Source organism: Paraburkholderia sp. LEh10 (assembly GCF_017814945.1).
Taxonomy (GTDB): domain Bacteria; phylum Pseudomonadota; class Gammaproteobacteria; order Burkholderiales; family Burkholderiaceae; genus Paraburkholderia.
Genome location: NZ_JAGIPX010000020.1, coordinates 57,672 through 115,342, shown reverse-complemented (window position 1 = coordinate 115,342; position 57,671 = coordinate 57,672). Strand labels below are relative to the sequence as shown.

At 64.8% G+C, this 57,671-nt stretch carries 47 protein-coding genes (2 of these 47 cut by a window edge); 24 read left to right on the top strand and 23 right to left on the bottom strand.

The genetic code is table 11. From position 1 onward, the window contains the following. Both J8I87_RS18545 and msbA read right to left on the bottom strand, forming a co-directional pair. Positions 1-255: the start of a glycosyltransferase family 4 protein gene (locus J8I87_RS18545; RefSeq protein WP_209933151.1), read on the bottom strand. The gene continues 720 nt to the left of window position 1, outside the view; only the first 255 of its 975 coding nucleotides appear in the window; its start codon is at positions 253-255; its stop codon lies off the left edge, out of view. A gap of 117 nt (positions 256-372) precedes the next feature. Further along, positions 373-2,166, bottom strand: a complete 1,794-nt coding sequence (msbA, locus tag J8I87_RS18540; RefSeq protein ID WP_209933150.1) for a lipid A export permease/ATP-binding protein MsbA — start codon at positions 2,164-2,166, stop codon at positions 373-375. A gap of 332 nt (positions 2,167-2,498) precedes the next feature. Between msbA and J8I87_RS18535 the strand changes: the two genes are divergently transcribed. Further along, a complete protein-coding gene (locus J8I87_RS18535) occupies positions 2,499-3,266 on the top strand; it encodes a glycosyltransferase family 2 protein (protein WP_209933149.1) in 768 nt (255 codons plus the stop codon). A gap of 147 nt (positions 3,267-3,413) precedes the next feature. Here the strand turns inward: J8I87_RS18535 and dnaE are convergent, their stop codons facing one another. Beyond that, a complete protein-coding gene (gene dnaE, locus J8I87_RS18530) occupies positions 3,414-6,974 on the bottom strand; it encodes a DNA polymerase III subunit alpha (RefSeq protein ID WP_209933148.1) in 3,561 nt (1,186 codons plus the stop codon). Between the two features lie 274 nt (positions 6,975-7,248). Here dnaE and J8I87_RS18525 point away from each other — a divergent pair, with 274 nt between their 5' ends. After that, positions 7,249-8,124, top strand: coding sequence for a sulfurtransferase (locus tag J8I87_RS18525; protein WP_209933146.1), 876 nt, complete (start codon positions 7,249-7,251; stop codon positions 8,122-8,124). A gap of 39 nt (positions 8,125-8,163) precedes the next feature. After that, the gene (gluQRS, locus tag J8I87_RS18520; protein WP_209933145.1) at positions 8,164-9,045 is read left to right on the top strand and encodes a tRNA glutamyl-Q(34) synthetase GluQRS; all 882 of its coding nucleotides are present in this window, start codon (positions 8,164-8,166) and stop codon (positions 9,043-9,045) included. Positions 9,046-9,159: 114 nt separating this feature from the next. Here the strand turns inward: gluQRS and J8I87_RS18515 are convergent, their stop codons facing one another. The 6 genes from J8I87_RS18515 to purT all read right to left on the bottom strand — a co-directional run bounded on the left by J8I87_RS18515 (position 9,160) and on the right by purT (position 16,541). Continuing rightward, entirely contained in the window at positions 9,160-10,617 is a 1,458-nt protein-coding gene (locus J8I87_RS18515) for a DEAD/DEAH box helicase (protein WP_209933144.1), read from the bottom strand. Positions 10,618-11,075: 458 nt separating this feature from the next. Then, positions 11,076-12,512: an aldehyde dehydrogenase family protein gene (locus tag J8I87_RS18510; protein WP_209933143.1), complete on the bottom strand. Its 1,437-nt coding sequence runs from the start codon at positions 12,510-12,512 to the stop codon at positions 11,076-11,078. Positions 12,513-12,601: 89 nt separating this feature from the next. Further along, on the bottom strand, positions 12,602-14,254 hold the full coding sequence (locus J8I87_RS18505) for an acetolactate synthase large subunit (protein WP_209933142.1): 1,653 nt from the start codon (positions 14,252-14,254) through the stop codon (positions 12,602-12,604). Between the two features lie 330 nt (positions 14,255-14,584). Continuing rightward, positions 14,585-14,959: an MliC family protein gene (locus J8I87_RS18500; protein WP_209933141.1), complete on the bottom strand. Its 375-nt coding sequence runs from the start codon at positions 14,957-14,959 to the stop codon at positions 14,585-14,587. A gap of 65 nt (positions 14,960-15,024) precedes the next feature. Beyond that, positions 15,025-15,189 (bottom strand): DUF6726 family protein, encoded by a 165-nt coding sequence (locus tag J8I87_RS46010; RefSeq protein ID WP_313064975.1) that lies wholly within the window; start codon positions 15,187-15,189, stop codon positions 15,025-15,027. Between the two features lie 137 nt (positions 15,190-15,326). Then, positions 15,327-16,541, bottom strand: coding sequence for a formate-dependent phosphoribosylglycinamide formyltransferase (gene purT / locus J8I87_RS18490; protein ID WP_209933138.1), 1,215 nt, complete (start codon positions 16,539-16,541; stop codon positions 15,327-15,329). Between the two features lie 329 nt (positions 16,542-16,870). Here purT and J8I87_RS18485 point away from each other — a divergent pair, with 329 nt between their 5' ends. Both J8I87_RS18485 and J8I87_RS18480 read left to right on the top strand, forming a co-directional pair. Continuing rightward, complete coding sequence (locus tag J8I87_RS18485) at positions 16,871-17,479, top strand: META domain-containing protein (protein WP_209933137.1); 609 nt, start codon at positions 16,871-16,873, stop codon at positions 17,477-17,479. Positions 17,480-17,651: 172 nt separating this feature from the next. Continuing rightward, the gene (locus J8I87_RS18480) at positions 17,652-22,277 is read left to right on the top strand and encodes a DNA translocase FtsK (RefSeq protein ID WP_209933136.1); all 4,626 of its coding nucleotides are present in this window, start codon (positions 17,652-17,654) and stop codon (positions 22,275-22,277) included. A gap of 161 nt (positions 22,278-22,438) precedes the next feature. On the opposite strand, the gene J8I87_RS18475 is transcribed toward J8I87_RS18480, so the two are convergent. Then, on the bottom strand, positions 22,439-23,596 hold the full coding sequence (locus J8I87_RS18475) for a lactonase family protein (protein ID WP_209933181.1): 1,158 nt from the start codon (positions 23,594-23,596) through the stop codon (positions 22,439-22,441). 424 nt (positions 23,597-24,020) lie between these two features. Here J8I87_RS18475 and J8I87_RS18470 point away from each other — a divergent pair, with 424 nt between their 5' ends. Then, positions 24,021-24,176, top strand: a complete 156-nt coding sequence (locus J8I87_RS18470; RefSeq protein ID WP_209933135.1) for a DUF3096 domain-containing protein — start codon at positions 24,021-24,023, stop codon at positions 24,174-24,176. A 149-nt stretch (positions 24,177-24,325) separates the two neighbouring features. On the opposite strand, the gene J8I87_RS18465 is transcribed toward J8I87_RS18470, so the two are convergent. Continuing rightward, complete coding sequence (locus J8I87_RS18465) at positions 24,326-24,571, bottom strand: hypothetical protein (protein WP_209933133.1); 246 nt, start codon at positions 24,569-24,571, stop codon at positions 24,326-24,328. A gap of 243 nt (positions 24,572-24,814) precedes the next feature. Here J8I87_RS18465 and J8I87_RS18460 point away from each other — a divergent pair, with 243 nt between their 5' ends. Then, complete coding sequence (locus tag J8I87_RS18460) at positions 24,815-26,905, top strand: glycoside hydrolase family 15 protein (RefSeq protein ID WP_209933132.1); 2,091 nt, start codon at positions 24,815-24,817, stop codon at positions 26,903-26,905. A 220-nt stretch (positions 26,906-27,125) separates the two neighbouring features. Then, the gene (locus J8I87_RS18455) at positions 27,126-28,406 is read left to right on the top strand and encodes a polyhydroxyalkanoate depolymerase (RefSeq protein WP_209933131.1); all 1,281 of its coding nucleotides are present in this window, start codon (positions 27,126-27,128) and stop codon (positions 28,404-28,406) included. A 123-nt stretch (positions 28,407-28,529) separates the two neighbouring features. Here J8I87_RS18455 and J8I87_RS18450 read toward each other — a convergent pair whose 3' ends face one another. Further along, entirely contained in the window at positions 28,530-29,162 is a 633-nt protein-coding gene (locus J8I87_RS18450) for a TetR/AcrR family transcriptional regulator (protein ID WP_209933130.1), read from the bottom strand. 359 nt (positions 29,163-29,521) lie between these two features. Between J8I87_RS18450 and rsxB the strand changes: the two genes are divergently transcribed. The 3 genes from rsxB (at position 29,522) to J8I87_RS18435 (ending at position 31,678) form a co-directional block, all read left to right on the top strand. After that, the gene (gene rsxB, locus J8I87_RS18445) at positions 29,522-30,382 is read left to right on the top strand and encodes an electron transport complex subunit RsxB (protein WP_209933129.1); all 861 of its coding nucleotides are present in this window, start codon (positions 29,522-29,524) and stop codon (positions 30,380-30,382) included. Positions 30,383-30,390: 8 nt separating this feature from the next. Further along, positions 30,391-31,035 carry an endonuclease III gene (gene nth, locus J8I87_RS18440; protein ID WP_209933128.1) on the top strand — a complete coding sequence of 215 codons (645 nt, stop codon included), beginning with the start codon at positions 30,391-30,393 and terminating at the stop codon, positions 31,033-31,035. Positions 31,036-31,243: 208 nt separating this feature from the next. Continuing rightward, positions 31,244-31,678 (top strand): DUF1841 family protein, encoded by a 435-nt coding sequence (locus J8I87_RS18435; RefSeq protein ID WP_209933127.1) that lies wholly within the window; start codon positions 31,244-31,246, stop codon positions 31,676-31,678. A gap of 120 nt (positions 31,679-31,798) precedes the next feature. On the opposite strand, the gene J8I87_RS18430 is transcribed toward J8I87_RS18435, so the two are convergent. Both J8I87_RS18430 and J8I87_RS18425 read right to left on the bottom strand, forming a co-directional pair. Next, on the bottom strand, positions 31,799-32,185 hold the full coding sequence (locus J8I87_RS18430) for a c-type cytochrome (protein WP_209933125.1): 387 nt from the start codon (positions 32,183-32,185) through the stop codon (positions 31,799-31,801). Between the two features lie 111 nt (positions 32,186-32,296). Beyond that, positions 32,297-32,677 (bottom strand): cytochrome c, encoded by a 381-nt coding sequence (locus J8I87_RS18425; RefSeq protein ID WP_209933124.1) that lies wholly within the window; start codon positions 32,675-32,677, stop codon positions 32,297-32,299. A 485-nt stretch (positions 32,678-33,162) separates the two neighbouring features. Between J8I87_RS18425 and J8I87_RS18420 the strand changes: the two genes are divergently transcribed. The 5 genes from J8I87_RS18420 (at position 33,163) to J8I87_RS18400 (ending at position 38,576) form a co-directional block, all read left to right on the top strand. Next, the gene (locus tag J8I87_RS18420) at positions 33,163-34,005 is read left to right on the top strand and encodes a MoxR family ATPase (RefSeq protein WP_209933123.1); all 843 of its coding nucleotides are present in this window, start codon (positions 33,163-33,165) and stop codon (positions 34,003-34,005) included. Positions 34,006-34,074: 69 nt separating this feature from the next. Further along, the gene (locus tag J8I87_RS18415; RefSeq protein WP_209933121.1) at positions 34,075-35,250 is read left to right on the top strand and encodes a VWA domain-containing protein; all 1,176 of its coding nucleotides are present in this window, start codon (positions 34,075-34,077) and stop codon (positions 35,248-35,250) included. Between the two features lie 141 nt (positions 35,251-35,391). After that, positions 35,392-36,603: a benzoate/H(+) symporter BenE family transporter gene (locus tag J8I87_RS18410; RefSeq protein ID WP_209933120.1), complete on the top strand. Its 1,212-nt coding sequence runs from the start codon at positions 35,392-35,394 to the stop codon at positions 36,601-36,603. Between the two features lie 308 nt (positions 36,604-36,911). Continuing rightward, complete coding sequence (gene tal, locus J8I87_RS18405) at positions 36,912-37,865, top strand: transaldolase (RefSeq protein WP_209933118.1); 954 nt, start codon at positions 36,912-36,914, stop codon at positions 37,863-37,865. 276 nt (positions 37,866-38,141) lie between these two features. Next, positions 38,142-38,576, top strand: a complete 435-nt coding sequence (locus J8I87_RS18400; RefSeq protein WP_209933117.1) for a VOC family protein — start codon at positions 38,142-38,144, stop codon at positions 38,574-38,576. An 8-nt stretch (positions 38,577-38,584) separates the two neighbouring features. Here J8I87_RS18400 and J8I87_RS18395 read toward each other — a convergent pair whose 3' ends face one another. The 6 genes from J8I87_RS18395 to J8I87_RS18370 form a co-directional block, all read right to left on the bottom strand. Further along, positions 38,585-39,820, bottom strand: coding sequence for an FUSC family protein (locus J8I87_RS18395; RefSeq protein ID WP_209933116.1), 1,236 nt, complete (start codon positions 39,818-39,820; stop codon positions 38,585-38,587). 216 nt (positions 39,821-40,036) lie between these two features. Further along, positions 40,037-41,587, bottom strand: coding sequence for a monocarboxylate uptake permease MctP (mctP, locus tag J8I87_RS18390; RefSeq protein ID WP_209933115.1), 1,551 nt, complete (start codon positions 41,585-41,587; stop codon positions 40,037-40,039). Continuing rightward, positions 41,584-41,811, bottom strand: coding sequence for a DUF3311 domain-containing protein (locus J8I87_RS18385; RefSeq protein WP_209933114.1), 228 nt, complete (start codon positions 41,809-41,811; stop codon positions 41,584-41,586). The genes mctP and J8I87_RS18385 overlap by 4 nt, the downstream gene beginning before the upstream one ends. 331 nt (positions 41,812-42,142) lie before the next feature. Next, positions 42,143-43,066, bottom strand: a complete 924-nt coding sequence (locus J8I87_RS18380) for a spermidine synthase (protein WP_209933112.1) — start codon at positions 43,064-43,066, stop codon at positions 42,143-42,145. Then, the gene (locus tag J8I87_RS18375) at positions 43,063-43,536 is read right to left on the bottom strand and encodes a DNA-deoxyinosine glycosylase (protein WP_209933111.1); all 474 of its coding nucleotides are present in this window, start codon (positions 43,534-43,536) and stop codon (positions 43,063-43,065) included. Before J8I87_RS18375 ends, J8I87_RS18380 begins: the two co-directional genes overlap by 4 nt. Continuing rightward, positions 43,536-44,222 carry a chorismate lyase gene (locus tag J8I87_RS18370; protein WP_209933110.1) on the bottom strand — a complete coding sequence of 229 codons (687 nt, stop codon included), beginning with the start codon at positions 44,220-44,222 and terminating at the stop codon, positions 43,536-43,538. Before J8I87_RS18370 ends, J8I87_RS18375 begins: the two co-directional genes overlap by 1 nt. Before the next feature lie 179 nt (positions 44,223-44,401). Here J8I87_RS18370 and J8I87_RS18365 point away from each other — a divergent pair, with 179 nt between their 5' ends. Further along, complete coding sequence (locus J8I87_RS18365) at positions 44,402-44,668, top strand: hypothetical protein (protein ID WP_209933109.1); 267 nt, start codon at positions 44,402-44,404, stop codon at positions 44,666-44,668. Positions 44,669-44,768: 100 nt separating this feature from the next. Here the strand turns inward: J8I87_RS18365 and htpG are convergent, their stop codons facing one another. Together htpG and J8I87_RS18355 are read right to left on the bottom strand one after the other, a co-directional pair. Continuing rightward, positions 44,769-46,661 carry a molecular chaperone HtpG gene (gene htpG, locus J8I87_RS18360; RefSeq protein WP_209933106.1) on the bottom strand — a complete coding sequence of 631 codons (1,893 nt, stop codon included), beginning with the start codon at positions 46,659-46,661 and terminating at the stop codon, positions 44,769-44,771. A gap of 131 nt (positions 46,662-46,792) precedes the next feature. Then, positions 46,793-48,250: a PLP-dependent aminotransferase family protein gene (locus tag J8I87_RS18355; RefSeq protein ID WP_209933105.1), complete on the bottom strand. Its 1,458-nt coding sequence runs from the start codon at positions 48,248-48,250 to the stop codon at positions 46,793-46,795. A 380-nt stretch (positions 48,251-48,630) separates the two neighbouring features. Between J8I87_RS18355 and J8I87_RS18350 the strand changes: the two genes are divergently transcribed. The 7 genes from J8I87_RS18350 (at position 48,631) to J8I87_RS18320 (ending at position 57,540) form a co-directional block, all read left to right on the top strand. Further along, the gene (locus tag J8I87_RS18350; protein WP_209933104.1) at positions 48,631-49,311 is read left to right on the top strand and encodes a VOC family protein; all 681 of its coding nucleotides are present in this window, start codon (positions 48,631-48,633) and stop codon (positions 49,309-49,311) included. Between the two features lie 24 nt (positions 49,312-49,335). Beyond that, positions 49,336-50,241, top strand: a complete 906-nt coding sequence (locus J8I87_RS18345) for a DMT family transporter (protein WP_209933103.1) — start codon at positions 49,336-49,338, stop codon at positions 50,239-50,241. Positions 50,242-50,303: 62 nt separating this feature from the next. Then, the gene (locus J8I87_RS18340; protein WP_209933102.1) at positions 50,304-51,500 is read left to right on the top strand and encodes a PLP-dependent aminotransferase family protein; all 1,197 of its coding nucleotides are present in this window, start codon (positions 50,304-50,306) and stop codon (positions 51,498-51,500) included. A gap of 135 nt (positions 51,501-51,635) precedes the next feature. Beyond that, positions 51,636-52,100: a RidA family protein gene (locus J8I87_RS18335; protein WP_209933101.1), complete on the top strand. Its 465-nt coding sequence runs from the start codon at positions 51,636-51,638 to the stop codon at positions 52,098-52,100. A gap of 202 nt (positions 52,101-52,302) precedes the next feature. Then, positions 52,303-53,193 carry a PhzF family phenazine biosynthesis protein gene (locus J8I87_RS18330; RefSeq protein ID WP_209933100.1) on the top strand — a complete coding sequence of 297 codons (891 nt, stop codon included), beginning with the start codon at positions 52,303-52,305 and terminating at the stop codon, positions 53,191-53,193. Positions 53,194-53,717: 524 nt separating this feature from the next. Continuing rightward, positions 53,718-56,087: an EAL domain-containing protein gene (locus J8I87_RS18325; RefSeq protein WP_209933098.1), complete on the top strand. Its 2,370-nt coding sequence runs from the start codon at positions 53,718-53,720 to the stop codon at positions 56,085-56,087. Between the two features lie 217 nt (positions 56,088-56,304). Further along, the gene (locus J8I87_RS18320; protein WP_209933097.1) at positions 56,305-57,540 is read left to right on the top strand and encodes a chromate transporter; all 1,236 of its coding nucleotides are present in this window, start codon (positions 56,305-56,307) and stop codon (positions 57,538-57,540) included. Between the two features lie 89 nt (positions 57,541-57,629). Here J8I87_RS18320 and J8I87_RS18315 read toward each other — a convergent pair whose 3' ends face one another. After that, on the bottom strand, positions 57,630-57,671 hold the final stretch of the coding sequence (locus J8I87_RS18315) for a CopD family protein (RefSeq protein WP_209933096.1). Its footprint extends 417 nt past the window's final position; the window shows 42 of its 459 coding nt (coding positions 418-459); its start codon lies beyond the right edge, outside the window; its stop codon occupies positions 57,630-57,632.

Below are 57,671 nucleotides of genomic sequence, written 5' to 3'. Positions count from 1 at the left end.
ACGCCCGGCGAAATATGGCCACAGACGGTTGCGCCAGTGCGCGCCGACGAACACATAAGTGCCGCCACGCGGCACATCGCCCTTGAGCGGCGCGACACGGCGAATCGGATAGGCGGCCGCCAGTTCCGCCGAGGTGCGCGACGACGTGCTCCAGAGCTGCACGTCGCGCTTGCCGCGCAGCATGTCGTAGAGCCGCAGCGCTTCCTGCTCGCTGCCGCCGTTCGGATTGTGAAAGCCGTTGAAGATGTGAATCATGCCGTCTGTCTGAATGGTGGCCCGTCGCCTCGACCGCGCTTGCAGTGGCGGGCGCGCCTCGCGCGCGGCACCGGGCTGCGCGGGCGATCTGTTCTCCGTTCTGTCTTTATGGGGCGCTCACGCGGCGTTCTGCTGAAACTGAATCCGGTGCAGATGCGCGTACAGCCCGTTCTGGGCGAGCAGCTCGCGATGATTGCCGCGCTCGACGATGCGCCCCGCGTCGAGCACGAGGATGCGGTCCGCGCGTTCGATCGTCGACAGACGATGCGCGATCACGAGCGTCGTGCGGCCCTTCATCAACGTTTCGAGCGCGGCCTGCACATGGCGCTCGGACTCGGAATCGAGCGCCGATGTGGCTTCATCCAGGATCAGGATCGGCGCGTCCTTGTAGACTGCGCGTGCAATCGCGAGACGCTGGCGCTGGCCGCCCGAGAGCATCATGCCGTTGTCGCCGATCAGCGTGTCGATGCCGTTCGGCATGGCGGCCACCGTGTCCCACAGATTGGCCGCGCGCAACGCCGCCTTCACGCGCTCCGCGTCGGCCGTCTGCCCGTAGGCGACGTTGTTCGCAATCGTGTCGTTGAAGAGCACGACGTCCTGGCTCACCATCGCGATCTGGCTGCGCAGCTCGTGAATGCCGTACTCGGGCAGCGCGACGCCGTCGACGAGAATCTGGCCGCCGCTCGGATCGAAGAAACGCGGCAGCAGGTTCACGAGCGTCGTCTTGCCGCTGCCCGACGGACCGGCAAGCGCGACCATCTCGCCCGGCGCGACCTTGAATGACACGCTGTCGAGCGTCTGCCGCTGCATCGGACCGCTCGCGCCATACATGAACGACACGTCGCGGAATTCGACCTCGCCGTTCGAGCGCTCGAGCTTGCGTCCGCCGCCCGCCGGCTCCGACGGCTCGTCGATCAGCCCGAAGATCAGTTCGGCCGCCGTCATGCCGCGCTGCAAAGGCTGGTTCACGTCCATCAGATGCTTGAGCGGCGAAATGATCAGCAGCATCGATGTGACGAACGCGACGAAGCCGCCGACCGTCGTCTGATCGTGCGACGACTGCACGACGGCAATCGTGATGACGACGGCGAGCGCGATCGATGCGAGAAACTGCGTGAGCGGCTGCGCAAGACCGCCCGAGACCGTCATACGCATCGAATAGCCGCGCAGGCGCTTGCTCATCTGCGAGAAGCGGTCGATCTCGTACTGCTCGCCGTTGTGCACCTTGACGACCTTGTAACCGCCCACCGTCTCCTCGACGATGTATGACAGCTCGTTGGTGAGCGTCTGGTGCTCGCGGTTCAGGCGGCGCAGCCGCCGGTTGATCTTGCCGACCAGCCAGCCGATGCCGGGCAGCAGCACCGCGACGATCAGCGTCAGACGCCAGTTCAGATAGAACAAATAGCCGAGCAGGAACACGACCGTCAGCGAATCGCGCACGAGCGTGACCATCACGCCCGTCAGCACGTTCAGGATCTGGTTCACCTCGAAGACGATCGCGTTGATCACCGTGCTCGCCGTTTCGCGCTGGAAGAACGCGACGCTGCTGTGGATCATGCGGTTGAACATGGAGAGCCGCAGCTCGAGCAGGATGCGGTTTGACACATAGGACAGCAGGTAGCCTGACGCGTACTGCGCGACGCCCCGCGCGAGCGCAAGACCGATGACGGCGAGGGGCACGTACCATTTCGCGCTCTCGCTGCTGTGCGTGCCGAAGCCGTGGTCGAGCAGCGGCTTGAGCAGCGCGGGAATCCCCGCCTCGGTGGCGGCGACGACGCCCATCGTGACGATGGCGGCAATGACGATCCAGATGAGCGGCTTCACATAGGGCCACAGACGGCGCAGGACGACGACGGTCGACGATGCTTCACCGGAGCCGATGGGCTTGCTTAACGTTGGCTTGGCGCTCAAGAGATCCTCTGAAAATGCGGACGCGCTGTTGCGCGTCCGTAGCCGCCTCCTCGGGCGGATTGCAAATCGACATTGTAAACCGTCCGGGAGCTCGTTCCGGCACGGGTAAATCATCTGTAATCAACACGTTCGCGCCACCTGCCGCCATCCGGCTGCCCCACGCCGTCGGCGGACAAGGCCCGCGCATCGGGATGCTCGCGATCATCCGTTTCGGCGCTGTGTAAGCGCTGTGCTGTGTAGGCGCTGTGTATACTTGCGCAACTTTCGTTGGGCGACGGCGCCTCGGCTGCACACGGCGCGCACCGGGCGCCCCCTTCCCGCCACCGACTCGCATGACACAACCCACACTCGGCGTCGCCATCATCACGAAGAATGCCGCGCGCAGGCTCGACGAATGCCTGCGCGCCGTCGCGTTTGCCGATGAAATCGTCGTCGTAGACAGCAGCAGCACCGACGCCACCGTCGAGATCGCGCGTTCGCACGGCGCGCGCGTGCTCACGCATGCCGACTGGCCCGGGTTCGGCCCGCAGAAGAACCGCGCGCTGGACGCGCTCGGCACGAGCTGGGTCCTGTCGATCGACGCCGACGAAATCGTCACGCCGGAGCTGGCCGTATCGATCGCCGCCGTGCTCGCCGAACCCGCCGCGGATGTCTATGCCGTCGACCGGCTGTCGGCGTTCTGCGGCCACTGGGTACGCCACAGCGGCTGGTATCCGGACTGGATTCCGCGCCTGTTCAGACGCGGCGCCGCGCGCTTTTCCGACGACCTGGTGCACGAGCGGCTCGTGTTCCATGGGCCCGCGAAACGGCTCGAAGGCAAGCTGATGCACCACTCGTACGAAGACTTCGAGACGGTGCTGCGCAAGCTCGACTCGTACTCGACGCTAGGTGCGCAGCAGCGTCACGCGGCCGGTCAGCGCGGCAGTTTCGGCAAGGCGGTCGCGCGCGGCGCCTGGGCTTTCGTGCGGACGTACCTGCTGCGGCGCGGGTTTCTCGATGGCCGCGCGGGGTTCATGATCGCGCTGTTCAACGCGCAAACCGTGTACTACCGGTTCTTGAAGCTTGAGAAGTTGGGGCGTGACGACGCTTCGAGCCATTGAGCGCTTCGGGCTCCGGGCCGTGTCGGATCAGGCCGGAAAGTCCGTTTGCAGCGCGCCGCCTGCGCGCAAGCGTCCGTGTGAGGCGAAGCTCGAAGCCACGAGACGGTGCCCGCCGTCCGCGTAGGACGCACGCGGGCATCACGCCCCTCAATATACGATCTCGATCGCGCTGCCCGAAAACTCGCTGCGCAGTGCTGCAAGCAGTTCGTCTGTCGGCTTGACGCGCCACGCGTCGCCGAGCCGCACTTCGCCTTCCGCGTTGTCGCTGCGATAGACGATTTGCACGGCAAGACCGTTCGGCAGTGGCGCGGACGGCCGCTGCGGGCGGCCTGCGTCACCACCGAAGCCGCCACGGCCGCCGCCCCGCGCCGCTGGAGCGAGCGCAGCGCTTTGCGCGTCTTCCGGTTTCGCGCGATGCGCTTCCAGCACGGCCCGCAACGCGTGAGCATCTGCGTTGCCGTTCATCTGCACCTTCACTGCCTGCGCGTAGCGCGTGCGTGCGCGGCCGAGGTCCATCGGCGTATCGACGGTGAAGCGGATGCCGCCCGTGAACGCGTCGTTGCGCGCTTGCCCTTGCACGACGAGCAGTTCGTCTTCCTTGAACAGTTGCTTGTGCGCCTCGAACTGCTCGTTGAAGACAGTCACTTCGCACTGGCCCGTGCCGTCGTCGAGCAGCGCGATCAGCATCTTGCCGCGCTGGGTCATCTGCGTGCGCAGCGAGACGATCACGCCCGCCACCAGCTTGTCGCGCCCTTCCTTCAGCTCGCCGATCTTCTGCCGCACGAAGCGGCGCACTTCGTCCTTGTACGCGTCGAACAGATGGCCCGACAGATAGAAGCCGAGCGCCGTCTTCTCTTCCTGCAAGCGGCGCTTGTCCTGCCACGCGGGTTCGTCGACGAGTTCGTGGCCTTGCGACGGCGCGTCGCCCATATCGAACAAGCCCGCCTGCAACGCATTGGCGCTGGCCTGATCGGCCGCTTCCATTGCGAGCGACACCGACGCGATCAGTTGCGCACGGTTCGCGTGGAGCGAATCGAAGGCGCCCGCGCGGATCAGCGCCTCGATCGTGCGGCGATTGACGATACGGCGATCGATCCGGTTGCAGAAGTCGAACAGATCGACGAACGGACCTTCTTCGCGCGCACGCAGGATTTCTTCGATCGCGTTCTGGCCGCTGCCCTTGATCGCGCCGAGACCGTAGCGGATCGTGCGCGAGCGCTTGCCGTCCATTTCCGCCACTGGCTCGAAGCGGTACGCGGACAGATTGATGTCCGGCGGCAGCACGGCCATCTTGTTCGCGATGGAGTCTTCGAACAGGATCTTGACCTTGTCCGTGTCGTCCATCGCGAGCGACATGTTGGCCGCCATGAATTCGGCGGGATGATGCGCCTTGAGCCACGCGGTGTGATACGCGAGCAGCGCGTACGCCGCCGCGTGCGACTTGTTGAAGCCGTAGCCCGCGAACTTCTCCATCAGGTCGAAGGTCTCGTCGGCCTTCTCGCGCGTCAGGCCGTTCTTGGCAGCGCCTTCCGCGAAGATTTCGCGATGCTGGGCCATCTCTTCGGGCTTCTTCTTGCCCATCGCGCGGCGCAGCAGGTCGGCGCCACCCAGCGAATACCCGCCGATGATCTGCGCCATCTGCATCACCTGCTCCTGATAGACCATGATGCCGTAGGTCTCTTTCAGGACAGGCTCGACGCGCGGATCAGGATAGTCGACCGTCTCGCGCCCGTGCTTACGCGCACAGAAGCTCGGGATCAGGTCCATCGGGCCCGGACGGTACAGTGCGACGAGCGCGATGATGTCCTCGAAGCGGTCGGGCTGTGCGTCCTTCAGCATGCCTTGCATGCCGCGGCTTTCCAGCTGGAACACGGCGACCGTATTCGCTTTCTTGAGGATCGAGAACGATGCTGGGTCGTCGAGCGGCACCTGCGCGAGCGACCAGTTTTCCTTCGACGGATCGAGACGGCGAATATAGCGCTCGGCCCAGTCGAGAATGGTCAGCGTGGTCAGGCCCAGAAAGTCGAACTTCACGAGGCCGACGGCTTCGACGTCGTCCTTGTCGTACTGGCTCACGACGCCGCTTTCGTCGCCCTGCGTATAAAGCGGACAGAAATCGGTCAGCTTGCCGGGCGCGATCAGCACGCCGCCCGCGTGCATGCCGACGTTACGCGTGAGGCCTTCGACGCGTTGCGCGAGTTCGAGCAGCTGGCGCACTTCGTCTTCGTTGTCGAAGCGCTCCTGCAACAGCGGCTCTTCCTTCATCGCGTCGGCGATGGTCACGTGCTTGCCGGGCTTGAACGGAATCAGCTTCGCGACGCCGTCCGTGAACATGTAGCCGAGATCGAGCACGCGGCCGATATCGCGCACAGCCGCCTTCGCGGCCATCGTGCCGAACGTCGCTATCTGCGACACGGCGTCCGCGCCGTACTTCTCCTTCACGTACTGGATCACGCGATCGCGGCCGTGCTGGCAGAAATCGATATCGAAGTCAGGCATCGACACCCGCTCCGGATTCAGAAAACGTTCGAACAGCAGGTTGTAGCGCAGCGGATCGAGGTCGGTGATGCCGAGCGCGTAGGCGACGAGCGAGCCCGCGCCCGAGCCCCGGCCCGGACCAACGGGCACGCCGTTGTTCTTCGCCCAGTTGATGAAGTCCGCCACGATCAGGAAGTAGCCGGGGAAGCCCATCTTGATGATCGTGCCGCACTCGAAGTCGAGACGCGCGTAGTACGTTTCGCGCTGCGCGTCGCGCTCGGCCTGGTCCGGGAACAACTGTTCGAGCCGCTTTTCCAGACCTTCCTTCGACAACTGCACCAGATAGTCGTCGAGCGACATGCCGTCAGGTGTCGGGAAGAGCGGCAGCTTAGGTTTGCCGAGTTCGAGCGTCAGGCTGCAGCGCTTCGCGATCTCAACCGTGTTGGCCAGCGCGGACGGAATATCGGCGAACAGCGCGGCCATCTCGTCCTGCGTGCGGAAATACTGATCCGTCGAAAAACGCTTCTGGCGACGCGGATTCGCCAGAATATCCCCCTCGGAAATGCACACGCGCGCCTCGTGCGCGGTGAAGTCGTCGGGCGTCATGAACTGCAACGGGTGCGTCGCGACGACGGGCAGCTTCAGCGACGCCGCCAACGCGACCGCCTGTTGCACATACGCCTCGGCACCCGGCTGTCCGCCGCGTTGCAATTCGATGTAGAACCCGTTGGGAAAAATCTTCGCCCAACGCTGCGCATTGCGCCTCGCGGCCTCTTCGTTGCCCGCGGCGAGCGCAATGCCGACATCGCCGTGCTGCGCGCCCGACAGCGCGAGCAATCCTTGGGCCAAACCACCTTCGAGCCACTGCGCTTCGACTTCCGCGCGCCCACGATACTGGTTCGTCAGCCACGCCTTCGACAGCAGCTCGCACAGGTTCAGGTAGCCCGTCTTGTTCTTGACTAGCAGCAGAATGCGCGACGGCTTATCGCGGTCATCGGGATTCGTGATCCAGACGTCGCAGCCGGCAATGGGTTTGACCCCTTTGCCGCGCGCTTCCTTGTAGAAACGAACGAGGCCGAATGCGTTGCCGAGGTCGGTGAGCGCGAGCGCACCCTGACCGTCCTTGGCAGCGGCTGCGACGACGTCGTCGATGCGCACGATGCCATCGGCAATCGAGAATTCGGAGTGAACGCGGAGATGGACGAAGCGGGGATCTGACATGGGCGACATTGTAACCCCGCCCTTCTGAAAATTTTCGGCGAAACAGCCTGATCAGCCATACGGCCAGTCGAGTTCGCGTGCGAGCTCATCTCGGCGCGGATTGGCGCGCATCGAGGTCGGCCATTTGGGATTATCCGACGCAAGTCAATCTGGCCATTCGGCGGATTGCGGAGCGATTGGCGGGATGAGGGATAATACGGGTTCGAACCAATTCCCTGCCGTACCTGTGCAGCGCCCGCCCGTCGATGCGCGCCGGGGCACGGCGCTTTATCGTTGGACCAGCATGAATATCCTGAATCTCTCGTCCTACCAGTTCGCGACACTCGACAAGATCGTCGAATGGCGGCCGCTCGTCACCGCGCGCTGCAATGAGCTCGGCCTGCGCGGCACGATCCTGCTTGCGCCGGAAGGCATCAACCTGTTTATCGCCGGTGAAATTCCGCAAGTGCGCAAATTTATCGACTACATTCGCCGCGACCCTCTTTTCGAAGGCAAGTTCGCTGAACTGCAGTTCAAGGAGAGCCTGTCGGAGAAGCAGCCGTTCCGTCGCATGCTCGTCAAGCTCAAGCGTGAAATCATCACGATGAAGAAGCCGGCCATCAAGCCGGAACTGGGCCGCGCGCCGTCCGTCGACGCGAACACGCTCAAGGTATGGCTCGATCGCGGCCACGACGACGAAGGCCGCCCCGTCGTCATGCTGGACACGCGCAACGCGTTCGAAGTCGACGTCGGCACGTTCGACAACGCGCTCGACTACCGCATCACGAAGTTCAGCGAGTTCCCTGACGTCATCGAGCAACACCGTGCTGACCTGGAAGGCAAGACGGTCGTGTCGTTCTGCACGGGCGGCATCCGCTGTGAGAAGGCCGCGATCCACATGAAGGAGGTCGGCATCGAGAACGTGTACCAGCTCGAAGGCGGCATCCTGAAGTATTTCGAGGAAGTGGGCGGCGCGCATTACAAGGGCGAATGCTTCGTGTTCGACTATCGCACCGCGCTCGACCCGAACCTGCTCCCCACGGCCACCGTGCAATGCTTCGGCTGCCGCGCGGTCGTCACACCGGAAGGCCAGAAGTCGCCGTTCTACGTGCCGGGCAAGACGTGCGCCGCCTGTCATCCGCAAGCGCAACCGCGAGTCGATGCGGCGCGCGCGGCGTAACGTGCGCGCCGTAGCGCGGTCGACGCCGGCGTTCGGAGCATGACGGCCTATCGCGGACGTTTCGCGCCGTCGCCAACGGGCCCGCTGCATTTCGGTTCGCTGGTCAGCGCGCTGGCAAGCTGGCTCGATGCACGCGCGCATCAAGGCACGTGGCTCGTGCGCATCGAGGACATCGATGGCCCGCGTACCGTTCCCGGCGCAGCGGAAAACATCCTCGCCACACTGGCACGCTTCGGCATGGTGTCCGATGAACCGCCCGTCTGGCAAAGCCAGCGCAAGCCGCTCTATCAGCAGGCGTTCGAGCGCCTGCAGACAACGGGGCTCGTCTATCCGTGCGGCTGCACGCGCAAGGAAATCGCCGACTCACTGCTGCACGTACACGCGCGGCATACCACGCTCGCCTACCCCGGCACCTGTCGCCACGGACTGAACGGCAAGCCTGCGCGCGCATGGCGCTTACGTGTGCCGGACGGCGATGCTGCCATCGTGACGTTCGACGATCGCTGGCAGGGCCAGCAGACCCAGAATCTCGCGACGGAAGTCGGCGATTTCGTGCTGCGCCGGGCCGACGACCAGTGGGCGTATCAACTGGCCGTCGTCGTCGACGATGCGGATCAAAATATCACGCACGTCGTGCGCGGCGCGGATCTGCTCGACTCGACTGCGCGGCAGATCTATCTGCAGCAGTGCCTCCGCGTAGTCACGCCTTCCTGGCTCCACGTGCCCGTTGTGACGAACGACGACGGAGAAAAGCTCAGCAAGCAGACGGGCGCGCTCGCGCTCGACGCAAGCCGGCCCCTCGTCGCATTGAATGATGCAGCGTTACATCTGGGCCTGAAGCTCAGTGAGACAGCCGCGCTGTCGCGCGAAGCGTTTTACGCTGAAGCAATCGCAGCGTGGCCGGCGCGGCTGAAGCGCTGAGAGCCGCGCGAGACATCGCCGGAAAAAACCAAGAAGAAGTAAAGACGGCGCCCACGATGGCGCCGTGATCAGCAGGTCTCGCCGTTCGCGCCGTACACGAACGACAGCACGACATCAGTTCGACGACGTCGTCTTGCGCGGCATGCCGAAGCCGCCCAGCAACGCAGCGAGCGGCTGCTTCGAAGCGGGTTTCTGCGGCGCGGCGGGCGCCTCTTCGCGCGTCGCAGCAGCCGACACCGCCGAAGGCGACGGCTCATACGGCTTGAAGAAGAAATCGTCGACGGGCTGCTGGCGATGGTGCGTCCCATGCGCCGGACGCTCGTGCGCACCCGTCGTCCGGCGGCGGCTGCCGCGGTCGTCGCGGTCGCGCCGCGAGCCGCGCTCGTCGTGATGATGACGCACGGGCATATCGACCGTCAGACGTTGCACCTCCAGCGGACGCTTGATCAGCTTCTCAATATCGGCGAGCTGCTTGCGCTCGTTCGGGCTGTACAGCGACAGCGCATCGCCCGACGCGCCCGCGCGGCCCGTTCGGCCGATCCGGTGCACGTAGTCTTCGGCGTTGAACGGCAAATCGAAGTTGATTACGGCCGGCAGTTCGGCGATATCGAGACCGCGCGCCGCCACATCCGTCGCGACCAGCGCTTCGATTTCGCCGCGCTTGAACGCGTCGAGCGCCTGCATCCGTTCGCTTTGCGTGCGGTCGCCGTGGATCGCCGTCGCCACCACGCCGTCGCGTTCCAGTTGACGCGCAAGGCGGCTCGCGCCGATCTTGCTGTTGCAGAACACGATCACCTGCTTGAGGCTGCGCTCGCGGATCAGTTGCACGACAGCGCCCGTCTTGTCGCCCTCGGCCACTTCGAAGACGATCTGCGTGACGTTCGTCGCCGTCGAGTTGCTGCGCGCAACCTCGATCGTCTGCGGATTGCGCAGATAGGTGGACGCGAGCTTCTTGATTTCAGGCGAAAAAGTCGCCGAGAACAGCAGCGTCTGACGCTCGCTGGGCAGCAGGTTCAGAATGCGCTGCAGATCGGGCAAAAAGCCCATGTCGAGCATCCGGTCGGCCTCGTCGAGCACGAGAATCTGCACCTGGCCGAGATTGGCCGTCTTTTGCTGCACGTGATCGAGCAGGCGCCCCGGCGTCGCGATCAGGATTTCGACGCCGCGCCGCAATTCCGCCGATTGCGGGTTCATATCGACGCCGCCGAACACCACGGCGCTGCGCAGCGCCGTGTGCTTCCCGTACGACTGCACGTTCGCGGCGACCTGGTCGGCGAGTTCGCGCGTCGGCGTGAGGATCAGCGCGCGGACCGGGTGGCGGGCGGGCGACGCGCTCGTGCTCGCGAGCGGCAGCAGACGCTGGAGGATGGGCAGCGAGAAGCTCGCCGTCTTGCCCGTGCCCGTCTGCGCGGCGCCCATCACGTCCCGCCCGCCCAGCACGACGGGAATGGCCTTGGCCTGGATCGGCGTCGGCGTCGTGTAGCCCTGCTCCGCGATGGCTCTGAGAATGTCGGCGTGAAGGCCGAACTGGTCGAAGGTCGCGTTGGTCGGCGTGGTTGCTGTGTCGGACATGGTGGCTTTCGCTAAAAATGCGCCTGCGCGGAACCGCTTGCGCGTTGCCAAAGGCGGGCGCGTCGGCGTCCGCTCAAACTGTTTCTGCAGCTTCTTCTGCAACGGCCAGGGCCGCGGAGGGCATCAGGATGAAGGCGGAGCCACGGTGTCCCGCACGCGACCCGATCACGGGTCGGCAAATATCGGCAAACGTGCGGCCGGCTCCGGCCGGCGGAAACATCCGCCGGAAAGGCCGGTATTGTAGCACTTCAGCACTATTACCCATGGCGCGGACTCGGGGTTTCTGCTTCGGGCCGGCTCGACGCCGTGAAAAGCCGTTCCCGATGCAAGCCGCGCGGCCCGTCGACGGTGACGTATCATGGCCGACGCGGACAGCGTAGACACCGCGCGAGTCAATCGGGTGACAGCGCGGGGTGACAGCGCGCCGACATGCGTCCAACGCCGCGCCGCCAGCATGCTCACCACGTTTCGCGCATCACCATCAGCCGCAGTTCGGTCATGTCTTCGATCGCGTAGCGGATGCCTTCGCGGCCGAGCCCCGAATCCTTCACGCCGCCATACGGCATGTTGTCGACGCGGAATGACGGCACATCGTTGATGACCACGCCGCCCACTTCGAGTTCGTCCCACGCCTCATGCGCGTGCGCGAGCGAATCGGTGAAGATGCCCGCCTGGAGCCCGAAATCGCTGTCGTTGACGGTCGCGAGCGCGCTCTTGAAATCGTCGAACTTTTCGAGAATCGCCACCGGCCCGAACGCCTCCTTGCGATACAGATCGGTGTCGCGCCCGACGTTCTCCAGCAGCGTCGCCTCGAACATCGCGCCGTCCACCTTGCCGCCCGCGACGATCTTCGCGCCCGCCTTCACCGCGCCTTCCATCCAGCCCGCGAGCCGGCGCGACTCGGATTCGGAGATCATCGGACCGACGAAGGTCTTTTCGTCCTTCGGATCGCCCATCTTCAGCGACTTCGTCTTCGCGATCAGCTTCTCGCGCAGCGTGTCGTACAGCGACGCATGCGCGAGAATCCGCTGCACGCCGATGCAGCTTTGCCCCGACTGATAGAACGCACCGAACGCGAGCCGGTCCACGACGTAATCGAGCTTGTCGCGCTGGTCGGCATCGACGATCGCGGCCGCGTTGCCGCCCAGCTCCAGAATCACCTTCTTCTTGCCCGCCTTCGCCTTCAGATCCCAGCCGACGGCGGGCGAGCCCGTGAACGACAGCAGCTTGAAGCGCTCGTCGGTGGTGAAGAGGTCGGCGCCGTCGCGATGCGCGGGCAGGATCGAGAACGCGCCTTTCGGCAGATCCGTTTCCGCGAGAATCTCGCCGATGATCAACGCGCCGATGGGCGTGCGGCTTGCCGGCTTCAACACGAACGGCACGCCCGCCGCCAACGCGGGCGCGACCTTGTGCGCGGCGAGATTCAACGGAAAGTTGAACGGCGAGATGAACGAGCACGGCCCAATCGGCACGCGCTTCACGTACGCGTGATAGCCCTTCGCGCGCGGCGAGATTTCGAGGTTGACGATCTCGCCGTCGATGCGCACCGACTCTTCAGCTGCGACCTTGAACGTATCGATCAGGCGCGTGGCCTCGCCGCGCGAATCGTTGATCGGCTTGCCCGCTTCGATGCACAGCGCCATCGCGAGTTCGTCGAAGCGTTCGCGAAAGCGCTTCACGCAATGTTCGAGCACCGCCTGGCGCTTGAACGGCGGGAACGCGCGCATCTGGGGCATCGCGGCGACGGCGGCACCGATGGCTTGGTCGATCGCTTTCGCGTCGGCGAGCGCGACGCGCGTCGCGACTTCGCCGCTGAACTTGTCGGTGACTTCGAGATCGGTGTTCGCGGCGACGGCTTCGTTTGCGAGGTAGTACGGATAGCTCTTTTGCAACATGACTCGTTCTCCTGGGTCGGATCAGACCGGCGCAGCGAGGCCCATTGCGCAGCGGCCCAAGGCGCGCGCCGAACAAGACGGCGCAACGTTCAAAGCTGCGCCGAAAGCCGCTTGATCTCGCGATTCAACACGCGCTCGTTGTCCGAATAGTCGATGGGCACGTCGATCAGATGCACGCCCGGCGTCGCGAAGCAGTCGCGCACGAGCGGCGCCAGCTCGGCCGCCGCCGCGATGCGGTGCCCGTGCGCGCCGTAGCTCTTCGCGTATTCGACGAAATCGGGATTCTTGAGCGTCATCCCGTAGTCGGGGAAATTCATGTTCTCCTGCTTCCAGCGGATCATGCCGAACGCGTCGTCGCGCAGGATCATCACGACGAGGTCGAGCTTGAGCCGCACGGCCGTCTCCAGTTCCTGCGAGTTCATCATGAAACCGCCGTCGCCGCACACGGCCATCACGTTGCGCTCGGGATGGACGATCTTGGTCGCGATCGCCGACGGCAGCCCGGCGCCCATCGACGCCAGCGCGTTGTCGAGCAGCAGAGAATTTGGCTCATGCGCGCGGTAATAGCGCGCGAACCAGATCTTGTACATGCCGTTGTCGAGACAGATGATGCCGTCGACGGGCATCGTCTCGTACACGTCGTTGACGACGCGCACGGGATACATCGGGAAGCGGTCATCGTGCTGGCCCTTCGCCAGATGCGCCTCGAAATGCTCCTTGATCTCCTTGAAGCGGGCGAAGTCCCAATGCTCGCCCTTGCCACCCAGCGCTTCCTTCAGCTGCCAGACGGCGTTCGCGATATCGCCGACCACTTCGATCTGCGGGAAATACACCGGGTCCACTTCGGCGCCGAGGAAGTTCACGTGAATCACGGTCTTTTCGTTGGCATCCGCGCCGCGCATGAAGAACGGCGGCTTTTCGATCACGTCATGGCCGACGTTGATGATGCAGTCCGCGTGATCGATTGCGCGATGCACGAAGTCGCCATCCGATAACGTCGCGTTGCCGAGCCACAGCGGATGCGATTCGTCGATCACGCCCTTGCCCATTTGCGTGGTGAAAAACGGAATGCCGATCTGATCCACGAATTCGCGCAGCACCTTGCGCGTGGTCTTTCGGTTGCCGCCCGCGCCGATCATCAGCAACGGGTGACGCGCCGCGACGATTGCGTCGACGGCGCGCGCGACGGCCTTTTCCTCGGCGACGGGCCGGCGGCTATAGCTCTTCGGAATCGGCTTGCCGTCGCCCTCTTCGTGCGCGACGTCTTCGGGCAATTCGAGGTGCGTCGCGCCCGGGCGCTCCTCTTCGGCCTGCCGGACAGCCTCGCGCACCGACGCCGGAATATTGCCGATCGACACGATCTGCCGCGTGTACTTGGTGAGCGGCTCCATCATGCGCACCACGTCGACGATCTGGAAGTGGCCCTGCTTGCTCGACTTGATCGGCTTCTGTCCGGTGACCATCAGCATCGGCATGCCGCCGAGCTGCGCGTAGGCGGCCGCTGTCACGAAGTTGGTTGCGCCCGGGCCGAGCGTCGCAAGACAGACGCCCGTGCGGCCCGTCAGACGACCATAAGTCGCGGCCATGAAGCCCGCGGCCTGTTCGTGGCGCGTGAGGATCAGCTTGATTCTGGAGCGCCGCAGCGACTCGAGGAGATCGAGATTTTCTTCGCCGGGAATGCCGAACACATACTCGACGCCTTCGGCTTCCAGCGACTTGACGAACAGATCCGATGCTTTCATGGGAAGGTCTCGCTTGACGAACGAACGCAGACCGGGCCGCTGACGCGGCACGCGGACAAGGATGATCGAAACGATGACAGCCGCGCGATGCTTCGACACGGGCGCGGCCTGTGCGTGGCAGACAGCTTACTACCGGAGAGCAAAACGTGTCGTCTCACGGCACAGCGCGTGCGTGTCGCGCGGGCAATGATCCGAAAGCGCCCGCGAAAAGCGCCGGAACGCAAGAAGACGGTCGAAAATGGCGCGTTCGGCGGGGAGCCGCCACGAGCCGGCACTGCGCGGGAAATCAGGCAACGATCAACGTACATTCAACGCGCAATCAACGCGCAATCAGCGCACGATCGTCACGCAGTCGGACAGAAGCGGCGGCGCGTTCTCGCCGAGCATCGCGTCATAGAGCGTGCCCTGCGGGCCTTTCGTCCACCACGTATAGCTGCCCGCCTGATACCTCGCGCCCGAACCCGACATCACGTTGACGAACAGCATCTGCTTGCCCTTCACGGGCAGCACCGCGAAGCTCTGGCCGTTGGTCGCGGTCAAATACGTGACGTGCAGGATGCGGCCCGTCGCGCACGTGTACTTCTGCGTCACGCGATGCGAGGTCCGGATGTCCGGCAACGGCTGCAACCCCGCGGCGCGGACCGCGTCCGGCACGGCGACGAACGCCAGCATGCCCATCACCCACGCACACCACCTTCTGCTCATCGAACGCCTCGCTTGCTTGATGCCGTCCTGTTTCGGCTGCGCGACCGCCGTCGGGGTTGCGCGGATCAGGGGTCGATCACGCCGGCGCAAGCATCTGTCAGCGCGGCGGCCGCGTGGCCGACGACGGGCACGATCTTCAGTGCCGCCGATGCGACCCGGCACGGCGCGGCGGCGAGTCCGCACCCGCTCGACGCCGCCGTCAACGCGAAAGCCGCCGCGAACAGCGCGATGCGCCGCCCTGCTCAAACCCTGTGTGTTTCACTTTCACGCCAGCCGATCCCTGCCAGCCCGTATCGGGTCCAATGCCTTCGGCGCAACCGCTCGATCTGCGCTGCGCCGCCTCGCGCACAAAGCCCGATGCACGGCCTTACTTCGCCGACACCGGCTTGACGGCTGCGGCAGCCTGCTTCGCGCGCTGGCGCGCCTCGTCGATGTCGCGCCCCGTCGCGAGCGCGACGCCCATGCGGCGCTTGACGAAGCTCTCCGGCTTGCCGAACAGGCGCAGATCCGCGTCCGGCACCGCGAGCGCCTGCGCGACGCCTTCGAAGCCGATGCCCGGCTCGTCGAGCCCGCCGTAGATCACGGCCGACGCGCCCGGCGCACGCAGCGACGTATCGACGGGCAAGCCGAGGATCGCGCGCGCATGCAGTTCGAACTCGGACAGGCGCTGCGACGCGAGCGTCACGAGGCCCGTGTCGTGCGGACGCGGGCTCACTTCCGAGAACCATACGTCATCGCCGCGCACGAAAAGTTCCACGCCGAACAGGCCCCGGCCGCCCAGTGCCGCCGTGACCTTGTGGGCGATCTCGCGCGAGCGTTCGAGCGCGAGCGGGCTCATCGGTTGCGGTTGCCACGACTCGACGTAGTCGCCCGCCACCTGCACGTGGCCGATGGGATCGCAAAAATAGGTGGAGGTCTGTTGTGTGGTGGGATCGATCGCGCGCACGGTGAGCTGCGTGATCTCGTATTCGAAGTCGATAAAGCCTTCGACGATCACACGCCCGCGATTCACGCGCCCGCCCGCCATCGCGTACTGCCAGGCGGGTTCGACGTCCGCGTCGCTCCTGAGCACCGACTGCCCTTTGCCCGATGACGACATCACCGGCTTCACGACGCACGGATAACCGATCTTCGCGATGCCCGCCTTCAGTTCTTCGAGCGAATCGGCGAATGCATACGGCGAAGTCGGCAGGCCGAGCTCCTCGGCAGCAAGACGCCGGATACCTTCGCGGTTCATCGTCAGCTGCGTCGCGCGCGCGGTCGGGATCACTTCGGCAACGCCGTCGGTTTCGATCGCGGCGAGCGCATCGGTGGCGATGGCCTCGATTTCCGGCACGATCAGATGCGGACGTTCCTTCTCGACCAGCGCGCGCAGCGCCTGCGCGTCGGTCATGTCGATCACGTGCGCGCGATGCGCGACCTGATGGCCCGGCGCATTCGGATATCGATCGACCGCGATCACTTCGACGCCGAGCCGCTGCAGCGCGATGATCACTTCCTTGCCCAGTTCGCCCGCGCCGAGCAGCATGACGCGCGTAGCCGAGGTCGAAAGCGGTGTGCCGATGCGTTGGCCGATCTGCATGGAGACTCCAGAGAATTTAACGAAAGCGGGTGGAATGGATCAGTGCGGCGATGTTAACATGCGCGGCCCCTGCGGCTCTGCCCGCCGCGTGCCGATAACCCGGTTGTCAAGCTGTGCGCCGGCGATGATGCGAACCGGGCGACATGCAGCCGACATGCGACCGACACGCGACCGATACGCTGTCGAGGCTTTGCAAGCGGACGGCATGCGGAACTGGCTCGCCGCTTCAGCATTTCGCCTATGCGTTTCGTCGACCGCGTTTGCGCTCGCGTGCGGCAAGCGTAGTGCGATACCCTTACGCCTTCGCCAGTCTAGAGAGGAACGACGATATGCAGCCCACGTCTGCCACGCAACGCGACGCACGCACGAGCGCAACATCCGATGCGCCGTCGAAGGCATCCGACACTGCATCGCGGGTCTCGTTCCGCCGGCGCGCGGGCGCGACGCTCGGCGCCGTGTCGATGGCCGCGTCGGCTGCCGCGCTGCTCGCCGCCTGCGCGCTGCCGAAACACCTCGACACGGACGCCCCGCCGCCCGACCCGTTCAATCCCGCGGCCACGCAACTGCTCGACAACACCGACTGGCAATTGAGCGGCTGGAAAGTCAAGGGCGGCGCCTCGCGCGAAGTGCCCAACGGCGCCAGCGGCGAGCCGATCACCCTCGTGCTGTCCACGCAAAGCGGCCAGCGCCGCGCCAGCGGCTTCTCGGGCTGCAACCGCTACACGGGCGCGTACATGCTGAAGGACGGCAAGCTGGGCTTCGGCCCGCTCGCGGGGACGCGCATGGCGTGCGCGACGCCGGGCGGCAAGATCGAGGGCGCGTATCTCGATGCGCTTGCGCATATCGAGCACTCGGGCGTCGATATGCGCAAGCCGCAGCAGCTGCAACTGATCCTCGATAACGGCGACACGCTCGTGTTCGCCCGGCGCGGCCAATGATCGCGCCGCCGCCGGCAATCGCCGAGCGCATCGGCGCAACCGCGGCGCGGACCGCGATGACGCGCGGCCGCGCATGTGCGGCGCGCGACGCCGGCCTTCGAGGCACGATGCTTCGTCCGATTAAACTCGACGGGCTGCGCCGGCGCGCGCCCGTCATACGTTGATGTCTAGCATGCACACGGTAGTTTTCGGCTGGTTCGGCGCTTCCGCCGTCTGGTTTCTTCCCTTGTTGTGGCGTCTCGTGAAGTCCGCGCTGCCGGGCGGCGCCGGCCTGCGCGGCCCGGGCACGATCAGGCTGTGGCTCGGCTTCATCTGCGTGCTGGTGGCGAGCTGCACGCTGGAGGCGTCGCTCGTCGACGTGCAGGGACTCGACGGTTTCGGCCATGCGCTGGCGGCAGGGCTCACGCATCTGATCGGGCGCGTCGCGGCGCCAATCGCGATGCTCGGCCTGCTCGGACTCGCGCTGCCGTGGCTGATCGGATTCCGGTGGCCGTCGTTCTTCGCGTGGGCCAATGATGCGTTCGGACTCGGCCTGTCGCGCCGCACGCGCGACGACGAACCGCGCGGACGCCCGCGTGCCGCCGATGCGGCGCCCGCGCACAGCAGCGCGCCCATCAATACGATGGCCCCGAAGGCCAACGGCCGTTACGCGCGGCCGACCGTGTGGCGGCCGCCTGCAACGACGACACGCGCCGGAGGCGCGGGTGCGGCAGGCGCGGCGGCGACGGCCGCTGCGGGCGTCGCGGGACATGCGGCGGGTATGCCCCCTGGTTCGTCGCCGGGTTCGCTCTCCAGCCTTAACAATTCGAGAAATGCCGCACGCGCCGACTCAGGCCAACACGCCGCCGGCCGCCAGCCGGGGCGCCCCGCGCCGTGGACGCCCGCCGAGCCTGTCGCGCCCTCCGGCTGGCTCAGCACCGATGCGCCGCGCGCGCATCCGCGTGAAAGCGCTCCCGCGTCGATGGAAAGCGCGCGCGTCACGGCCACGCCGCCCGCCGTGTTCGGCAGCACGGCCGCGCTGCAATCGTCGAAGGCGGCTGCGGCGCGCGGCGCGTCGGCGAATCCGGCCGTGTCTTCGGCACGCTCGGCGGCTTTGCGCGCGGCGTCGCTCGCGCAGGGCCGGCAACCCGTTGCGGCCAACGCCGCTTCATCCGCAGCGCAGCCAGCGCGCCCCGTTGCGTCGCCAGCTTCGCCGGCTGTGCGCCGCGGCACATCGAATCTCCGGGTTCCAGCCTATTTCCGCGCCAACTCATCATCGCCGCAGCCCGTCGAGCCCGCGGCGAGCGTGCAGGAAACGTTGCGCAGCATCGAGGAAAACGCCGCGCGCTGGACGGAGCTCGCTGGTGCGAGCCTTGCCCGGCGGACAGCCGGTGATCCGGCGAAGGCCGTCGAAGCCTGGCCCCCGGCGGAGTCTGGCAACGAAGCAGCCGGGCACGCCACTCAGGCAAACCTGACCGGTTTTGCGGGCATGGCAGGCGGTCCCGTGGTTGCAGGCGCGGCCGCTGTCGCCGCCGTCGATCAGGCCGTCTCGGCGCTGGAAGCAGCCATTGGCAGCGCCCGTGCCGCCGATACGGCAACCGTCAGACGGCAGCCGGACGCGGCGGGAGCGATCGCACCCGTTCAGTCGCCGGTCGAGGCCGTTGGGCCCGCCGCGACGGAGGTCGTTACCGTGCCATTGGCTCGAATGGACGCGATGCCTGCATCGCGGAATGACGCTGCCCATCCGACCGGTAGCGTTTCGGCGGACACTCCACGTGTGAGCTTCGCCGATACCCAACACGAAGCCGAACGCGCGGGCTCGGGCATGGCTGAAGTCACGCCCACTGATACAACCCGTCACCATTCGTTGCCCGAAAGCGGTGAGTCGGCTTCGCGCTCGCGGCAGAACATGGGCTCACCGGCCCCTGTTTCACCGGCCCCTGTGTCGCCGGCCCCTGTCTCACCGGCCCTCGTCTCACCGGCCCTCGTCTCACCGGCCCTCGTCTCACCGGCCCTTGACTCACCGGCCCTTGACTCACCGGCCCTCGTCTCACCGGCCCTTGGCTCACCGGCCCTTGACTCACCGGCTCTCGTCTCACCGGCCCTTGCCTCAGCCGCCCTTGCCTCAGCCGCCCTCGTCTCGAACGCGATGCCGGCAGCGGCTAGCACGACGCTGTACGACGAAGACACCGTGCCGCCCGCACCGGCGACGCGAGACGCAACTTCCTCCGTAGCACCGTCGAAGCCGGCCGACGCGCAAGCACAGGTCGCCACGCCCGAGTCGACGCTGCCAGTCGAAGGCGCGACTCCACGCGTCGAAGCGCAAGCGCAACCGGGCAGCGCGCAGTCCGTCACGGCAACGGCTGAAACTGCTGCGGCAGCAATCCCGACGCCCGTGGTCAGCGACACGAACGCGCATCTTCAGGCTCAAGCGCAAATCGGCTCCGCGCCAGCCGCGTCCGACAGCAAAACAGTTGCTGCGAATGCCGGGCCCCACATTCGACCCATTGCAGACGACGTCGCGACCGGCAGTGTCGAACACGGGCAAGCAGACCTGGCTCCATTGCCCCAACTGACGACGCTCGCCGTCGAAGCGACGCCCACGGGCGACATCATGCCGCCCCTGCAAGCCGTGCAGCCCGCTTCCGCGACTCACGCCGAAGACGACGTGTACGAGCCAGCAGCACAGGCGCAGGACGTTGTTGCGCAGCAGGCGGCGACCGTTGCCACCGTCACCGCATCGGAGCCGCGAATCGAGTTGCACATCGAGCCGCACATCGAGCCGCACATCGAGCCACACATCGAGCCGCACATCGATACGCCGGTGGCGACGCCCACGCACATCGCCGCAGAAGACGCCTCATCGGCAATGGAGCAACCCGCTCACGCGCCCGCTGTCGAAGTCGTTCCCTCATCGCTCGCTCCGTGGGACGCGATGACGCAATCCGTCGCGTTGCTGCGCACGGCCACGGCAAGCGGTTCATCGATGCAAGCGCGACCTGCGCCCGTATCGAACGCGCCCATCTACGTCGATACCAACGCGCCCCTGTCGATCGACGACGACGCTACGCCAGCACAACCCGCCGACGCCGCCAACGAGCCTGCACCGCCAGCCTCGTCGAACATCGTCCGCTTCCCCGGCGCGGCCGCCGTCCCGCACGCGCAGCCGTCCGCGCAGCACATCGTCGGCGGCCGCGCGCCCGACATGCAAGACCAGCCGCAGCCCGAATCCGCCGACGCGCAAGCTGCGCAAGACGCACCACCCGCTCCGGCGCCCCGCGCCGCCGTGCGCGGCCACAGCGGTCCAGCGTTCGAATTCCACGCGCCTTCGGCCTCGCACATCGAACTGCCGAGCCTCGACCTGCTCGCGCCCGCGTCGTCCGATGTCGAGCCCATCAGCGAAGAAAAGCTCGCCGAAACGGGCGCGCTGATCGAACAACGCCTGCAGGAATTCAAGGTGCCCGTGACGGTCGTCGGCGCATCGGCGGGCCCTGTGATCACACGCTTCGAGGTCGAGCCGGCCCTCGGCGTGCGCGGCAGCCAGATCGTCGGGCTGATGAAGGATCTGTCGCGCGGTCTGGGCCTAACGTCGATTCGCGTCGTCGAGACGATTCCAGGCAAGACCTGCATGGGTCTTGAACTGCCGAATGCGAAGCGCCAGACCATTCGCCTTTCCGAGATTCTCCATGCCGATGTCTATCAGCACTCGAAGTCGAATCTGACGCTCGCGATGGGCAAGGACATCACCGGCCACCCCGTCGTCACCGATCTCGCGAAGGCCCCGCATATGCTGGTTGCGGGCACGACAGGCTCGGGCAAGTCGGTCGCGATCAACGCGATGATCGTCTCGCTGCTCTACAAGGCGACGCCCGAGGACGTGCGCCTCATCATGATCGACCCGAAGATGCTGGAGCTTTCCGTGTACGAAGGCATTCCGCATCTGCTCGCGCCCGTCGTCACCGACATGAAGCTCGCGGCGAACGCGCTCAACTGGTGCGTCGGCGAAATGGAGAAGCGCTACCGGCTGATGTCGGCCGTCGGCGTGCGCAACCTGCAAGGCTTCAACCAGAAGATCCGGGACGCCGCCGCGAAAGAGAAGAAGATCGGCAATCCGTTCTCGCTGACGCCCGACGACCCCGAGCCGCTGTCGCCGCTGCCGCTGATCGTCGTCGTGATCGACGAACTGGCCGACCTGATGATGGTCGCGGGCAAGAAGATCGAAGAGTTGATCGCGCGTCTCGCGCAAAAGGCGCGTGCCGCGGGCATCCATCTGATTCTCGCGACGCAGCGCCCTTCCGTCGACGTGATCACGGGTCTCATCAAGGCAAACATCCCGACGCGCGTCGCATTCCAGGTGTCGTCGAAGATCGACTCGCGCACGATCCTCGACCAGATGGGCGCCGAGTCGCTGCTCGGCCAGGGCGACATGCTGTTCCTTCCGCCAGGCACGGGCTATCCGCAACGTGTGCATGGCGCGTTCGTCGCGGACGAGGAAGTGCATCGGATCGTCGAGCATTTGAAGCAGTTCGGCGAGCCGGAATACGTCGAGGGCATTCTTGACGGCCCCACGACGGAAGGCGGCGGCGCTCAGGACCTGTTCGGCGAGACGCCGGACGCGGAAGCCGATCCGCTTTACGACGAAGCCGTCGCGTTCGTCGTGCGCACGCGCCGCGCGTCGATCTCGGCGGTGCAGCGGCAGTTGCGTATCGGCTATAACCGCGCGGCGCGGCTCGTCGAGCAGATGGAGACGGCGGGCCTCGTGTCGGCGATGGGCATCAACGGCAGCCGCGAAGTGCTCGCGCCGGGGCCGGCCGAGTAGGCGCACTTCAGAAGACGGGCCGCGAGCGAGCAGCAGAAATGTCAGACGCATTTCGGCCCGCAACAGCGACGCCTCTTCGCTGTGGTTATCGTCGCGGATCGCGGTCCTGGATCCGTCCGACGGCAACATGACGGGCGGGCGGTTCGCGCGGCCCGCGCCAATTACGACGGCGACACCCACTTGAAATCGACGGGCGATCCGAGATCGATCCGCTTCGGATTCGCTTCCAGTAGGCCGCTCTGCCGATCGCGGCGGAAAACATAAGCCGCGTCGCTGTTCTGGTTGCCGACGATCAGCCATTGCCCCGTCGGATCGATCGAGAACTCTCGCGGCGCTTTTCCGAGACTCGACTGACGCCCTACTTCCCGGAGATGGCCGTTGGCAGGGTCGACCGCGTAGATCAGGATCTCGTTCGCATCGCCCCGGTTGCTAGCGTAGACAAAGCGGCCATCCGGCGACAAATGGATCGCGGCCGCCCCGACTTGACCCTTGAAGCCCGGCTTCGTCATCGGCACGACCTGAAGTTGGGTGAGCTTGCCGTCGTCGTAGCGGAACACGATGACGGTCGCCGTCAACTCGTTCGTCAGGTAGGCGTATTTGCCGTCGGCGCCGAACACGAGATGGCGCGGCCCCGAGCCGGCCTTCATCTCGGTGTAGCGCTGCTGCGTCGGGCCGAACAGGCCGCGGCTGCCATCGGGCGTGTAGCGGTACGAATACAGCTTGTCCGTGCCGAGATCCTGTGCGAACAGATACTTGCCGTCCGGCGAAAACACCGTCGAATGCACGTGCGCATTGTCCTGGCGCCCCTTCACGGGTCCGCCGCCATCGTGATGCACCGTCAGCACGGACGGACCCACGCGGCCGTCCGCTTGCAGCGGAAACACGGCGAAACTGCCGCCGGGATTCGCCGCGACCGAATAGTTGGCCGTCGTCAGATATTTGCCATCGGGCGAAATGCTCAGATAACACGGGTCGTTGCCGTCCGACGACACGCGGTTCAAGAACGTCAATTGCCCGCTCTTCGCATCGAAGCTGAAGGCGCTGATGCCGCCGCGCTGATCGGCGGGCCGGTTGTCGCCGGGCTGCTCGTTCACGGAATACACATAGCGGCCATCGCGCGACGCGAGCACGTACGACGGATTGTCCGTCTTCGCCGACGATACTTGCGTCGCATCGCCCGACTTCGTGTCGAAGCGGTACACATAGATGCCTTCGCTTTTCGGTCCCGTGTACGTGCCGACGATCAGATCGTAGACGCCATCGGCGGGCACGGCGGCCGTGCCTTGAGCAAAGGCCTGCGGAGCGGCAAACGAGGCAATCGATACCATGAGTGTCAAACCTCTTATTATCGAACGTAGAGATGGGCTTGCCCGGTGGCGGGATGACCCGGCCGGCAGGCAACGATGCAACCGGCAATTGAAAGACTCTGGCACGACATGCGCTACGGCTCGTGTACGGCGCTGCATGACGACCTCCTCGCGAAACGGTTATTCGGATCGTGTGTGTCGCTGGTCTGCCGCGCGGCGCGATCGTAGCGTGCCGTTATAGCCATCCACCCGTAATCGCCCCGTGATGGACCCGTGACGGATGCATGACGGCGGCCGCTGGCGCGCTGCGCGCGTCGTCGATGTGATGGTTGGGCAAGTATAGAAGCGCTGCGTGCGTTTCGCCCAGTCCCACGGGCGAACGCGAGTGATCCGCAGGTTGTCTCCTGCAGCCGTCCATTCGAACAATGGAGTCGCCATGAACATCCACATCACCCTTGGCCCGCTCGTCGCGCTGATCGCCGGCATTCTCATCCTGATCGTGCCGCGTTTGCTGAACTACATCGTCGCGCTGTATCTGATCATCATCGGGGTGATCGGGCTGTTCGGCGTCGGAGGCTCCGCGCATTTCTGACGCATGCGCGAGTTCGTCGGCGAGCGGCGTTGGGCCGCTGCCGTGAAGGCGAACGCGCGGGGCGCCTTGCGCCGTCCGCGAATGGGTGCATGCGGGATGCGTGCGGGGTCCGTGCGCGTCGCCGCGCTGCGCAACGACGTCTCGCTGCGTCAGCCGTTCGAAAGCTGTTCGAGACGCCACCGCCCCTGCAGCGACAGGCCACCGACGGCATAATGTCCGTCGGCTTCCCTATAGCGCTTGAAGCAGGCACGTTCGATCAGAAACGCTGCGGCCGTTTCCATCCCGTTGCGTGAAATGCCGAGCGTGCGGAAGTCGAGTGGAAGAAGCGAGTCGTCAGGCAATTGACTCGCGGCGGAGAGAATCGTGATGCAGTCGGATTTCGACGGGTTCAGCATGGCTTATCCTCGAAAACGGCACCGTAGCTGCATGCTGCAACACCGGGCGCCGGTGGGCTGCTATTCGTCGGAGTTCACGTTCAAATCCGATTGTAAGCAGGCAAAACTCGGATTGCCAATACCCCTGACGCGCGCAGATGTGCGAACCAAAACGCACCGCGCGAGTCGGGTAACAATGACGCGCGCGTTCCGTTCGGCGCCGCACGAAGGCGCACTTATTACACGCTGACCAATCGCAAGACCATGCCCGCATTGATCGAAGACTATGCACTCATCGGCGACGGCCATTCGGCCGCGCTCGTCTCTCGTGATGGTTCCGTCGACTGGCTATGCTGGCCGCGTTTCGATTCGGGCGCGTGCTTCGCCGCGCTGCTCGGCACCGAGGACAACGGCCGCTGGCTGATCGCGCCGGCGCAAGACGAACGCGCTGACGACGCTGGCGGCGACACGCGGAGCGCGCCGCCCGATTCGTCACCCGAGCCTTCGCGAGAAGAGCAGCGCGCGAAGACCAACGCGAAGCCCGTGCCGCGCCAGGCCGCTGCGCCCACCACGCGCGCCAGCCGAAGAGACGATGTGGCGGACGACCCGAAAGCAGCCACGGGAACCCGCGACGCCACGCCGCAGAAAAAACCCGGCTTCGCGCGCGCGGCGCGCCGCCGTTATCGCGGCGAGACGCTGATTCTCGAAACCGACTTCGAAACGCCCGACGGCGCCGTCACGCTGATCGACTTCATGCCGCCCGGCAACGGCTGGTCGGAGATGATCCGCATCGTCGTCGGCAGGCGCGGCACCGTGAAGATGCGCATGGAACTGGTGCTGCGCTTCGACTATGGCTTCTCGATTCCGTGGGTCAGCCGGCTCACGCACGAGAGCGGCATCAAGGCGATCGCCGGCCCGGACACCGTCGCGCTGCGCACGCCCGTCGACCTGCGCGGCGAGAACATGAAGACGGTCGCCGAATTCACCGTGTCGGAAGGCGAGCGCGTGCCGTTCTCACTCACCTACTCCGAATCGCATTTGCGCATCCCGCCCACGCGCGATCCGCATACGGCGCTCGCCCGTACCGAGAACCATTGGCTCGAATGGTCGGCGCGCGGCACCGTCGAGGGGCGCTACGCGCCCGCGATACGCCGCTCGTTGCTGACACTGAAGGCGCTCGCCTACGAGCCGACGGGCGGCATCGTCGCCGCGCCGACCACGTCGCTGCCCGAGAAGGTCGGCGGCGCGCGCAACTGGGACTACCGTTACGTGTGGCTGCGCGACGCGACCATCACGCTGCTCGCGATGATGCGCGGCGGCTACTACGACGAAGCGCGCGCATGGCGTTCGTGGCTCGGCCGCGTGATGGCGGGTTCGCCCGAGCAGTTGCAGATCATGTACGGGCTCGCGGGCGAACGGCGTCTGCCCGAATTCGAGATTGACTGGCTGCCTGGCTACGAGAACTCGAAGCCGGTGCGCATCGGCAACAACGCGGTCGGGCAGTTGCAGCTCGACGTCTACGGCGAAGTGATGAACGCGCTGCATCTGGCGCGCGTCGGCGGCTTGCAGGCCGACGAGACCGCCTGGAACGTGCAATGTGCGATGCTCAGGCATCTCGAAACGATCTGGCAGGAGCGCGACGAAGGCATCTGGGAAACGCGCGGCGGCCGTCAGCATTTCACGTTCTCGAAGGTGATGGCGTGGGTCGCGTTCGACCGCGCGATCAAGTCGGCGGTAGCGTTCGATCTGCCCGCGCCGCTCGATCACTGGTATGCGGTGCGCGCGCAAATTCACGCGGATGTATGCGCAAAAAGCTGGAACCCGCAACTCAACGCGTTCACGCAGACGTACGGCGGCGACGAGCTCGACGCGAGCGTGCTGCTGATGCCGCTGCTCGGCTTCCTGCCGCCCTCGGACCCGCGCATCGCGGGCACCGTCAACGCAATCGAGAAGGATCTGATGCACGACGGCTTCGTCATGCGCTACCGCACGACGGAGTTCGACGACGGCCTGCCGCCGGGCGAAGGAACATTTCTCGCGTGCAGCTTCTGGATGGTCGACAACCTCGCGCTGCAGGGCCGCGTCGAAGAAGCGCGCGCGATGTACGAACGATTATTGTCGCTCGCCAATGACGTCGGCCTGCTCGCGGAGGAATATGATCCCGCTTCCGGGCGGCTTGTCGGGAATTTTCCACAAGGGTTTTCCCATGTGGCGCTGGTGCATACGGGATTGAATCTGATGAAGCACGAGCAGGCGATGGCGAGCGCGGCCGGCCAGCCTCCACATGACGGACAAGGCGGCCAGCCGCCCGCTGGCACGTCCGATGCTGATGTCGAATCATCACCCGTCGTCTAAAGAAACGGGACGATTTGACGATGACATGGATATGACGTCTACGCGTGCGCAAGCGCACTGTTGTTGCATTGCACAAATCATATGCCTTCTATATCATCAAGTCGACGGGACGCGCGATAATCGTCGCCACCAACAACACACGTAACCAGAAACGGCCCGCCTCGTCGCGGCGCGTCAAAACACGCTGCCCTGCGCGAACCGCTATAACGCCGGAGCCCCCATGCTCTATCAATTCCATGAATTCCAGCGGGCACTTTTGAGCCCGCTCACCGCCTGGGCTCAGGCTGCCTCGAAATCGTTTGCGAACCCGGCCAGTCCGCTAGCCTACGTGCCAGGTGCGACGCGCCTGTCCGCCGGCTACGAATTGCTGTACCGACTCGGCAAGGACTACGAGAAGCCCGAGTTCAACCTGCATCAGATCGTCAAGGATGGGCGCAACATTCCCATCGTCGAGCAGACGATCGTCGAAAAGCCGTTTTGCCGGCTGTTGCGCTTCAAGCGCTATTCCGACGACAGCGAAGCCGTCACGCAGCTGAAGGAAGAGCCCATCGTGCTGGTATGCGCGCCGCTGTCGGGCCACCATTCGACGCTGCTGCGCGACACCGTGAGCACGCTGCTGCAAGACCATAAGGTGTACATCACGGACTGGATCGACGCGCGCATGGTGCCGCTCGAAGACGGCCCGTTCAATCTGGACGATTACATCGCGTACATCCAGGAGTTCGTCCGCCACATCGGCGCGAAGAATCTGCATGTGATCTCGGTCTGCCAGCCGACCGTCCCCGTGCTCGCCGCCATTTCCCTGATGGCAAGCCGCGGCGAGGACACGCCGCGCACGATGACGATGATGGGCGGCCCGATCGACGCCCGCAAGAGTCCCACGTCCGTCAACTCGCTCGCAACGCAGCACTCGATCGAATGGTTCGAGAACAACGTGATCTACAACGTGCCGCCGAACTATCCGGGCTTCGGCCGCAAGGTGTACCCGGGCTTTCTGCAGCACACGGGCTTTGTCGCAATGAATCCGGAACGCCACGCCGCCTCGCACTGGGACTTCTATCAAAGCCTTTTGCGCGGCGACGAAGAAGACGCGGAAGCGCACCGCCGTTTTTATGACGAATACAACGCGGTGCTCGACATGGCCGCCGAGTACTATCTGCAGACCATCAAGGTCGTGTTCCAGGAGTTCCGTCTCGCCGAGGGCACGTGGGAAGTGAGCGGCGAGCTGGTGCGCCCGCAGGACATCAGGAAGACAGCCCTCTTCACGATCGAAGGCGAGCTCGACGACATCTCCGGCAGCGGCCAGACGCGCGCCGCGCATGAACTGTGCACGGGCATTCCGGAGAAGAACCGCCGCCACTTCACGGCGGAAAAGTGCGGGCACTACGGCATCTTCTCGGGCCGCCGCTGGCGCACGATCATCTATCCGCAGTTGCGCGACTTCATCCTCGAGCACAGCTCGAAGACGACGCGCAAGACGGAAGAGCGCGTCGAAGCGTAAGCGCTGCGCGGGGCAGCGGGCGCACCGTAAGGTTGCGCCTGCATCCGCTGGCGGCGCCGCAACGCGCACACATACGAAAACGGCCTCTTGCGAGGCCGTTTTTCTTTCATGTCGAGCGCGAACCTAGCGGCGCATCAGATACGCGAGCAGGATCTCGGTGTTCATCTGGATCACTTCGCTGCGCTCGGCGGGTGCGCTGAAATCGCGGCCGAGCGTCGCTTCGAGCGTGAAGCGGTTGGACACGATGTAGTAGCCCATGCCCGACAGCGTCACGTAAAAGCGCAGCGGATCGACATTCGTGCGAAACAGCCCCGCGCGCTGGCCACGCTCGAGTATCGAGCCTAGCGTGGCGACGATCGGCGAGATCATTTCGCGGATTCGCGTGGACTTTTGCATATAGCGTGCCTCGTGCAGATTCTCGTTGTTCACGAGCCTCAGCAGTTCGGGATGGTCGCGATAGTAGTCCCACACGAAATGCGCGAGCCGCGTCACGGCCTCAACAGGCGCAACGCCTGCGAGATCGAGCGTGCGCTCGGCTTCCGTGAGCGCGCTGAACGCGTGTTCGAGGACTGCGGTGAAAAGCTGCTCCTTGCTACCGAAGTAGTAGTAGAGCATGCGTTCATTGGTCTCCGCGCGGCGGGCAATTTGATCGACGCGTGCGCCGAACAACCCACCATTCGCAAACTCTTCGGCCGCCGCGAGCAGGATGCGGCGACGGGTGCCTTCAGGATCTCTTTTGATTTTCGGCTGATTCATGGTGGCATGTGCTTCGTGAGCCGCGTAATCCGGATCGCTCGCCGTCCAGTTGCCTGGCCATGCAACGGCGGCGCTGCGCGGGCTGGTTGGTGGGAACACCCTCCTGCGGTCATACAAAAAAGCGTTTTGATTATGGCACATGCTTCAGTAATAACAACTGGGGAAATCGGCGATAATGTGTTTTTGACCGATCGCCGATCACGCTGGCTGGGTCGCCGGCCAGATTCAGCTTTCCGGCACGGTTTGCGCACTGTCAGCTGGCACGCGTCATGCCTGTTTGAATGGCGCAGCAGCATCCAAATGAACCGCGAGCATCCGTCCGTCAGTGACGGGCAGCAGCACGTCCCCACGCCTCGACCGTGACACAGTCCAAAACACTCGCCGATCAGATCGAAGATCTGCTTCCCCAGACGCAATGTACGAAGTGCGGCTACCCCGATTGCCGTGCCTACGCCGAAGCAATTGCAAACGGCAACGCCAACTACAACCAGTGTCCGCCTGGCGGCGCCGAAGGCATCGTGCGGCTCGCCAGCTTGCTCGGCAAGCCCGTGATCCCGCTCAATCCGGCGAACGGCGTCGAGCGGCCGCGCCCCGTCGCGTTCATCGATGAGAACCTGTGCATCGGCTGTACGCTGTGCATGCAGGCTTGTCCTGTCGATGCCATCGTCGGTGCGCCGAAGCAGATGCACACGATGGTCGCCGAGCTGTGCACGGGCTGCGACCTGTGCGTGCCGCCCTGCCCCGTCGACTGTATCGCGATGATTCCCGTCACGGGCGACAAGACAGGCTGGGACGCATGGAGCCAGCAGCAGGCCGACGCCGCGCGCGCACGCCACGACCGTCGCCGCGCGCGGCTCGCGGCGGAACGCGAGGCTGCCGAAGCACGCGCCGCGGCGCGGCGCGCATCGGCGGCAAGTGGCGGCTCTGAGCCGACACACGAAACGTCTGAAGCATCGTCGGCGAGCGCGCCTCCTCCCGCCCCCGCCGACGACGCCGCAGCGAAAAAACGCGCGATCATCCAGGCCGCGCTCGAACGTGCGCGCAAGAAGAAAGAGGAAAACGCAGAGCAGGGCTTCGGGCCGAAGAATACGACGAACGTCAGCGCTGAAACGCAGGCGCAAATTGACGAGGCCGAATCGCGCCGTCGTCGGCTTGGCATCACAAACGGCAATTCCGAATCAGCGCCCAAGCAAGACGACGATCAACGTAAAAAGTCCTAACTCGCCGCATGAACGCGAATAAACGACGCGCGATCTACGAGACGCTTCAGAGCCTGAATCCGCATCCGACGACGGAACTCGAGTACTCGACGCCATTCGAATTGCTGCTCGCGGTGATGTTGTCGGCGCAAGCAACGGATGTCTCCGTGAACAAGGCGATGCGCCGGATGTTTCCCATCGCGAACACGCCGCAGAAGGTATTCGACCTCGGCGAAGAAGGCGTCGCCGACTACATCAAGACGATCGGTCTCTATCGCACGAAAGCGAAGAATGTGATCGCGACGTGCCGCATCCTGCTCGACCAGTATGGCGGCGAAGTGCCCGCCGATCGCGAGGCGCTGGAGAGTCTGCCGGGCGTCGGACGCAAGACCGCGAACGTGGTGCTGAACACGGCGTTCGGCCAACCGACCATCGCCGTCGATACGCACATCTTTCGGGTTGCCAATCGAACGGGACTCGCGCCCGGCAAGGATGTCCGCGCCGTTGAGCTCGCGCTGGAAAAATTCACGCCCGCCGAATTCCGCCACGATGCGCATCATTGGCTGATCCTGCATGGACGCTATGTGTGCAAGGCGCGCCGGCCCGAATGCTGGCATTGCGTGATCGAGCCGCTGTGCGAGTTCAGGCAGAAGACGCCGCCGCCCGATCTTTGATGTGCGCCAAGGTCTGCGTTTTTGCGGGACGGGTTCGCAAACCCTGAACCGCACCGCTCGTGCCCGTGCTGCCCGTCAGCGAGGCCTCGGGCCACGGCGTAAAATGAACCCTCGCGCATAAAGTCCCCGCCCGGCGGCCGCCACGCGCGCTGCGCGATCCACGGCTCGCACCCAGGCCCCATCTGTTTTCACCGTACGAAGTCCATCGATGTTCAATCCCAGCCGCGACGAAGTCCGCCGTTTTTTCACCGACACCTGGCGCAAGCAGCGCGCCGGTGACATCCTGACGCCGCTCGAAGCAATCGCCGCCGACTGGATCATCGAGCACCCCGAGTATCACGCCGATCTCACGGACCCCGACGCGGCCTCGGCGCAGGACTATTCGCCTGAGCGCGGACAGACCAATCCGTTCCTGCATCTGTCGATGCATCTCGCCATCAGCGAACAGTTGTCGATCGATCAGCCGCCCGGCATTCGCGCCGCGCACGACCGGCTCGCCGCGCGCCTCGGCTCGACGCACGACGCGCAGCACGCGATCATGGAATGCCTCGGCGAAACGATCTGGGAAGCGCAGCGTACCAACACGCCGCCCGACACGGACGCCTACCTGCAGCGTATCGAGCGCCGCGCGTCGCGCGACTGACGCATCGAACGCGTCGCGCGTCGCATTCAGAACGATCACGCGAAAAAAGTCGTCGCATGAAAACAGACACCCCGCCGGGGCGGGGTGTCTGTCGAGATCCGTCGGGCAAAATGAAGCGGCTTATTTCTTCTGCACGAGATCGCCGTTCAGCGATTCGATGTATGCGGCGAGGTCCTTCATGTCGCTTTGCGACAGGCTTTGCACCTGCGCCTGCATGATCGCGTTGTTGCGGCCGAGTTGCGGATTGCCGTTACCCATCTGATACTGGCGCAGCGCCCAGTAAATGTAGTCGGCATGCTGCCCCGCGAGCTTCGGATATTCCGGGCTTACCGGCTTGTTCAGGTTCGGGCCGTGGCAAGCCGCGCAGTTGTGGCTCTCGGAAAGCACCTTGCCGTTGCCGGCATCCGCCGCGCGCGCCGCGTTCGACGCGACGACCAAACCGGCCAGCGCGAGCGTCGCGCATGCAGCCTTGACCACCGTATGAAGTGCGTGGGGGTGCTTCTTCATGAATTCTCCTTGTCGACGGCAGTCGGCGCTTTAGCGCTTACTGCCATCCCATGCAACCGGTTGCGCCCGCGAATTGGATGAACAAATGACTCGTGCGTGCCGCAACGACGATCACTTGTCGGGGTTGTTCTTCGATGTGGCAGTCTGCGATGCGTAGTACGCGGCGATGTCAGCGATGTCCTGGTCGGACAGCGACACCGCGATCGCGCGCATCGTGTCGAAATGGCGGTCGCCCTTCTTGTATGCGTGCAGCGCGTTTTCGATATAGGTCTGATTCTGGCCGCCCAGCATCGGCACCCGATAGACCTCGGGGTAAGCCGTACGATAGTCGGGAATACCGTGACAGCCGATGCACATCGCGACCTTGCCCTGGCCCGCCTTGGCATTGCCCACGATATCCGCTGCCTGCGCAGTGACCGCCGAAGTTGCCGCAAATCCCGCGAGCACCGACATCGCTGCGATCACGACATGTTTGCCGACGAATTTGTTCATAGCTCTTATAACCTGGCTTGAGGGGGAACGGGCGCCCAAAAAGGCAACGGCCTGCGCCATTGTTCTTCTTGGGTAGCCACGCAGGCCAAAAAAATCGGCCCAATTGTACCGCGACGCCGCGCCGGACGTCCACCGGACGGGTGTCCGCGCCCTTTGCCGCCAATCCGCCGCGAGGCAAGGCGCACGCATGTGCAGCGGCGCTGCCTGCCACATCTGGCGCGCACCCGGGCGCGGCAGATTGCCGCATGCTCAAAGCGGCAGCTGTTTAGCGTTTCCGGCACCCGCGCCCATCTTTCTGAGCACTTCAGGCGCACTTCCGCCGCGTTTCCGTCAGCGCGACCCGACACACAGGCCGACGTGCCGACCGACCGCCCGAATACGCACAGCAAGCATCGTACGGCGCGGCTGACACCATACGTGAGCCCAATTCGGCACAACAGGGCTTCTGACTTATACTGGAATTTTTCCCGAACGAGCGTCCAGTCATGCGTTTCGAAGGCTCATCGCAATACGTCGCCACCGACGACCTCAAGCTCGCGGTCAACGCCGCCATGACGCTCAAGCGTCCCCTTCTGATCAAGGGCGAGCCGGGCACCGGCAAGACGATGCTCGCGGAGGAAGTCGCGGCGGCCCTCGGCATGCCGCTTCTGCAGTGGCACATCAAGTCGACGACGAAGGCGCAACAGGGCCTGTACGAGTACGACGCCGTCTCGCGTTTGCGCGATTCGCAACTGGGCGACGAGCGGGTGAAAGACATCAGCAACTACATCGTGAAGGGCGTGCTGTGGCAGGCGTTCGAGTCGGACCAGCAGGCGGTGCTGCTGATCGACGAAATCGACAAGGCCGACATCGAATTCCCGAACGATCTGCTGCGCGAACTCGACCGCATGGAGTTCTACGTGTACGAGACGCGCGAACTCGTGAAAGCGAAGCACCGGCCGCTCGTCATCATCACGTCGAACAACGAGAAGGAATTGCCCGACGCGTTCCTGCGCCGCTGTTTCTTCCACTACATCAAGTTCCCCGACCCGTCGACGATGCAGCAGATCGTCGAAGTCCACTATCCGGGCATCAAGCAGGACCTGCTGCGCGCGGCGATGGAAAGCTTCTTCGAATTGCGCAACGTGTCGGGTCTCAAGAAGAAGCCGTCCACGTCCGAACTGCTCGACTGGCTCAAGCTCCTGCTCGCCGAGGATATTCCGCCCGAAGCGTTGCGTTCGAAGGATCAGAAGCAGATCGTGCCGCCGCTGCACGGCGCGCTGCTGAAAAACGAACAGGACGTGGGCCTCTTCGAGCGGCTCGTGTTCATGAATCGCAACAACCGTTGATCGGCGGCTGACAACGCGCCGACAAAGACATCAGCGGACACCCGCGCGACACACCCCGGAGACCACGGCATGCTGATCGATTTTTTCTACACGCTGCGAGCCGCGAAGCTGCCCGTTTCCGTGAAGGAATATCTGACGCTGCTCGAAGCGTTGAAGGAAAGCGTGATACGGCCGTCGCTGGACGACTTCTACTACCTCGCGCGGATGACGCTCGTGAAGGACGAGCAGTACTTCGACAAGTTCGATCAGGCGTTCAGCGCGTATTTCAACGGCGTCGCGCAAAAGGCCGATCTTGCGCTCGACGTGCCGCTCGACTGGCTGAAAAAGAAGCTGCAACGCGATCTGACGCCAGAAGAAAAAGCGCAGATCGAAAAGATGGGCGGCCTCGACAAACTGATGGAGCGCCTGAAAGAACTCTTCGACGAACAGAAAGGCCGTCACGAAGGCGGCAACCGCTGGATCGGCACGGGCGGCACGTCGCCGTTCGGCAATGGCGGCTACAACCCGGAAGGCATCCGCATCGGCGGTGAGACGTCGGGTAGCCGTACGGCCGTGAAAGTGTGGGACCAGCGCGCATATCGCGACTACGACGATCAGGTCGAAATCGGCACGCGCAACATCAAGGTGGCGCTGCGCCGGCTGCGCCGGTTCGCGCGCGAAGGCGCAGCCGAGGAACTCGATCTGCCCGACACGATTCGCAGCACGGCCGCAAACGCCGGCTGGCTCGACCTGAAAATGGTCCCCGAGCGGCACAACAATGTGAAGGTGCTGATGCTGCTTGATGTCGGCGGCTCGATGGACGATCACATCAGGCGCACGGAGGAGCTGTTCTCGGCCGCGAAAGCCGAATTCAAGCACCTCGAGTTTTACTACTTCCACAACTGCGTGTACGACTTCCTGTGGAAGAACAACCGTCGCCGCCACGTCGAGCGGATTGCAACGTGGGACATGCTGCACAAGTTCACGCCCGACTACAAGCTGCTCTTCGTCGGCGACGCGACGATGAGCCCGTACGAAGTGCTGCAACCGGGCGGCTCCGTCGAGTACAACAACGCAGAAGCGGGCGCCGTATGGCTGCGGCGCCTCGCCGATCATTTCCCGCATCACGCGTGGCTGAACCCCGAGCCGGAAGGCTTGTGGGAGTATCGGCAGTCGGTTTCCGTCATACGCGAGGTGCTCGGCCACCGGATGTATCCCCTCACGCTCGCCGGCCTCGAAACCGCGATGCGCATGCTAAGCAAGTAAGACCCCGGCCATTCGGCCCGGTACCGCACCGCGCCGCGCCCGCCGTGCGAAAGCGGGCGCCGGCGGCCCGTCTGGCGTCGCGCTCGCCGCGCGCAAAAGGCGCGTGATACACCCAATAACGCAATACAACAGACACGCAGCATGACATCCCCTTCTTCCCCCGATTTCTCTCCCGCCCGCGCGCCGCTGCAGCCTTTCGCCGACACGTCGCTGTCGGCGCTCGTCGCCGGTTTTGTCGCGATGATGACGGGCTATACGAGCTCGCTCGTGCTGATGTTTCAGGCAGGCCGCGCCGCGCATCTCACCGATGCGCAGATTTCGTCGTGGATCTGGGCGCTGTCGATGGGCATGGCGCTGGGCACGATCGGCCTGTCGCTGCGCTTTCGCGCGCCCATCGTGGTCGCGTGGTCGACGCCCGGCGCGGCGCTGCTCGTGTCGTCGCTGCCGCACGTCGCGTATCCCGAAGCGATCGGCGCATTCGTCGTGTGCGCGCTGCTGCTGACGCTGGTCGGACTGACGGGCTGGTTCGACACACTGATGAAGAAGATTCCCGCCGGCATCGCGGCGGCGCTGCTGGCGGGCATCCTGTTCGAAATCGGCATCGAGATATTCCGCGCCGCGCAATTCCAGACGGCGCTCGTGCTGGCGATGTTCTTCACCTATCTGGCGATCAAGCGCCTTGCGCCGCGCTACGCGATTCCCGCGACGCTCGTCGTCGGCACGGCCGTTGCAGGCGCGCTCGGCCTGCTCGATTTCAGCCGCTTTCACGTCGCGCTCGCCGCGCCCGTGCTGACGATGCCGTCGTTCTCGCTGGCGGCTGTCGTCAGCATCGGCATTCCGCTTTTCGTCGTCGCGATGGCGTCGCAGAACGTACCGGGCATCGCCGTGCTGCGCGCAGACGGCTACCAGACGCCATCGGCGCCGCTGATCGCGACGACGGGGGTCGCCTCGCTGCTGCTCGCGCCGTTCGGCTCGCATGGCGTGAACCTCGCGGCGATCACGGCCGCGATCTGCACGGGCCGCGAAGCGCATGAAGACAGGACGAGACGCTATATGGCGGCCGTCTGGTGCGGCGTGTTCTGTCTGGTCGCGGGCATCTTCGGCGCGACGATCGCCGCGCTGTTCGGCTCGCTGCCGAAGGCGCTGGTGGTGTCTGTCGCCGCGCTCGCGCTGTTCGGCTCGATCATGAGCGGCCTTACGAACGCGATGCAGGACGCGCGGCAACGGGAAGCAGCGCTCGTCACTTTCATGGTGACGTCGTCGGGGCTCACGCTGCTGTCGATCGGGTCCGCGTTCTGGGGACTCGTCGCAGGACTGGTGACGCATGTCGTGCTGAACGCGCGGCGCGCATGATGCTGCAAGTCCGGCGCGCCCGCGCCGAAAGCGCACGAGCGCGCATGCGCAAACGAGGCACGAGCCGACGGCGCAACGCGCATGACCGCCCGGCGCGAACGGACGGGCGGGCGCCCCTGTCAAACCAGCGTCAATCAATCCGCCATAGAATAGAAGTATCGGGCGGCGTTCCACGGTAAGCTTTCCGGTTGCAACGTGGACACTGCGGATGACGTTCGCCAGGCCGTGCAGTTCAGTCGTGACGGCATCGCGCGGCATCATCATTTCCTGGACCATGGCGCGCGTGCGCCTCGAAGCGAAGGCTCGACATGACTACTGCACTCGATCAACTCAAGCAATACACCACGGTCGTCGCGGACACCGGGGACTTCCAGCAACTCGCGCAATACAAGCCGCAGGACGCGACGACGAATCCGTCGCTGGTCCTGAAGGCCGTGCAGAAGGACGAATACAAGCCGCTGCTCGAAAAGACCGTGCGCGATCACGCATCGAAACCCGTCGGCGCGATCATCGACCACCTGCTCATCGCCTTCGGCACCGAAATCCTGAAGATCGTGCCGGGCCGCGTGTCGACGGAAGTCGACGCGCGCCTGTCGTTCGACACGAAAGCGTCGATCGACAAGGCGCATGAACTCATCAAGCTGTACGAAGCGCAAGGCATTGGCCGCGAGCGCGTGCTGATCAAGCTCGCGTCGACGTGGGAAGGCATCCGCGCCGCCGAAGTCCTGCAGAAGGACGGCATCAGGTGCAACATGACACTGCTGTTCTCGCTCGCGCAAGCCGTCGCCGCGGCGGAAGCGGGCGCGCAACTGATTTCGCCGTTCGTCGGCCGCATCTACGACTGGTACAAGAAGAACGCGGGCAGCAACTGGGACGAAGCGCGCGACGGCGGCGCGAACGATCCGGGCGTGCAATCGGTGCGCCGCATCTATGCGTACTACAAGAAGTTCGGCTACCCGACGGAAGTGATGGGCGCGAGCTTCCGCACCACGAGCCAGATTCTCGAACTGGCGGGTTGCGATCTGCTGACGATCAGCCCGGACCTGCTGCAAAAGCTGCACGACAGCACGGACAAGGTCGAGCGCAAGCTGTCGCCGGAAGCGAGCAAGAACGCGGAGATCGCCCGCGTGCCGACGGACGAGCCGTCGTTCCGCTTCCTCGTCAACGACGAAGCGATGGCCACCGAAAAGCTCTCCGAAGGTATTCGCGTGTTCGCCGCAGATGCGATCAAGCTCGAGAAGGTGATCGAAGGGCTGCGTTAAGCGTCCTCCGTAGCGATTGCCAGATCAGCAGGCAAGCGCGCGCGGCCCGCAAGGGCGCGCGCGCTTTTTTGCGTGCTCGTCGCCCGCCCTTTTCTTCTGCAATCTTTTCTCAATCCGTAAGCGCGCTGCCGGTGCGCGGCACCTTCTACTTCGGTCAACACAGTTTCACATCCGATGCGGCAGCGGCGACTACAATCGTTCGCACGTATTCGTTCCATTGCAGTCGATGATTGCATCGTTCGCATGGAACGATGTGTCAATTGAAAGGAGGCATCGATGCAAATCCAACCCTATCTGTTTTTCAATGGCCGTTGCGAAGAGGCGCTGAAGTTCTACGGCGAGAAGCTCGGTGCGCAAGTGCTGTTCCAGATGCGTTTCAAGGACGCGCCGCCGAATCCCGAGCAGCCCATCCGTCCCGGCACCGAAGAAAAGATCATGCACGCAAGCGTCCGGATCGGCTCGACGGAACTGATGGCGTCGGACGGCAATTGCGACGGCCAGGCGGCGACGCACGCGGGCTACAGCCTGTCGATCACCGTCGACGATCCGTCGCAAGGCGAAAAGACCTTTAACGCGATTTCAGAAGGCGGCAACGTCATGATGCCGTGGCAGGCGACGTTCTGGAGCAGCGGCTTCGGCATGGCCGTCGACCGGTTCGGCGTGATGTGGATGGTCACCAACCCGCACGAAGGCGACAAGCACCCGAGCTGATACGCGGATCAGCTCGCGGGCGCGCCGCCTTCGATATTCCACTTCGGCTCCGCGCCTGCCAGCAACGCGCGCATGCGCTCGACCTGCTCCGCGAATCGCTGTGCGAGCCAGTATGGCCCCTGAAGATCAGGGGCCATTTCTTTGCACGAGCGCGGCGCGCCCTGCTCATCCGCTGCGAACCGCCCGCCCATTCCGGAATCGGCACGCGTCGCAGCCTCGACCGATGAACCGGACACAGCGACCGCATCCGGCATCCGGAAATGCGTCGCGCCCGCGAAACGCAATGCGCGCGCCGTGGCGAGCAGCGTCATGCGCACGGCATTCGCTTCCGCTGCGCACTGCTGCGCGAACGCATCACGCAACTCCGCGTGCGCGAGCGTGCCCGTCGACAGCATTTCGAGCGCGCTCAACATCGAACGGTGCAGGCGCTGGATCTCGTCGAGCTGGCCGATGGGAAGGTCGATCTCCTTCGCCACCGACGGCATCAGCGAGCGCAACTGCACGAGGCGTTTGCCCATGCGGATAAACGCGGCGAGCTGCTCGTCGCTGCCGATGGGCACGCCCGTCATCATCCGCGTATAGAGGCGCGCGCATTCGCGCAGGTTGTCCGCGAGCAGATAGCGCCATGAATAGGTCGCGTGCAACGGCAAAGCAAACGAAAACGCGAGCGCGATCACGATGCCGATCAGCACGTTCAACGTGCGCCACAGGCCCGTATCGATCATGTTGTCGCCGTGGCCGGCGACGATGCACATCGTAATCGCCGTCAGCAGCGCGACGTAACCCGCCGTGCCGATCGCGAACCATGCGCACACGCCGGCGATCAGCGACATCAGCACATAGGTGAGCGGCAGCGAATCGAACAGGTTCTGCTGCAGGATCAGCGCGAGCCCGAGCGTGGCGCCGAGCAACGTGCCCGCCGCGCGCTCGGCCGCCTTCTTGCGGATGTTGCCGTGATGCTGCAGCCCGCCGATCACGACGAGCAGCGTCACCGACGACCAGATGCCATGCGGAATATCGATGCCCGTCGTCGCGAGGATCGACACGAGCATTGCCAGGCCGACGCGCAGGCTATGAAAGAGCTTCGCGTGCCGGTAACGGTAGAACGGCGACGTAACGGCTCGCACGATGCGTCCGACCCGCGTGCGGCGCGGCGCGAGGCGCGCGGTGACAGCGTCGTTCGAGCCCGGCGGCGTGCCGGCGCGCTTGCCAGGTGGATTCGGTTGCGGGTCGGCGAGAGCCATCGGTTATCTCGGTTGGTTCGGCGTGCGAGCCGTCGGACGTGCGAAGCGCCATCCCACGAGCATAAACGATGCGCGGATCGAGTGTCGTATTGGGCGGCATGCGTGCGCGTCCTGTGTCCATTTCCTGCATCCCGATTGCGCATGCCGCCGCGCCAACAAAAAAGCCCGCAGCGTCTGCTGCGGGCTTCGTATCAGGCGGAGAACCGCCTGGCGGGATCAGGTTTCCTGCACGTCCAGATAGTCTTCCGGACGCGTGCGGTCTTCGGCGTGCTTCATGCCCGCCGCTCGCACCGCGAGGCTGACGACGATCGACACGACGAGGTTGACGATCAGCGACCACACGGCCGCATAGCCCGGAATCGCGAAGCCGCCGATATGGATCGTGTAGATCGAGCCCGCAAGCTTCAGCGAGATCGCCATCCATGTGCCGACGGCAATGCCGACGGCCCAGCCGAGCAGCAGACCGCGATAGTCGAGCATGCGCGTGTACAGGCCGAGCACGATCGCGGGCAGCGTCTGGATGATCCAGATGCCGCCGAGCAGTTGCAGCTGGATCGCGTACGTGAGCGGCAGGCCCAGAATGAACGCCACGGCGCCGACCTTCACGATCAGCGACACCAGCTTCGCGATGTTGGTCTCCTGCTCATGCGACATGTTGCGGTTGACGAACTCCTTGTGGATGTTGCGCGTGTACAGGTTCGCCGCTGCGATCGACATGATCGCGGCGGGCACCAGCGCGCCGATGCCGATCGCCGCGAACGCGACGCCGACGAACCACGACGGGAAGTAATGCAGGAACAGCGCCGGCACCGCGAAGTTCGGGCCGAAGGCCTTGAAGTACGGCGCAAACTCCGGCATGTCCTTCACGCCCGCGGCGAGCGCCATGAAGCCGAGCAGCGCGAGCAGGCCGAGCACCAGCGAGTACGCGGGCAGCATCGCCATGTTGCGGCGGATCGTGTTGCCCGACGACGAGGACAGAATCGCCGTGACCGAGTGCGGATACAGGAAGAGGGCAAGCGCCGATCCCATGGCCAACGTCGCGTACGCGCTATAGCCGTTGAGACTCGACACGTCCGGCGCCTTGAGCAGCAACTTGGCGGGCGGCACTGCGCCGAAGATATGGCCGAAGCCGCCCAGTTGCGGCGGAATCACGATGACCGCGGCGGCGATCGTGATGTAGATCAGCACGTCCTTGACGACGGCGATCATCGCCGGCGCGCGCAGACCCGACGTGTACGTGTAGGCGGCGAGAATCGCGAACGCGATGATCAGCGGCAGATCGCCGACGAAGCCCTTCGTGTCGAAGCCGAGCGCGCCGATCACCACTTCGATGCCGACCAGTTGCAGCGCGATGTACGGCATCGTCGCGACGATGCCCGTCACGGCGACGGCGAGCGCGAGCATGCGGCTGCCGTAGCGCGCGCTGACGAAGTCGGCGGACGTCACGAAGCCTTGACGCTTCGCGATGCTCCACAGCTTCGGGAACACGACGAACGCAAACGGATAGATGAGGATCGTATAAGGCAGCGCGAAGAAGCCCGTCGCGCCCGCGCCGAACACGAGCGCCGGCACGGCGATGAACGTGTAGGCGGTGTACAGGTCGCCACCCAGCAGGAACCACGTGACGATCGTGCCGAAGCGCCGGCCGCCGAGGCCCCACTCTTCCAGATGCGCGAGATCGCCGCGACGCCAGTGCGCGGCAATGAAGCCGAGAATCGTGACACCGATGAAAAATAGAACGAAAACAAAAGTTGCGACTGCGTTCATTGCGCGCCTCCCTTCGAGCGCGTCTTTGTCTTGAAGTACACGACGGCCGTGATCACTGCACTGATCAACACCCACAGGAGCTGATACCAGTAGAAGAACGGGAAGTCGAACAGTTGCGGTTCGATCTTGTTGTAGGACGGCACCCAGATCATCGCGATCCAGGGCAACAGCAATAGCCACAGCCAGTGCTTGCTGGCCTTGGTGGCGTCGGCGTCGTGAGCCATGACGTCTCCTCTTTCCTTTTATTGAATTGTGTCCCGCGTCTGGCGGGCAGATGGACCCGGCTACGGATAGCAGCCTGGGCGCCCCGAAAGCATCGAAAGAGTATCGGAGTGGCGAACGACCGGTCAAGCAGGGCTGACCCTAAACGCCATGGTGTTGTCAATAGGCGAAACGTCGCGCAGTGTGGGACCTGACACTAAAGCGCGACCATCGGCTGCTTCGTTGGGACGAGTGATGCTGCGGCGCCGGCTGATGCTGCGCCGGCTGGCGCAACGGCGGGCCACCGCGCCGGCGTTGCACCAGCGGGCGGCTTGAAGGACCGGTATCGATGCGTCAGATCGAGAACGTCGCGCTCTGGCCCGTCGATTCCTGCAGACCCTTGATCCACTTACGCGCGGGCAACGCGAGTTGCGCTTCGATCAGCTTTGCGCGCTCCTGAAGCTGCTTGAACGGCACATCGATCGCGGGGCCGGAAAAGGCAACCGCGATGCGGTTGCCGTCGTGCACTTCGGGCAAGGCGACCACACGTGAGTCGAAGGCTTCGTTCAGGCGCTTCATGTTGCGCACGAAGCTCGGATGATCGCCGAACAGGTTGATCGTCGCGACCCCCGCCTGCGTCAGGCACGCGCGCGCCGCTCGATAAAAGGCGACGCTGTCGAGGACCGGGCCACGCGCCGTCGCATCGTACAGATCGATCTGCAACGCGCCGATCGTGCCGTGATTCGCGCGGTCGTTGACGAATTCCCATGCATCGGTTTCGTTCACGGTGAGGCGCGCGTCGTCGGCGGGCAGGCCGAACATCGTGCGCGCGGCGATCACGACAGCAGGATTCAACTCGACGGCTTCGACCTGTGCGCGCTTCAGGAAGCGATGCGCGAACTTCGTCAGCGAGCCGGTGCCGAGTCCGAGTTGCACGATGCGCTCAGGCGTTTCCAGGAACAGCAGCCAGCACATCATCTGCTGCGCGTATTCGAGTTCGATGTGCTCGGGCTTCGACAGACGCATCGCGCCTTGCACCCATTCCGTGCCGAAGTGCAGATAGCGCACGCCGCGCTCTTCCGAGAACGTGACGGGCGCAAAGCGCGGCTTGCGCGGCGCTTCGATCGTCGAGGCTTTTGCGCGGTCCGCGAAGTCGTCGTCGCCGTGCTCGCGCGAGGCGCGCGTTTTCGCGCGCGAGATTTTTTGCTTCGATCCAGCGGATTGCTGACTGCGGAAAGCACGCGCCTCGGCCGAAGCGCGCTTGATCAGTTTCGTCATGTAAGGATGTCGCGCCACAGGCGCAATTTTTGGTCGAACGAGAGCATAGCATTGGCGGGGCTGGAGGACGGCAGCACCAGCGTCTCATAGCCCGCTGCCGCAATCACAGGCGCAAACCGCCCCGCCGTCTTGCCGTTGAAGCAGACCTTCGCAAGCTTCGGCGCGTACTCGCGCAACGACGCGAAGTCGTTCGGCGTCGCGTTGCGGATCGCCGCGTCGAGACTGCCCTCACGCGTGCACGCGGCCAGCACGTCCCACACGCCGATGCCATGCTTCAGCACGCGCTCGAGGCGCGTCGGGTAATCGAGTTCGGGAAGCGGCTCACCCGTCACCGCGCCGAGCAAACGCCAGAACTGGTTGCGCGGATGCGCGTAGTACTGCGTCGCCGCCAGCGACGCCTCGCCGGGAAAGCTGCCGAGTATCAGCGTATGGGTGCTCTCGGCGACGACGGGTGGAAAGCCGCGCAGCATCAGCGTGCCTCTGCCTGCTTGCCCGCGCCCTTTGCTTCGCGGCGCGCATGGGCGTCGGCGCGCGACGCCGTGTGATCGAGCGCCTGCCCGTGGTCGCGCGGCACGGACTGCGCGGCGTGCCGATGGCCGCGCGCGGCAAGACATGTCCACAGCGCGGGCAGCATGCATTCGGTGACCATCAGCGGCGCGCCGTAGCGCTCGAACACAGAGCGCCGCGCCGCCAGCGCATGGACGCGCGCGTCAGCCGTTGCGTTCGACGCCACCCCGTACAACGGATGCCGCGCCGTCACCCGGCGGCTCACCAGCGACGAGCGCGCCACGCTGCTGTCGCTGTACAGCAGTTCGGCTAGCGGACGCGTGCGCAAACGCCGCATCGCCTGCCATACGCCCGTGCTCGCGGCGAGCGGCGCGACGCTATGCGCGGCGACGAACGGCGTGCCGTCCACCGACAACACCACTTCGCGCACCCACACAGGCGTGCGCGGCGCGATGCCGAGCGCCGCGTATTCGTCGTCGAAAGGCAAGTCGACGGCCTCGCGCGTCACTCGCACGGTCACCGCGCCGAGCGTGCGCAAATGCGCGGTCAACGAACCACCGCGCGTGAGCCAGTCTTTCTGATCGGGCGAGAACCCTGGAAGGGGCGCGACGCGCCAGTGGGCGTCGGCTGCATCGAAACGGATAGGCATGGGCCGCATTATAGGGCGCGCCGCATGTCGGCCGCTTCGTGCCCGAAATTTCCTGACTGACTCGCGGACCGATCCAACGCGCAGTTCGGACCGCGCTGCTTTCGCTGCCGCTCGACGCCGTTGAAGATAGTCGGCGAGCCCATCCGCTCATTCATCCATCAACCGCCAAGGAGGTTCGCATGACCGCTGACGACAAAGCCACATCGGATCGCATCGCACATCTCGCCGCTGTCGTGATGAGGCAGCCGGCCGCATCGAAGACCGAAAAAGAACTTGCCGGCTCCGCACTCGCGCAGCACCACACGTCAAAACACACGAGCGTGGCAATCGGCAAGGTGGCCGGGCATGTGCTCACCGACAGGCAAGCGTCCGCCGAAGCGAAAGAACTGGCTGGCTCGGTGCTCGCGCAGGTGCGCAAGTTCAATGGCGCCTCACCACAGCGCTGATATAGCGCCAACACAGCGCCGCGCCACGCGACGCATACGAAAAAAAAGCGCTGCCGAAGCAGCGCATTTTTGATTCGTTACTGCGACACCAGCGCGCTGATCAACGCGCCAGCAACAGCGTGTTGGTGCGTCTCACGAAGCTCGCGGGGTCTTCGAGCGAGCCGCCTTCCGCGAGCAACGCCTGATCGAACAACAGGTGGCACCAGTCGTCGAAATTCGCGTTGTCCGTCTGCAGGCTCTTGACGAGCGCGTGTTCCGGATTCACCTCGAGAATCGGATGGAACGTCGGCGCGTTCTGGCCCGCCGCCTTCAGCATGCGCTGCAGGTAGCCGCTCATGTCGCCTTCGTCGGCGACGAGGCACGACGGCGAGTCGGTCAGGCGGAACGTCAGACGCACGTCCTTCGCCTTGTCCTTGAGCGTTTCCTTCATGCGTTCGACGAGCGGCTTCAGCTCCTCGCTGACCTTCTCTTGCGCCTGCTTCTCTTCGTCGTTCAGCTGGCCCAGATCGAGGTCGCCGCGAGCGACGCTTTGCAGCGGCTTGCCGTCGAACTCGTTGAGGAACGACAGCATCCATTCGTCGACGCGATCCGTCAGCAGCAGCACTTCGACACCCTTTTTGCGGAACACTTCGAGATGCGGGCTGTTCTTCGCGGCCTGATACGTATCCGCCGTGACGTAATAAATCTTCGTCTGCTCGGGCTTCATGCGCGCGATGTAGTCCGCGAGCGACACGTTCTGCTCCGACGAGTCGTTATGCGTCGACGCGAAACGCGCGAGCTTCGCAATGCGCTCCTTGTTCGTGAAGTCTTCGCCGATGCCTTCCTTCAGCACCTGGCCGAATTCCTTCCAGAACGTCGCGTACTTTTCCTTGTCGGCGGCTTCTTCCGAGTTGGCCAGCTCTTCGAGCATCGATAGCGCGCGCTTCGTCACGCCTTCGCGGATCGCCTTCACATCGCGGCTTTCCTGCAGCAGTTCGCGCGATATGTTGAGGGGCAGATCGCTCGAATCGACGACGCCCTTCACGAAGCGCAGATAGGCGGGCAGCAGTTGCTCGGCGTCGTCCATGATGAACACGCGCTTCACGTACAGCTTGAGGCCGCCGCGATGATCGCGGTTCCACAGGTCGAACGGCGCGTGCGACGGCACATACAGCAGTTGCGTGTACTCGCTGCGTCCCTCGACGCGGTTATGCGTCCACGTCAGCGGGTCCTGGTGATCGTGCGACAGATGCTGGTAGAACTGCTTGTACTGCTCGTCGGTGATGTCGCTCTTCGCGCGCGTCCACAGCGCGCTGGCCTGGTTGACGGTCTCGTCTTCGTCCTTCGCGACCATCTCGCTCTTCTCGGCGTCCCACTCTTCCTTCTGCATCAGGATGGGCAGCGCGACGTGATCCGAGTACTTCTGGATGATCGACTTCAGCTTGTACGTGGACAGCAGTTCGTCTTCGTCGGCGCGCAGATGCAGCGTGATCGTCGTGCCGCGTTGCGCGCGCTCGATCGTGTCCACCGAGAAATCGCCTTCGCCCGAGCTCACCCAGCGCACGCCTTCCGACGCGGGCAGCCCGGCGCGGCGCGTTTCCACCGTGATCTTGTCCGCGACGATGAAGCCCGAGTAAAAGCCGACGCCGAACTGGCCGATCAGCGCCGCGTCCTTCTGCTGGTCGCCCGACAGCTTGCCGAAGAACTCCTTCGTGCCCGAACGCGCGATCGTGCCGAGGTGCGACACCGCTTCGTCGCGGCTCATGCCAATGCCGTTGTCGTCGATGCTGATGGTGCGCGCCGCCTTGTCGTACGACACGCGGATGCGCAGATTCGGATCGTCCTCATACAGCGCGCTGTTCGCGATCGCTTCGAACCGGAGCTTGTCCGCGGCGTCCGATGCGTTCGAGATCAGTTCGCGGAGGAAGATTTCCTTGTTGCTGTACAGCGAATGGATCATCAGGTGCAGAAGCTGTTTCACTTCCGCCTGAAAGCTCATGGTTTCTTGTGCCATGGTCAGTTTTCCCTTTTTGTTGCAGGTTGATTCGGAGCAGGTGCCCGTACCTGCCGTGTCGGCGTGCGATACGGACGTTGCCGCTCCAGATGGGGGCGTGCGCGCCGGATTCAAGAGGCGTCGACAAGCGTTCAGGACGCGCGGCGCGCGACGCTGTCCAGATAGCGGCACAGGAATGCGGGCAGCGCCGGATCGCCGCAATTCGCAACGTTAAAGCGCATCCACGTGGTCGGCGACTGCTGCGGCGAAAAGAGGCTCCCCGGCGTCAGCAAGAAGCCTTCCTCGTGCCCGGCAGCCGCGAGCGCGTCGGCATCGACGCCCGTGTCCGCCCACACGAACATGCCCGCAGCGGGTGTCTGGAACATGCGCAGGCCCGTCTTCTCCAGCATCCGCACCGACTTGTCGCGCACGCCGTCGAGCCGCGCGCGCAGCCGCTCGACGTGCCGCCGGTAATGTCCCTCTGTCAGGATCTTGTAAAGCACGCGCTCGTTCAGTTCGGGCGTCGTCATGCCGACCAGCATTTTCTGGTCGGTGATCGCCTTCCCCACGTCCAGCGACGACGCGACGAATCCGACCCGCAAGTTCGCCGCGAGCGTCTTCGAGAAGCTGCCCAGATAGATCACGCGCTTGAGCTGGTCGAGGCTCGCGAGGCGCGTCGCGGGAAAGCCCGGCGGGCACAGGTCGCCGTAGATGTCGTCTTCGACGACGATGAAGTCGTATTCCTCCGCGAGCCGCAGAATGCGGAACGCCTGCGCGGCAGTAAGCGACGTGCCCGTCGGATTTTGCAGCACCGAGTTGATCACGAGCATTTTCGGCCGCCATGTCTGCACGAGCGTTTCCAGCGCGTCGAGATCGGGGCCGTCGGGCGTATACGGCATGCCGACGAGGCGTGCGCCTTGCGATGCGAAGCGCCCGAACATCTGGAACCAGGCCGGATCGCCGACGATCACCGTATCGCCCGGCTGCACGTAGAGCCGCGCGATCAGGTCGATGGCCTGCGTGATGCCGGACACGAGCACGATCTGGTCCGGCGACGCGCCGATCTCCAGTTCTTCAAGGCGAGTCTGCAGTTGCTGGCGCAGCGGCAAAAAGCCTTGCGGCGTGCCGAAGCCGAGCATTTGCGCGCCGCTTTGCCGGCCGAGCGTGCGCAGCGCGCCCGTGATCAGCTCGCCGTCGAGCCATCGCGACGGCAGATAGCCGAGGCCCGGCCCGCGTTCGGGACGCGTCGACGTGTGCAGCATGTTGCGCAGCAGCCAGACCACGTCGATGGTGCTGGGCGCGGGCGCGGCATCCTGCGTCGCGCGGCGTTCGACGGCGATCGGACCGACGGCGAGCCGCTCGCGCACGTAGAAGCCCGAGCCGCGCCGCGAATCCAGATAGCCCTGCGCGACGAGCCGCTCATACGCCTCGACGACCGTGAAGCGCGACACGCCCTTGTCGAGCGCGAGCTTGCGGATCGACGGCATGCGCATGCCGGGACGAAACACGCGCTCCTCGATGCGGCGGCGCGCCCACTGGACGAGCTGGTCGACGAGCGTGAGCGCCGAGGCATCGTGAGGGGCGGGAATCAGGTCGAGCGGAACGGACATGGCGGGCTCCAGCTGGGTGCTGCAAGGGCGACGTCGGGACGGCTGGCATTCGGCGCAGGCGGACGGCGTTGCGTCCGCCCCGCGCGACGGGACAGGCAAGGCGAAACAACTGTACCGAACAGTATCGAACCGATTGTACCGTTACTGTGCCGGTGACTGTCGGTACATTTGATTCGACGCTGTTTCCGATGCCGTTTCCGATTCACTTGCCCGCTTCATGACGGCGGCGCAATGCCCGCTGATTCCGGCCTTGCCGGACTGCGCATGGTCCGGCCGCAAGCCAAACGGTTATTCTTACAGACCAACCCCGATCGCCCGGCATACGGCAGACAGTTGCCTGCCGCAGCGGCATCCAGCAGAACGACCGTCCTCTCGCAGCCATGACCGCACACACGCTACACCTCGATCATCTCGTTGTTTCCGCCCGTACCCTCGACGAGGGCACGCAATACGTCGCCGATACGCTCGGCGTCGCGCCGTCGGGCGGCGGCACGCACCCGTCGATGCGCACGCACAACCGGCTGCTCAACCTGTGGGGCGGCGCATACCTCGAAGTGATCGCGATCGATCCCGACGCCGACGCCTCCAACGGCGCCCGTCCGCGCCTCTTCGCCCTCGACGATCCCGCGACGCACGCGCGCCTCGCCAGCGGCCCGTATCTGTCGCACTGGGTCGCGCGCGTCGAGCGGCCGAAGAATCTGGCGCTGTGGCAACAGCAGTATCCGCAGCGCATTTCGACCGTCGTGCCGCTGACGCGCGGCGATTTCACATGGAGCCTGACGGTCGCCGACGACGGCGCATTCCCCGCGTGGCAAGGCGCCGGCGATGGCATCGTGCCGTCGCTGATTCAATGGGATACGCCGCGTCATCCGTCGGCGGTGCTGCCGGAAACGGGGCTCGCGCTCAAGTCGCTCACAGGCTGGCATCCGCACGCCGAAATCGTCGCGCAGCAGTTGCAATGGCTCGGCGCGGCGCACCTGATCAAGCTGGAAAGCACGAGTGGCACGCCCGCGCTCGCCGCCGACATCGAAACACCGGGCGGGCTGCGCACGCTCAAATAACCACACACGAAGAGACGAAAAGCAATGAAGCGTGAAACCCAGGGCATGTTGCTCGGCCTGATCGGCGTGATGATTTTCAGCCTGACACTGCCGATGACCCGCATCGTCGTCGCCGAATTCAGCCCGCTGCTGAACGGTCTTGGCCGGGCGCTCGCCGCTTCCGTTCCCGCTGCCGTGCTGCTCGCGATCCGCCGCGAAAAGCTGCCGACGTGGCCTCAAGTGAAGGCGCTCGCCGTCGTCTCGCTCGGCGTCATCATCGCCTTTCCGGTGTTCTCGGCGTGGGCGATGAAGAGCGTGCCCGCGTCGCATGGCGCTGTCGTCAACGGCTTGCAGCCGCTGTGCGTCGCGATCTACGCGGCGTGGCTGTCGCACGAGCGGCCGTCGAAGGCGTTCTGGGCGAGCGCCGTTGCGGGCAGCGCGATCGTCGTCGCGTTTGCGTTGCAGGCGGGGGGCGGCGCGTTCCAGGCGGGCGACCTGCTGATGCTCGTCGCCGTCGGCATCGGCGCACTCGGCTATGCGGAAGGCGCGCGGCTCGCGCGGCAGATGGGCGGCTGGCAGGTGATCTGCTGGGCGCTCGTCGTGTCGGCGCCGTTCCTGCTCGTTCCCGTTGCATGGCTCGGCTGGCAACAGCACGTCACGCACCCCGCGCCAGTCGCGCTGAAGACCTGGCTCGCGTTCGGCTACGTGACGCTGTTCTCGCAGTTCATCGGCTTCTTCGCATGGTATGCGGGGCTCGCGATGGGCGGCATCGCGCGCGTCGGCCAGGTGCAACTGCTGCAGATCTTCTTCACGATGGCGTTCTCCGCGCTCTTCTTCGGCGAGCACGTCGCGCCCATCACGTGGATTTTCGCGGCCGCCGTGATCGCCACCGTGATGCTGGGCCGCCGCGCCGCCGTGCACACGGCCGTGCGACCCGTTCGCGCCGCCTGACGAGTTCGCGCGATAATCACCTTTTTGACCGACCACTGTTCAAGCAACACGACGAGGAGACCATGAATCAAAGCGACCTCAATGCCCCGGCCTGGCAATTGTCCGAACGCGCTCGCAAGCTGACCAGTTCGGCGATCCGCGAAATCCTGAAGGTCACCGAGCGGCCCGAGGTCATTTCGTTTGCGGGCGGCCTGCCGTCGCCGGCCACGTTCCCGGCCGAAGCGATGCGCGCGGCAAGCGACCGCATCCTGCGCGACGCCCCCGCCGCCGCGCTCCAGTACAGCGCGACGGAAGGGTATCTGCCGCTGCGCGAATGGATCGCGCAGCGCTACTCGGTGAACGGCGCGCAAATCCGCCCGTCGCAGGTGCTGATCACGACAGGCTCGCAGCAGGCGCTCGATCTGCTCGGCAAGGTGCTGGTGTGCCCGGAAAGCCCCGTGCTCGTCGAAACGCCGACCTATCTCGGCGCGCTGCAATCGTTCTCGCTGTACGAGCCGCACTACGTACAGGTGCCGACCGACGACCACGGCCTGATCCCCGAAGGCCTCACGCCCGAACTGACGAAGGGTGCGCGCCTTCTGTACGCGCAGCCGAACTTCCAGAATCCGACGGGACGCCGCCTGCCCGTCGAGCGCCGCCGCGCGCTCGCGGAGCTCGCGAAGTCGGCGCCCTTCCCCGTCATCGAAGACGATCCGTACGGCGCGCTCGACTACAAGGGCGAGCCGCTGCCGACGATGCTGTCGATGGCGCCCGATCACATCGTTCATCTCGGCTCGTTCTCGAAAGTGCTCGCGCCGGGTCTGCGGATCGGCTACATCATTGCGCCCGAGGAACTGCACTTCAAGCTCGTGCAGGCCAAGCAGGCCACCGACCTGCACACGCCGAGCTTCACGCAGCGCATCGTGCACGAAGTCGTGAAGGACGGCTTCCTCGATACTCACGTGCCGAAAATCCGCGCGCTCTATCGCGACCAGTGCGAAGCGATGCTCGGCTCGCTCGAACGCTACATGCCGGAAGGCGTGACGTGGAACCGCCCGGAAGGCGGCATGTTCATCTGGGTCTCGCTGCCGCAGAAAATCGATTCGATGAAGCTGCTCGAAGCAGCCGTCGCGCAGAACGTCGCGTTCGTGCCGGGCGGTCCGTTCTTCGCCAACGAGGCGCAGCACAACACGCTGCGTCTTTCGTTCGTGACCGTGCCGCCCGAGAAGATCGACGAAGGCGTTGCGCGTCTCGCGGAACTGATCCGCGCGCGCGTTTGAAGCGCCCGCACAAGGACGCGTTCGCAACGCGTCCGCTCACGCCGTCAGCGCGGCACCAACGTCGAAGCGACATCGAATCGACGCCTGTCGCGCGCAAGCTAAACCACTGTTTCCATTCATCGACGAGGACACGTCATGGCTCAATCGAATGTGTATGACAAGCTGAAGGAACTGGGCATCGAACTGCCCGTGGCGGGCGCGCCCGCTGCCGCGTACGTGATGAGCGCGCAAAGCGGCAACACGGTGTATCTGTCCGGCCACATCGCGAAAAAGGACGGCAAGGTATGGGCCGGCAAGCTCGGCGACAACCTGACGACGGAAGAAGGCAAGGCGGCGGCACGCTCGATCGCGATCGACCTGCTCGCGACACTGCATGCGCACGTCGGCGACCTGAACCGCGTGACGCGCATCGTCAAGCTGATGAGCCTCGTGAACTCGACGCTCGATTTCACCGAGCAGCATATCGTGACGAACGGCGCATCGGAGCTGATCGCCGACGTGTTCGGCGAGCGCGGCAAGCATGCGCGTTCGGCATTCGGCGTTGCGCAGATTCCGCTCGGCGCGTGCGTCGAGATCGAACTGATCGCCGAGGTCCAGTAAGCGGCACCTTGCGAACGTCAGCGATTGAAGGCGTTGGTTGCACATGCCTTCATCGCGCGCTCCAATGCCGGCACGCCGTCGATGATGTGAACGCGTCATCGGCGGCGTGCTTTTTTGTGCGTCCTCGGTCACGAGGCGGCGCGCGGCATGCCGGCGCTCCACGTTGCACGGCCACAACAGATCATCGAAGAGGAAACAGGCGATGCAAGAGCAAATCGTTCGCTTCAAACAGGTCGATGTCTTCACATCGGTGCCGTTCAAAGGCAATCCGCTCGCCGTGGTATTCGACGCGGACGGACTCGGCACTGAGCAGATGCAGGCGATCGCGCGCTGGACGAATCTGTCCGAGACCACTTTTCTGCTCAGACCAACCGACCCGTCCGCCGACTATCACGTACGCATCTTCACGACGCGCGGCGAGTTGCCGTTCGCCGGCCACCCGACGCTCGGCACCGCGCACGCATGGCGCGAAGCCGGCAATCGGCCGAAGCAGCCGGGCCGGCTCGTGCAGCAGTGCGCGGCGGGGCTGATCGAACTCGCGGAGGAAGACAGCCAACGCAACGTATGGGCATTCGCCGCGCCGCCCGCGCGCGTCACGCCGCTCGACGAGAGCCAGTACGCGGCGCTCGACGAGGCCCTGCGCAGCGATGCAATCGATTACACGGCACAGCCCTGCGGCGTGGACAACGGTCCGCAATGGCTCGTCGTCCGTATGAATTCAGCGAGCGCGTGTCTTACGCTCGACCCGGATGCGGCCGCGTTCGCGCGCGTCGCCCAGACGGTCGGCGTGCACGGCGTTGCCGCTTATGGCCCGCACGATTCGAATGGACCGGCGACGTTCGAGCTGCGCTGCCTGATGATGGGCGGCGGGCTCGGCATTGGGGAAGACCCTGTGACAGGCAGCGCGAACGCGGCGCTCGCGGGGCTGCTCACCGCGCAGAACCGGCGGCCCGGCGCGCAATACACGGTGCGCCAGGGCACTGCGCTCGGCCGCGCCGGCGATGTCTCTGTCCGTTACGACGACGCGGCAGGCAAGACGTGGATTGGCGGCGCATCGGTGACGATCGTGGACGGCACGTTCCGTCTGCGTTGAAACGCCGCACGCGTGACGAGTCGCGCGACGGCTGGCGGAATTGACATTTCCACGTCACCTGGATGTTCTAAAAGTCCATCGGATGTACATCCACACAACGCCCCAATTCCACGCATACGCGGCTATTCATGCAGACTGCATGAATAGCCGCGTCGACATGATGGCTGTCGATCCTCCATTCTTACAACATCGGCGGCTTGCGCACTTTTCGACAAGATCTTTCAAACGCCCGGCTGGCGCGCCCGTCCGGGCAGCGGGCGGACCGCGCGGAACGCCCGCGCGCATGCCCGCCGAGCCGAGCGTATACCCGATGCACGAGCCCTTCCTTAATTTTTGGCCATTCAGTAATATCAAAACGTAACCGATGACCAACCGGGTGGTTTGGCTCGCCACCACGCCCCTGCCTACGCGGCAGTTGCGGCATATCAACGTCAACGCAGCCGGATCGACAGTCGCGCAGTCAATCGAAACACAAGCATCGCAACGCAAGCACAGCCGCAAGGCACAGGGTCACGGTCTATCCGATGAATCAGTTCCGCCACTCCACCGCGCGCGACGTCAGGCACCGCCTCGATCCGGCGGGCACGCGCCGCCGCGCGCTGCTCGCGATTCCCGCGCTCGGCGTGCTCGTGCTCGTGCTGTTGTGGACGGTGATCTTCGCGCGTCTGTCGGTTGAGAAGGAAACCACTTATCGCGAGGCGATGGCGTCGGCCGCCATTCTTTCGGCGGCGCTCGAACAGCACACGGTCAAGGCCATTCACCAGGTCGATCAGATCACGCGCTTCGTCAAGTACGAGTTCGAAAAGTCGCCCGGTCGTTTCGATCTCGCAAGCACTGTCGAAAAAGGCGTCGTGCAAAGCGAAACGCTCGTGCAGGTGTCGCTGATCGACGAGCACGGCAAGCTCACCGCGAATACGGCCGAGGCGAATCCGAAACCGATCGACCTGTCGGACCGCGAGCACTTCAGGGTGCACGAGCACGAGAACGACGACCAGCTGTTCATCAGCAAGCCGGTGCTCGGCCGCGTATCGGGCCACTGGACCTTGCAGATGACGCGCCGCCTGAATCATCCCGATGGCTCGTTCGCGGGCGTCGTGGTCGTGTCGGAAGACCCGAGCTATTTCACAAGCGACTTCTACAACAATGCCGCCATCGGGCGCGACGGCGTGATCGCCGTGATCTCCGACAGCGGTGCCGTGCTCGCGCGCCGCACAGGCAACACGGAACGTTCGCAAGGCGTATTCACCGCGTCGGGCGTGTATCCGACTTCGGAGCATGTATCGGGCACCTACGTCGATTCGATCGACAATGTGACGCGCATCGTCTCGTACCGGCATATCGACGGTTATCCGCTCGGCGTGCTGGTCGGTCTGTCGCAGGCGGAAGAATTCGCCGACTACAACCACACGCGCAATGTCTACCTGCTGATGGCGAGCTTCATCTCGCTCGCGATGCTCGGCTTCTTCGCCGTCGCCACGGGCCTCATCGGCAAGCTGCTCGGCCGCGAGCGCGAGATGACGCATCTCGTCGAATTCGATCTGCTGACGGGCCTGCGCAACCGCTACTCGACGCTCCAAAGCTTGCGTCACGACGTCGCGCAGCCGATGAACGTCGGACGCCTCGCGATCCTCTTCATCGACCTCGACAACTTCAAGACCGTCAACGACACGCTCGGCCACAACGCCGGCGACATCGTGCTGCAAATGACAGCCGCGCGTCTCGCCGACGCCGTCGCCGATGCGGGCGCGCTGTCGCGCATCGGCGGCGACGAGTTTGTGGTCGTGATCAAGGGCGACGAGGTCGAGAAGCGCGCGGTGACGCTCGCGGAAGCGATCTCCGATGTGTTCTCGAAGCCGTTCGAGGTGCGCGGCAGTTCGTTTGTGCTGCACGCGAGCATCGGCATCGCGCTCTACTCGGTCGCGAACGAAAGCGAAATCGACCTGTTGAAGAAAGCCGACCTCGCGATGTACAGCGCGAAGGACGCGGGCAAGAACTGCTACCAGTTCTACTCGCCGCATCTGTCGCATCGCGCGGACCATCTGATGAAGTGGGAACAGCAGTTGCGCGTCGCGCTCGCCGACCAGCAGCTGTTCCTCGCCTATCAGCCGAAGATCGACCTCACGCGCCGCTGCATCACCGGCTTCGAAGCGCTCGTGCGCTGGAACCATCCGCAGCAGGGCCTGATTCCCGCGAACGAGTTCATTCCCGTCGCCGAATCGACGGGCCTGATCGTGCCCATCGGCGATTTCGTGATCCGCACCGCATGCCGTCAGCTCGCGCAGTGGCAACAGCAGGGTTACGACACGCTGTCACTCGCCGTGAATATTTCGGCCGTACAGTTCTGGCGCGGCGATCTGTACCAGACGATCTCGCACGCAATCGAGGAAACGGGCATCGCCGCGCGCCGCCTCGAACTCGAAATCACCGAGACGGCGATGATGGAGTATCCGGATCTCGTCTCCGAAAAGATCTTCGCGTTGAAACGGCTCGGCGTGCGCATCGCGCTCGATGACTTCGGCACCGGCTATTCGTCGCTGTCGTATCTGAACCGCTTCTCGGTCGACACGTTGAAGGTCGATCGCTCGTTCGTGCAGGCGATTCCCGGCGATCGCAGCGTCTGCGTGATGGTGACGGCCATCGTCAACCTCGCGCGCTCGCTGGGACTCACGGTGGTCGTCGAAGGCACCGAGACGGAAGAGCAGATCGCATGGCTCGCGGCGCTCGGACATATCGAGGCGCAGGGCTTTCTGTTTTCGCGGCCCGTGCCCGCCGACGGCATCCCGGCGCTGCTCGAGCGCTTCGGCGTGTGCGGAGCGCATGGCATGCGCATCGTGCACAGCAATGACGCCGACAGCACCAGCGACGCATCGAGCACGAGCAACGAGTCGGCCTGAGGCGAGGCACGCCGCATCGACGCGTTCGCCTGTCGTCTGCGAGCCGGCGCGCGCGATCCACGCGGACTCATGCGCGACTCGCGCAAAACTCACGCAGCACATGGACGGTATCAACGCATCTCGGGCATACCCGCTCGACCGCGCATAACCCTCGGCGCGCGCCGTCGCGGACATCGACAGCGCGCGCCGCACAAGAATCCAGCCCAAAGGTGTTCGCATGCGGCCAGCCCGGCATATGACGGCGCTCCCCACGCCGACGACAGATGAAGCAGCACGATGCAACGAGCGCGAGCCGCTCTGGACGCTCTTTCGCGTCGTGTTCGGATTGTCCGCGCTTTCATGGGGCGGACTCGCGCTGATGGCGCAACTCGAAAACCATTACGTCGAGCGCGAGGAGCGCCTGACGCACCTCGCGTACTCGGACATCGTTGCGCTCGCATGGATGGTGCCGGGACCCGTTGGCTGCAATGTCGCGGTGCAGCTCGGCCACGTGCTGCGCGGGCGCGCGGGCGCATGGGTCGCGGGCGTCGCGAGCGTGCTGCCGTTCTTCGTGCTGATGACGGCATTCGCGATGTTCTACCGCACGCCGCTCGTGCGCGAAGTCGCGTCGCAGGCGCTGCTCAATCACTTCAGCGTCGTGCTCGCGACGCTGATCGGCGTGACCTGGTACAAGCAGACGCGCGCGCTCGTGCGCGGACGGCTCGAATGGACGGCTGCCGTGCTCGGCTGCATCGCGCTCGTCGGTGCGCACACGCCGGCCGCCTATATCGGGCTGCTGGGCGCGGCGTTCATGTCGGGCTGGGTGCGCAGCGACGCGCGCGGCGCGCGCCTCGCGACGACGCTCAGCGCGGGCGACTGGCGTCTGTTGATCGTCCTGTGCGTGCTGCTGCTGATCTTCGCGCTGCCGTTGCCGCACCGCTACGAAGCCGCACTGCTATGGCCGCGGCTCGCGGGCGCCGGTTTGACGCTGTTCGGCGGCGGCTTCTCCGCGCTGCCCGTGCTGAAGACATTGTTCGTCACGCCCACTGTCGGCATCAGCGACAACGAGTTCACATTGGCCTTTTCGCTATCGCCGTTGTCGCCGGGGCCGCTGTTGAATGTGGTGCCGTTCTTCGGCTATCTCGTCGAAGGATGGCGCGGCGCGCTGATCGCGACGCTCGCGTTGTTCGTGCCGTCCGGCTGCCTCGTCGTGCTCGCGCAGCGGCATTTGCGTCAACTGAAGACGAATCCGCGCTTCGAGCACGGGATGCGCGTGCTGCGCGCGGTGACCACCGCGTTCCTGGCCGTGGCCGTATTGCGCATCGCGCGCCACGTGCCGCTCGATCCGGCTTACCTCGTCACGGCGCTGTTTTCCGGCCTCTGCTTCGCGAAGCTGAAACTGCCCGTCTATGCGGTGTATGGGACGGTCGCTGTTGCGTGCGGCGTGTGGATGTACTTCGGTCACGTGGGCTGACGCGGCTGCGTCGGCGGATCATGTGAACCGTGTGAAAAGCGCCGCAGTTCGCGGCGCTTTCTGCTGCAGCGTCACAAGCGCCGCTTCGTTCACAATCCGCGCGACAGCACCGCGACGCCGATTGTCACGAT

What these genes read in the sequence shown, in the direction of transcription:
- J8I87_RS18325 (WP_209933098.1), top strand. Translation starts at nt 53,718, where the DNA reads ATGAATCAGTTCCGCCACTCCACCGCGCGCGACGTCAGGCACCGCCTC.
- J8I87_RS18365 (WP_209933109.1), top strand. Translation starts at nt 44,402, where the DNA reads ATGACCGCTGACGACAAAGCCACATCGGATCGCATCGCACATCTCGCC.
- purT (WP_209933138.1), bottom strand. Translation starts at nt 16,541, where the DNA reads ATGCAGATCGGCCAACGCATCGGCACACCGCTTTCGACCTCGGCTACG.
- J8I87_RS18430 (WP_209933125.1), bottom strand. Translation starts at nt 32,185, where the DNA reads ATGAAGAAGCACCCCCACGCACTTCATACGGTGGTCAAGGCTGCATGC.
- J8I87_RS18330 (WP_209933100.1), top strand. Translation starts at nt 52,303, where the DNA reads ATGCAAGAGCAAATCGTTCGCTTCAAACAGGTCGATGTCTTCACATCG.
- J8I87_RS18485 (WP_209933137.1), top strand. Translation starts at nt 16,871, where the DNA reads ATGCAGCCCACGTCTGCCACGCAACGCGACGCACGCACGAGCGCAACA.
- J8I87_RS18510 (WP_209933143.1), bottom strand. Translation starts at nt 12,512, where the DNA reads ATGTTGCAAAAGAGCTATCCGTACTACCTCGCAAACGAAGCCGTCGCC.
- J8I87_RS18400 (WP_209933117.1), top strand. Translation starts at nt 38,142, where the DNA reads ATGCAAATCCAACCCTATCTGTTTTTCAATGGCCGTTGCGAAGAGGCG.
- J8I87_RS18435 (WP_209933127.1), top strand. Translation starts at nt 31,244, where the DNA reads ATGTTCAATCCCAGCCGCGACGAAGTCCGCCGTTTTTTCACCGACACC.
- J8I87_RS18455 (WP_209933131.1), top strand. Translation starts at nt 27,126, where the DNA reads ATGCTCTATCAATTCCATGAATTCCAGCGGGCACTTTTGAGCCCGCTC.
- J8I87_RS18375 (WP_209933111.1), bottom strand. Translation starts at nt 43,536, where the DNA reads ATGCTGCGCGGCTTTCCACCCGTCGTCGCCGAGAGCACCCATACGCTG.
- J8I87_RS18465 (WP_209933133.1), bottom strand. Translation starts at nt 24,571, where the DNA reads ATGCTGAACCCGTCGAAATCCGACTGCATCACGATTCTCTCCGCCGCG.
- J8I87_RS18355 (WP_209933105.1), bottom strand. Translation starts at nt 48,250, where the DNA reads ATGTCCGTTCCGCTCGACCTGATTCCCGCCCCTCACGATGCCTCGGCG.
- J8I87_RS18535 (WP_209933149.1), top strand. Translation starts at nt 2,499, where the DNA reads ATGACACAACCCACACTCGGCGTCGCCATCATCACGAAGAATGCCGCG.
- gluQRS (WP_209933145.1), top strand. Translation starts at nt 8,164, where the DNA reads ATGACGGCCTATCGCGGACGTTTCGCGCCGTCGCCAACGGGCCCGCTG.
- J8I87_RS18395 (WP_209933116.1), bottom strand. Translation starts at nt 39,820, where the DNA reads ATGGCTCTCGCCGACCCGCAACCGAATCCACCTGGCAAGCGCGCCGGC.
- J8I87_RS18385 (WP_209933114.1), bottom strand. Translation starts at nt 41,811, where the DNA reads ATGGCTCACGACGCCGACGCCACCAAGGCCAGCAAGCACTGGCTGTGG.
- J8I87_RS18470 (WP_209933135.1), top strand. Translation starts at nt 24,021, where the DNA reads ATGAACATCCACATCACCCTTGGCCCGCTCGTCGCGCTGATCGCCGGC.
- mctP (WP_209933115.1), bottom strand. Translation starts at nt 41,587, where the DNA reads ATGAACGCAGTCGCAACTTTTGTTTTCGTTCTATTTTTCATCGGTGTC.
- nth (WP_209933128.1), top strand. Translation starts at nt 30,391, where the DNA reads ATGAACGCGAATAAACGACGCGCGATCTACGAGACGCTTCAGAGCCTG.
- J8I87_RS18515 (WP_209933144.1), bottom strand. Translation starts at nt 10,617, where the DNA reads ATGTCCGACACAGCAACCACGCCGACCAACGCGACCTTCGACCAGTTC.
- J8I87_RS18320 (WP_209933097.1), top strand. Translation starts at nt 56,305, where the DNA reads ATGCGGCCAGCCCGGCATATGACGGCGCTCCCCACGCCGACGACAGAT.
- J8I87_RS18335 (WP_209933101.1), top strand. Translation starts at nt 51,636, where the DNA reads ATGGCTCAATCGAATGTGTATGACAAGCTGAAGGAACTGGGCATCGAA.
- J8I87_RS18420 (WP_209933123.1), top strand. Translation starts at nt 33,163, where the DNA reads ATGCGTTTCGAAGGCTCATCGCAATACGTCGCCACCGACGACCTCAAG.
- J8I87_RS18460 (WP_209933132.1), top strand. Translation starts at nt 24,815, where the DNA reads ATGCCCGCATTGATCGAAGACTATGCACTCATCGGCGACGGCCATTCG.
- J8I87_RS18345 (WP_209933103.1), top strand. Translation starts at nt 49,336, where the DNA reads ATGAAGCGTGAAACCCAGGGCATGTTGCTCGGCCTGATCGGCGTGATG.
- J8I87_RS18350 (WP_209933104.1), top strand. Translation starts at nt 48,631, where the DNA reads ATGACCGCACACACGCTACACCTCGATCATCTCGTTGTTTCCGCCCGT.
- J8I87_RS18505 (WP_209933142.1), bottom strand. Translation starts at nt 14,254, where the DNA reads ATGAAAGCATCGGATCTGTTCGTCAAGTCGCTGGAAGCCGAAGGCGTC.
- J8I87_RS18425 (WP_209933124.1), bottom strand. Translation starts at nt 32,677, where the DNA reads ATGAACAAATTCGTCGGCAAACATGTCGTGATCGCAGCGATGTCGGTG.
- J8I87_RS18415 (WP_209933121.1), top strand. Translation starts at nt 34,075, where the DNA reads ATGCTGATCGATTTTTTCTACACGCTGCGAGCCGCGAAGCTGCCCGTT.
- J8I87_RS18380 (WP_209933112.1), bottom strand. Translation starts at nt 43,066, where the DNA reads ATGACGAAACTGATCAAGCGCGCTTCGGCCGAGGCGCGTGCTTTCCGC.
- J8I87_RS18370 (WP_209933110.1), bottom strand. Translation starts at nt 44,222, where the DNA reads ATGCCTATCCGTTTCGATGCAGCCGACGCCCACTGGCGCGTCGCGCCC.
- J8I87_RS18410 (WP_209933120.1), top strand. Translation starts at nt 35,392, where the DNA reads ATGACATCCCCTTCTTCCCCCGATTTCTCTCCCGCCCGCGCGCCGCTG.
- J8I87_RS18525 (WP_209933146.1), top strand. Translation starts at nt 7,249, where the DNA reads ATGAATATCCTGAATCTCTCGTCCTACCAGTTCGCGACACTCGACAAG.
- tal (WP_209933118.1), top strand. Translation starts at nt 36,912, where the DNA reads ATGACTACTGCACTCGATCAACTCAAGCAATACACCACGGTCGTCGCG.
- J8I87_RS18480 (WP_209933136.1), top strand. Translation starts at nt 17,652, where the DNA reads ATGCACACGGTAGTTTTCGGCTGGTTCGGCGCTTCCGCCGTCTGGTTT.
- dnaE (WP_209933148.1), bottom strand. Translation starts at nt 6,974, where the DNA reads ATGTCGCCCATGTCAGATCCCCGCTTCGTCCATCTCCGCGTTCACTCC.
- htpG (WP_209933106.1), bottom strand. Translation starts at nt 46,661, where the DNA reads ATGGCACAAGAAACCATGAGCTTTCAGGCGGAAGTGAAACAGCTTCTG.
- J8I87_RS18450 (WP_209933130.1), bottom strand. Translation starts at nt 29,162, where the DNA reads ATGAATCAGCCGAAAATCAAAAGAGATCCTGAAGGCACCCGTCGCCGC.
- J8I87_RS18340 (WP_209933102.1), top strand. Translation starts at nt 50,304, where the DNA reads ATGAATCAAAGCGACCTCAATGCCCCGGCCTGGCAATTGTCCGAACGC.
- J8I87_RS18500 (WP_209933141.1), bottom strand. Translation starts at nt 14,959, where the DNA reads ATGAGCAGAAGGTGGTGTGCGTGGGTGATGGGCATGCTGGCGTTCGTC.